Annotated in this window: 58 protein-coding genes and 3 pseudogenes (1 of these 61 cut by a window edge); 32 read left to right on the forward strand and 29 right to left on the reverse strand. The window is 73.5% G+C overall.

What is annotated here, in order from left to right; genetic code table 11:
* Nucleotides 1–195 precede the first annotated feature (195 nt).
* Nucleotides 196–516 (forward strand): nuclear transport factor 2 family protein, encoded by a 321-nt coding sequence (locus tag BU52_RS03800; RefSeq protein ID WP_051857893.1) that lies wholly within the window; start codon nt 196–198, stop codon nt 514–516.
* A 102-nt stretch (nt 517–618) separates the two neighbouring features.
* Here the strand turns inward: BU52_RS03800 and BU52_RS03805 are convergent, their stop codons facing one another.
* A complete protein-coding gene (locus BU52_RS03805; protein ID WP_037928073.1) occupies nt 619–1,503 on the reverse strand; it encodes a LysR family transcriptional regulator in 885 nt (294 codons plus the stop codon).
* 84 nt (nt 1,504–1,587) lie between these two features.
* Between BU52_RS03805 and BU52_RS03810 the strand changes: the two genes are divergently transcribed.
* The 6 genes from BU52_RS03810 to BU52_RS03835 all read left to right on the forward strand — a co-directional run bounded on the left by BU52_RS03810 (nt 1,588) and on the right by BU52_RS03835 (nt 7,915).
* On the forward strand, nt 1,588–2,295 hold the full coding sequence (locus BU52_RS03810) for a succinate dehydrogenase (protein WP_078903106.1): 708 nt from the start codon (nt 1,588–1,590) through the stop codon (nt 2,293–2,295).
* 2 nt (nt 2,296–2,297) lie between these two features.
* Nucleotides 2,298–4,247 carry a fumarate reductase/succinate dehydrogenase flavoprotein subunit gene (locus BU52_RS03815; protein WP_037928078.1) on the forward strand — a complete coding sequence of 650 codons (1,950 nt, stop codon included), beginning with the start codon at nt 2,298–2,300 and terminating at the stop codon, nt 4,245–4,247.
* On the forward strand, nt 4,244–4,993 hold the full coding sequence (locus BU52_RS03820) for a succinate dehydrogenase/fumarate reductase iron-sulfur subunit (RefSeq protein ID WP_037928080.1): 750 nt from the start codon (nt 4,244–4,246) through the stop codon (nt 4,991–4,993). Before BU52_RS03815 ends, BU52_RS03820 begins: the two co-directional genes overlap by 4 nt.
* Nucleotides 4,994–5,269: 276 nt before the next feature.
* The gene (locus tag BU52_RS03825) at nt 5,270–6,073 is read left to right on the forward strand and encodes a GNAT family N-acetyltransferase (RefSeq protein WP_037928083.1); all 804 of its coding nucleotides are present in this window, start codon (nt 5,270–5,272) and stop codon (nt 6,071–6,073) included.
* Nucleotides 6,070–6,861 carry a lysophospholipid acyltransferase family protein gene (locus tag BU52_RS03830; protein ID WP_037928085.1) on the forward strand — a complete coding sequence of 264 codons (792 nt, stop codon included), beginning with the start codon at nt 6,070–6,072 and terminating at the stop codon, nt 6,859–6,861. The genes BU52_RS03825 and BU52_RS03830 overlap by 4 nt, the downstream gene beginning before the upstream one ends.
* A gap of 112 nt (nt 6,862–6,973) precedes the next feature.
* Nucleotides 6,974–7,915, forward strand: coding sequence for a DUF2382 domain-containing protein (locus tag BU52_RS03835; RefSeq protein ID WP_037928089.1), 942 nt, complete (start codon nt 6,974–6,976; stop codon nt 7,913–7,915).
* Nucleotides 7,916–8,028: 113 nt separating this feature from the next.
* Here BU52_RS03835 and BU52_RS03840 read toward each other — a convergent pair whose 3' ends face one another.
* Nucleotides 8,029–8,325: a heavy-metal-associated domain-containing protein gene (locus BU52_RS03840; protein ID WP_037928091.1), complete on the reverse strand. Its 297-nt coding sequence runs from the start codon at nt 8,323–8,325 to the stop codon at nt 8,029–8,031.
* A 330-nt stretch (nt 8,326–8,655) separates the two neighbouring features.
* Here BU52_RS03840 and BU52_RS03845 point away from each other — a divergent pair, with 330 nt between their 5' ends.
* A complete protein-coding gene (locus tag BU52_RS03845; RefSeq protein ID WP_037928094.1) occupies nt 8,656–9,147 on the forward strand; it encodes a phosphatase domain-containing protein in 492 nt (163 codons plus the stop codon).
* Nucleotides 9,148–9,163: 16 nt separating this feature from the next.
* Here BU52_RS03845 and BU52_RS03850 read toward each other — a convergent pair whose 3' ends face one another.
* Nucleotides 9,164–9,379 (reverse strand): dodecin, encoded by a 216-nt coding sequence (locus BU52_RS03850; RefSeq protein ID WP_037928097.1) that lies wholly within the window; start codon nt 9,377–9,379, stop codon nt 9,164–9,166.
* Between the two features lie 229 nt (nt 9,380–9,608).
* Here BU52_RS03850 and BU52_RS03855 point away from each other — a divergent pair, with 229 nt between their 5' ends.
* The gene (locus BU52_RS03855; RefSeq protein ID WP_037928100.1) at nt 9,609–10,862 is read left to right on the forward strand and encodes an extracellular solute-binding protein; all 1,254 of its coding nucleotides are present in this window, start codon (nt 9,609–9,611) and stop codon (nt 10,860–10,862) included.
* 178 nt (nt 10,863–11,040) lie between these two features.
* On the opposite strand, the gene egtD is transcribed toward BU52_RS03855, so the two are convergent.
* From egtD to egtA, 4 genes are read right to left on the reverse strand one after another with little or no spacing between them, the layout of a single operon-like run.
* Nucleotides 11,041–12,003: an L-histidine N(alpha)-methyltransferase gene (gene egtD, locus BU52_RS03860; RefSeq protein WP_037928103.1), complete on the reverse strand. Its 963-nt coding sequence runs from the start codon at nt 12,001–12,003 to the stop codon at nt 11,041–11,043.
* Nucleotides 12,000–12,803 (reverse strand): ergothioneine biosynthesis protein EgtC, encoded by an 804-nt coding sequence (egtC, locus tag BU52_RS03865; RefSeq protein ID WP_037928106.1) that lies wholly within the window; start codon nt 12,801–12,803, stop codon nt 12,000–12,002. Before egtC ends, egtD begins: the two co-directional genes overlap by 4 nt.
* Nucleotides 12,803–14,119 (reverse strand): ergothioneine biosynthesis protein EgtB, encoded by a 1,317-nt coding sequence (gene egtB, locus BU52_RS03870; RefSeq protein ID WP_037928109.1) that lies wholly within the window; start codon nt 14,117–14,119, stop codon nt 12,803–12,805. Before egtB ends, egtC begins: the two co-directional genes overlap by 1 nt.
* Nucleotides 14,116–15,432, reverse strand: a complete 1,317-nt coding sequence (egtA, locus tag BU52_RS03875; RefSeq protein WP_037928827.1) for an ergothioneine biosynthesis glutamate--cysteine ligase EgtA — start codon at nt 15,430–15,432, stop codon at nt 14,116–14,118. Before egtA ends, egtB begins: the two co-directional genes overlap by 4 nt.
* A gap of 300 nt (nt 15,433–15,732) precedes the next feature.
* Between egtA and BU52_RS03880 the strand changes: the two genes are divergently transcribed.
* Nucleotides 15,733–16,608: a TIGR02452 family protein gene (locus BU52_RS03880; RefSeq protein WP_037928830.1), complete on the forward strand. Its 876-nt coding sequence runs from the start codon at nt 15,733–15,735 to the stop codon at nt 16,606–16,608.
* On the opposite strand, the gene BU52_RS03885 is transcribed toward BU52_RS03880, so the two are convergent.
* The 3 genes from BU52_RS03885 to BU52_RS03895 all read right to left on the reverse strand — a co-directional run bounded on the left by BU52_RS03885 (nt 16,562) and on the right by BU52_RS03895 (nt 18,023).
* The gene (locus BU52_RS03885; RefSeq protein WP_037928111.1) at nt 16,562–17,008 is read right to left on the reverse strand and encodes a type II toxin-antitoxin system PemK/MazF family toxin; all 447 of its coding nucleotides are present in this window, start codon (nt 17,006–17,008) and stop codon (nt 16,562–16,564) included. The two genes, BU52_RS03880 and BU52_RS03885, sit on opposite strands and share 47 nt — an antisense overlap.
* A 98-nt stretch (nt 17,009–17,106) precedes the next feature.
* Complete coding sequence (locus BU52_RS03890; protein WP_037928114.1) at nt 17,107–17,523, reverse strand: pyridoxamine 5'-phosphate oxidase family protein; 417 nt, start codon at nt 17,521–17,523, stop codon at nt 17,107–17,109.
* A 32-nt stretch (nt 17,524–17,555) separates the two neighbouring features.
* Nucleotides 17,556–18,023: a discoidin domain-containing protein gene (locus BU52_RS03895; RefSeq protein WP_037928117.1), complete on the reverse strand. Its 468-nt coding sequence runs from the start codon at nt 18,021–18,023 to the stop codon at nt 17,556–17,558.
* A 166-nt stretch (nt 18,024–18,189) separates the two neighbouring features.
* Here BU52_RS03895 and BU52_RS03900 point away from each other — a divergent pair, with 166 nt between their 5' ends.
* The gene (locus BU52_RS03900; RefSeq protein ID WP_037928120.1) at nt 18,190–18,726 is read left to right on the forward strand and encodes a cysteine hydrolase family protein; all 537 of its coding nucleotides are present in this window, start codon (nt 18,190–18,192) and stop codon (nt 18,724–18,726) included.
* Nucleotides 18,727–18,764: 38 nt separating this feature from the next.
* On the forward strand, nt 18,765–19,568 hold the full coding sequence (locus tag BU52_RS03905; RefSeq protein ID WP_037928833.1) for an aminoglycoside adenylyltransferase domain-containing protein: 804 nt from the start codon (nt 18,765–18,767) through the stop codon (nt 19,566–19,568).
* A gap of 195 nt (nt 19,569–19,763) precedes the next feature.
* On the opposite strand, the pseudogene BU52_RS33210 reads toward BU52_RS03905, so the two are convergent.
* Nucleotides 19,764–19,868 (reverse strand): annotated as a pseudogene (locus tag BU52_RS33210) (winged helix-turn-helix transcriptional regulator); the annotation flags it as partial.
* Between the two features lie 171 nt (nt 19,869–20,039).
* Here BU52_RS33210 and BU52_RS03910 point away from each other — a divergent pair.
* Entirely contained in the window at nt 20,040–20,465 is a 426-nt protein-coding gene (locus tag BU52_RS03910; protein WP_037928123.1) for a CBS domain-containing protein, read from the forward strand.
* A gap of 11 nt (nt 20,466–20,476) precedes the next feature.
* Here BU52_RS03910 and BU52_RS03915 read toward each other — a convergent pair whose 3' ends face one another.
* Nucleotides 20,477–20,929, reverse strand: coding sequence for a YbhB/YbcL family Raf kinase inhibitor-like protein (locus tag BU52_RS03915; protein WP_037928836.1), 453 nt, complete (start codon nt 20,927–20,929; stop codon nt 20,477–20,479).
* A 62-nt stretch (nt 20,930–20,991) separates the two neighbouring features.
* Nucleotides 20,992–21,447 carry an archease gene (locus BU52_RS03920; RefSeq protein WP_037928126.1) on the reverse strand — a complete coding sequence of 152 codons (456 nt, stop codon included), beginning with the start codon at nt 21,445–21,447 and terminating at the stop codon, nt 20,992–20,994.
* Nucleotides 21,448–21,574: 127 nt separating this feature from the next.
* On the opposite strand from BU52_RS03920, the gene BU52_RS03925 reads away from it, so the two are divergent.
* Nucleotides 21,575–22,222, forward strand: a complete 648-nt coding sequence (locus BU52_RS03925; RefSeq protein WP_037928128.1) for a phosphoribosyltransferase — start codon at nt 21,575–21,577, stop codon at nt 22,220–22,222.
* A gap of 20 nt (nt 22,223–22,242) precedes the next feature.
* Here BU52_RS03925 and BU52_RS03930 read toward each other — a convergent pair whose 3' ends face one another.
* Complete coding sequence (locus BU52_RS03930; protein WP_037928131.1) at nt 22,243–23,433, reverse strand: CaiB/BaiF CoA transferase family protein; 1,191 nt, start codon at nt 23,431–23,433, stop codon at nt 22,243–22,245.
* Between the two features lie 80 nt (nt 23,434–23,513).
* A complete protein-coding gene (locus tag BU52_RS03935; protein ID WP_037928135.1) occupies nt 23,514–23,729 on the reverse strand; it encodes a hypothetical protein in 216 nt (71 codons plus the stop codon).
* A gap of 147 nt (nt 23,730–23,876) precedes the next feature.
* Between BU52_RS03935 and BU52_RS03940 the strand changes: the two genes are divergently transcribed.
* Nucleotides 23,877–24,782 (forward strand): LysR family transcriptional regulator, encoded by a 906-nt coding sequence (locus BU52_RS03940; protein WP_037928138.1) that lies wholly within the window; start codon nt 23,877–23,879, stop codon nt 24,780–24,782.
* 167 nt (nt 24,783–24,949) lie between these two features.
* On the opposite strand, the gene BU52_RS03945 is transcribed toward BU52_RS03940, so the two are convergent.
* Complete coding sequence (locus BU52_RS03945) at nt 24,950–25,537, reverse strand: TetR/AcrR family transcriptional regulator (RefSeq protein WP_037928141.1); 588 nt, start codon at nt 25,535–25,537, stop codon at nt 24,950–24,952.
* Nucleotides 25,538–25,799: 262 nt separating this feature from the next.
* On the opposite strand from BU52_RS03945, the gene BU52_RS03950 reads away from it, so the two are divergent.
* The 4 genes from BU52_RS03950 to BU52_RS03965 are packed head-to-tail and all read left to right on the forward strand — an operon-like array spanning nt 25,800 to nt 30,637.
* Entirely contained in the window at nt 25,800–26,354 is a 555-nt protein-coding gene (locus BU52_RS03950) for a 2Fe-2S iron-sulfur cluster-binding protein (RefSeq protein WP_037928143.1), read from the forward strand.
* Nucleotides 26,351–27,343, forward strand: a complete 993-nt coding sequence (locus BU52_RS03955) for an FAD binding domain-containing protein (protein ID WP_037928146.1) — start codon at nt 26,351–26,353, stop codon at nt 27,341–27,343. The genes BU52_RS03950 and BU52_RS03955 overlap by 4 nt, the downstream gene beginning before the upstream one ends.
* Nucleotides 27,340–29,472: a xanthine dehydrogenase family protein molybdopterin-binding subunit gene (locus tag BU52_RS03960; protein WP_037928149.1), complete on the forward strand. Its 2,133-nt coding sequence runs from the start codon at nt 27,340–27,342 to the stop codon at nt 29,470–29,472. The genes BU52_RS03955 and BU52_RS03960 overlap by 4 nt, the downstream gene beginning before the upstream one ends.
* Nucleotides 29,465–30,637, forward strand: coding sequence for an XdhC family protein (locus BU52_RS03965; RefSeq protein ID WP_037928152.1), 1,173 nt, complete (start codon nt 29,465–29,467; stop codon nt 30,635–30,637). Before BU52_RS03960 ends, BU52_RS03965 begins: the two co-directional genes overlap by 8 nt.
* A 76-nt stretch (nt 30,638–30,713) precedes the next feature.
* On the opposite strand, the gene BU52_RS03970 is transcribed toward BU52_RS03965, so the two are convergent.
* Entirely contained in the window at nt 30,714–31,277 is a 564-nt protein-coding gene (locus BU52_RS03970; RefSeq protein ID WP_037928156.1) for an NAD(P)H-dependent oxidoreductase, read from the reverse strand.
* Nucleotides 31,278–31,396: 119 nt separating this feature from the next.
* On the opposite strand from BU52_RS03970, the gene BU52_RS03975 reads away from it, so the two are divergent.
* Both BU52_RS03975 and BU52_RS03980 read left to right on the forward strand, forming a co-directional pair.
* Nucleotides 31,397–32,059 carry a TetR/AcrR family transcriptional regulator gene (locus tag BU52_RS03975; RefSeq protein WP_037928159.1) on the forward strand — a complete coding sequence of 221 codons (663 nt, stop codon included), beginning with the start codon at nt 31,397–31,399 and terminating at the stop codon, nt 32,057–32,059.
* Nucleotides 32,060–32,120: 61 nt separating this feature from the next.
* Entirely contained in the window at nt 32,121–33,158 is a 1,038-nt protein-coding gene (locus tag BU52_RS03980) for a LacI family DNA-binding transcriptional regulator (protein ID WP_107061075.1), read from the forward strand.
* A 32-nt stretch (nt 33,159–33,190) separates the two neighbouring features.
* On the opposite strand, the gene trxA is transcribed toward BU52_RS03980, so the two are convergent.
* Nucleotides 33,191–33,586, reverse strand: a complete 396-nt coding sequence (gene trxA / locus BU52_RS03985) for a thioredoxin (protein ID WP_037928165.1) — start codon at nt 33,584–33,586, stop codon at nt 33,191–33,193.
* Between the two features lie 118 nt (nt 33,587–33,704).
* Between trxA and BU52_RS03990 the strand changes: the two genes are divergently transcribed.
* Nucleotides 33,705–35,150 (forward strand): dihydrolipoyl dehydrogenase family protein, encoded by a 1,446-nt coding sequence (locus BU52_RS03990; RefSeq protein ID WP_037928839.1) that lies wholly within the window; start codon nt 33,705–33,707, stop codon nt 35,148–35,150.
* A 67-nt stretch (nt 35,151–35,217) separates the two neighbouring features.
* Here the strand turns inward: BU52_RS03990 and BU52_RS03995 are convergent, their stop codons facing one another.
* Together BU52_RS03995 and BU52_RS04000 are read right to left on the reverse strand one after the other, a co-directional pair.
* Nucleotides 35,218–35,862: a peptide deformylase gene (locus BU52_RS03995; protein WP_037928168.1), complete on the reverse strand. Its 645-nt coding sequence runs from the start codon at nt 35,860–35,862 to the stop codon at nt 35,218–35,220.
* Between the two features lie 94 nt (nt 35,863–35,956).
* Complete coding sequence (locus BU52_RS04000; protein WP_037928170.1) at nt 35,957–36,304, reverse strand: tetratricopeptide repeat protein; 348 nt, start codon at nt 36,302–36,304, stop codon at nt 35,957–35,959.
* 166 nt (nt 36,305–36,470) lie between these two features.
* Between BU52_RS04000 and BU52_RS04005 the strand changes: the two genes are divergently transcribed.
* The 4 genes from BU52_RS04005 (at nt 36,471) to BU52_RS04020 (ending at nt 39,677) form a co-directional block, all read left to right on the forward strand.
* Entirely contained in the window at nt 36,471–37,160 is a 690-nt protein-coding gene (locus BU52_RS04005; RefSeq protein ID WP_037928173.1) for a helix-turn-helix transcriptional regulator, read from the forward strand.
* Nucleotides 37,157–38,131, forward strand: coding sequence for a pyridoxal-phosphate dependent enzyme (locus tag BU52_RS04010; protein WP_037928176.1), 975 nt, complete (start codon nt 37,157–37,159; stop codon nt 38,129–38,131). The genes BU52_RS04005 and BU52_RS04010 overlap by 4 nt, the downstream gene beginning before the upstream one ends.
* Nucleotides 38,132–38,280: 149 nt before the next feature.
* On the forward strand, nt 38,281–38,643 hold the full coding sequence (locus BU52_RS04015; RefSeq protein ID WP_037928179.1) for a cupin domain-containing protein: 363 nt from the start codon (nt 38,281–38,283) through the stop codon (nt 38,641–38,643).
* Nucleotides 38,644–38,837: 194 nt separating this feature from the next.
* Nucleotides 38,838–39,677, forward strand: a complete 840-nt coding sequence (locus BU52_RS04020) for a patatin-like phospholipase family protein (protein WP_037928182.1) — start codon at nt 38,838–38,840, stop codon at nt 39,675–39,677.
* A 151-nt stretch (nt 39,678–39,828) separates the two neighbouring features.
* On the opposite strand, the pseudogene BU52_RS04025 reads toward BU52_RS04020, so the two are convergent.
* A pseudogene (locus BU52_RS04025) lies at nt 39,829–40,059 on the reverse strand (LUD domain-containing protein); the annotation flags it as partial.
* A gap of 44 nt (nt 40,060–40,103) precedes the next feature.
* On the opposite strand from BU52_RS04025, the pseudogene BU52_RS04030 reads away from it, so the two are divergent.
* From BU52_RS04030 to BU52_RS04040, 3 genes and pseudogenes are all read left to right on the forward strand, one after another.
* A pseudogene (locus BU52_RS04030) lies at nt 40,104–40,382 on the forward strand (substrate-binding domain-containing protein); the annotation flags it as partial.
* Nucleotides 40,383–40,484: 102 nt separating this feature from the next.
* Nucleotides 40,485–41,786 carry an alpha/beta fold hydrolase gene (locus tag BU52_RS04035; RefSeq protein WP_037928187.1) on the forward strand — a complete coding sequence of 434 codons (1,302 nt, stop codon included), beginning with the start codon at nt 40,485–40,487 and terminating at the stop codon, nt 41,784–41,786.
* Between the two features lie 44 nt (nt 41,787–41,830).
* A complete protein-coding gene (locus BU52_RS04040; RefSeq protein ID WP_037928191.1) occupies nt 41,831–42,574 on the forward strand; it encodes a PIG-L deacetylase family protein in 744 nt (247 codons plus the stop codon).
* Between the two features lie 80 nt (nt 42,575–42,654).
* Here BU52_RS04040 and BU52_RS04045 read toward each other — a convergent pair whose 3' ends face one another.
* Nucleotides 42,655–44,145: a cytochrome P450 gene (locus BU52_RS04045; RefSeq protein ID WP_037928194.1), complete on the reverse strand. Its 1,491-nt coding sequence runs from the start codon at nt 44,143–44,145 to the stop codon at nt 42,655–42,657.
* Nucleotides 44,146–44,254: 109 nt separating this feature from the next.
* On the opposite strand from BU52_RS04045, the gene BU52_RS04050 reads away from it, so the two are divergent.
* The gene (locus tag BU52_RS04050; protein ID WP_037928197.1) at nt 44,255–44,863 is read left to right on the forward strand and encodes a TetR/AcrR family transcriptional regulator; all 609 of its coding nucleotides are present in this window, start codon (nt 44,255–44,257) and stop codon (nt 44,861–44,863) included.
* A gap of 87 nt (nt 44,864–44,950) precedes the next feature.
* Nucleotides 44,951–45,676, forward strand: a complete 726-nt coding sequence (locus tag BU52_RS04055) for a DUF2470 domain-containing protein (protein ID WP_037928200.1) — start codon at nt 44,951–44,953, stop codon at nt 45,674–45,676.
* Between the two features lie 76 nt (nt 45,677–45,752).
* On the opposite strand, the gene BU52_RS04060 is transcribed toward BU52_RS04055, so the two are convergent.
* Both BU52_RS04060 and BU52_RS04065 read right to left on the reverse strand, forming a co-directional pair.
* Nucleotides 45,753–46,958, reverse strand: coding sequence for an FUSC family protein (locus BU52_RS04060; RefSeq protein WP_037928202.1), 1,206 nt, complete (start codon nt 46,956–46,958; stop codon nt 45,753–45,755).
* A gap of 81 nt (nt 46,959–47,039) precedes the next feature.
* Entirely contained in the window at nt 47,040–47,528 is a 489-nt protein-coding gene (locus BU52_RS04065) for an FBP domain-containing protein (RefSeq protein WP_037928205.1), read from the reverse strand.
* 211 nt (nt 47,529–47,739) lie between these two features.
* Between BU52_RS04065 and BU52_RS04070 the strand changes: the two genes are divergently transcribed.
* Nucleotides 47,740–49,029 (forward strand): ROK family transcriptional regulator, encoded by a 1,290-nt coding sequence (locus BU52_RS04070; RefSeq protein WP_037928209.1) that lies wholly within the window; start codon nt 47,740–47,742, stop codon nt 49,027–49,029.
* A gap of 216 nt (nt 49,030–49,245) precedes the next feature.
* Here the strand turns inward: BU52_RS04070 and BU52_RS04075 are convergent, their stop codons facing one another.
* From BU52_RS04075 to BU52_RS04095, 5 genes are all read right to left on the reverse strand, one after another.
* A complete protein-coding gene (locus BU52_RS04075) occupies nt 49,246–49,527 on the reverse strand; it encodes a hypothetical protein (RefSeq protein ID WP_037928212.1) in 282 nt (93 codons plus the stop codon).
* A gap of 68 nt (nt 49,528–49,595) precedes the next feature.
* The gene (locus tag BU52_RS04080) at nt 49,596–50,627 is read right to left on the reverse strand and encodes an SDR family oxidoreductase (RefSeq protein WP_037928215.1); all 1,032 of its coding nucleotides are present in this window, start codon (nt 50,625–50,627) and stop codon (nt 49,596–49,598) included.
* 284 nt (nt 50,628–50,911) lie between these two features.
* Nucleotides 50,912–52,126, reverse strand: coding sequence for an FUSC family protein (locus tag BU52_RS04085; protein WP_078903108.1), 1,215 nt, complete (start codon nt 52,124–52,126; stop codon nt 50,912–50,914).
* A 30-nt stretch (nt 52,127–52,156) separates the two neighbouring features.
* Nucleotides 52,157–52,813, reverse strand: a complete 657-nt coding sequence (locus tag BU52_RS04090; RefSeq protein ID WP_037928217.1) for an HAD family hydrolase — start codon at nt 52,811–52,813, stop codon at nt 52,157–52,159.
* 42 nt (nt 52,814–52,855) lie between these two features.
* On the reverse strand, nt 52,856–53,893 hold the 3' portion of the coding sequence (locus tag BU52_RS04095; RefSeq protein ID WP_037928220.1) for a PHP domain-containing protein. 3 nt of this gene lie beyond the right edge of the window; only the last 1,038 of its 1,041 coding nucleotides appear in the window; its start codon lies off the right edge, out of view; it ends in the stop codon at nt 52,856–52,858.

A 53,893-nucleotide genomic window follows, 5' to 3' on the forward strand; every position in this document is an offset into this window, starting at 1 on the left:
CCGCCTCATGGGCCCGGCGTGGGGTCGCACGGCGGCTGCGGGCCGGTTGCGGCTGGTCGCGCCCACGCGGCGGAGCCGCACATGTGCCGGCCCGCGCCCCTGGAAGACGCAGTCACGTCGGACGGAGAGAGTCAGGTGGATACGGACCGGGAGCCGGATGCGGTGAGGGCGGCGGTCGAGGGGGAGTTGCGGTTGATGGACCCGGCCGTGCGGTCCTCGCGTGCCGAGGTGGTGCGTCTGCTGGATCCGGAGTTCACCGAGGTGGGCGCCTCGGGCCGACGCCACACGTACGCGGAGATGATCGCCGAGCTGCACGACCACCCGGGCAGCTCGGTGGACGGCCCCGTCTACGAGCCGTCGGACATCACCGGCGTCCTGCTGGCCCCGAACCTGGTGCATCTCACCTACGAGACACTCTTCGACGGGCGCCGAGCCCTCCGTAGTTCCCTGTGGCGCAAGCAGGACGACCACACGGGCTGGCGCATGTACTACCACCAGGGCACACCAACCTCTTGAGGGGCGCGGGGAACTGTGCAGAACGGGGGTATGGGGGCGGAGCCCCCATGGACGGGACGGGAAGGGGCGGCGGGCTGCGGGAACACCCCGCGCACACCCGCGTCAGCGTTCCAGCAGCATCCGCTGCAACTCCCGCGCCGCCCGGGGCGGAGCCACGTCACTGCGGTGGGCCAGGGCGATCGTCCGGTACAGGCCCGGCCGGGCCAGCGGCGCCACCCGCAGCCCGTGCCCCGACCGCGCGGCCACCATCCGCGGTACCACCGCCACCCCCAGCCCCGCCCGCACGAACCCCAGCACCGCGTCCATCTCGCCACCCTCCACCGCGAACTCCGGCTCGAACCCCTCCGCCCGGCACGCGGCCACGGTCAGCTCACGCAGGTCGTAACCGTGCCGGAACATCACCAGCCGCTCCCCCTCCAAGTCGGCGATGCGCACGGCGCGCCGGCCCCGACCCGGCCGGGGGACGTCCGGCGAGGACACCACCACCAGGTCCTCCCGCAGCAGCTCCACCGTGGTCAGCGCGGGCGACGGCGTCGGCAGCGGCAGGACGAGCAGGGCGAGATCCAGGGCACCGCGGGCCAGCTCCCGCACCAGATCGTGCGAGCCGCCCTCCTCGACCAGCAGCCGCACGCCCGGATACCGGTCGTGGAACGCGCGCAGCACGTCCGGCAGCAGACCGGTGCACAGGCTCGGCGTCGCCCCCAGCCGCACCCGCCCGCTGCGCAGCTGCGCCACCTCCTGCACCTCGTGCCGCGCGGTGTCCGCGTCGGCCAGGATGCGCCGAGCCAGGGGCAGCAGTGCCTCGCCCGCGTCGGTCAGCGTGATGTTCCCGCGGGCCCGCCGGAACAGATCCGCCCCCAGCTCCCGTTCCAGCGCCTTGATCTGCTGTGACAGCGACGGCTGTGCGACATGGACCCGTTCCGCGGCCCGGGTGAAGTGCCGGGTCTCGGCGACGGCCACGAAGTACTGGAGCTGCTGGAACTGCATGGTCCCAGCATAGGCTGCCCCTATCGAAACGAGCCGGACCATGTCTTGGACCGATGGGGCCCTTCGGCCCTAGCGTCTGGTGGTATGGCTCTGGCAACGCGGACGGACCGACGGCCGTCCATGGCACGCACCATATGGGACTCGACCGTCGGCAAGAAGACGGTGATGGCGGTCAGCGGCCTCATCATGCTGCTGTACCTGGTCGTCCACATGATCGGGAACCTGAAGATCTTCTTCGGGGCCGGCGAGTTCAACCACTACGCCCACTGGCTGCGCACGGTCGGCGAACCGTTCATGCACGAGGAGTGGACGCTGTGGATCGTCCGCGTCGTCCTCGTCGTCGCCGTGGTCGCCCACGGCGTCTCCGCCTACCAGCTCAGCCGCCGCGACATCAGGGCGCGCCCCAGCAAGTACGTGCACAAGAAGCCGCGCGCCAGTTACGCCACACGGACCATGCGCTGGGGCGGCGTCATCCTCGCCCTGTTCATCGTCTGGCACCTCCTCGACCTGACCACCGGCACCGTGCACTCCGGCGGCTTCGAGACGGGCAAGCCGTACCAGAACGTCGTGGACACCTTCTCCACCTGGTACGGCAACGTCATCTACATCGTCGCGATGCTCGCCGTCGGCCTGCACGTCCGGCACGGCTTCTGGAGCGCCGCCCAGACCCTCGGCGTCGGCAGCCGCGCCCGCGACCGCGCCCTCAAGACCACCGCCAATGCCCTCGCGCTGCTGCTCACGGCCGGCTTCCTCGCCGTCCCCGTGGCCGTCATGACCGGAGTGGTGAGCTGACCATGACTTCCTACACCGCGTACGCGACCGGCGAGCCGGTCGCCGACACCAAGGCCCCCGCGGGCCCGGTCCACGAGCGCTGGGACAAGCGCCGCTTCGAGGCCAAGCTGGTCAACCCCGCCAACCGCCGGGGCAAGACCGTCATCGTCGTCGGCACCGGCCTCGCCGGCGGCTCCGCCGGTGCCACGCTGGCCGAACAGGGCTACCGCGTCGTCCAGTTCTGCTACCAGGACTCCCCGCGCCGCGCCCACTCCATCGCCGCGCAGGGCGGCATCAACGCGGCGAAGAACTACCGCAACGACGGCGACTCCGTCCACCGTCTGTTCTACGACACCGTCAAGGGCGGCGACTTCCGCTCCCGCGAGTCCAACGTCCACCGCCTCGCACAGATCTCCGTCGAGATCATCGACCAGTGCGTGGCCCAGGGCGTGCCCTTCGCCCGCGAGTACGGCGGACTGCTCGACACCCGTTCCTTCGGCGGCGTCCAGGTCTCCCGCACCTTCTACGCGCGCGGCCAGACGGGCCAGCAGCTCCTCCTCGGCGCCTACCAGGCCCTGTCGCGCCAGATCGCCGCCGGCAACGTCGAGATGCACCCGCGCACCGAGATGCTCGACCTCGTCGTCGTCGACGGGCGGGCCCGCGGCATCGTCGCCCGGGACCTGATCACCGGGAAGATCGACACGTACTTCGCGGACGCCGTCGTCCTCGCCACCGGCGGTTACGGCAACGTCTTCTACCTGTCGACGAACGCCATGAACTCCAACGCCACCGCGATCTGGCGGGCGCACCGGCGCGGCGCGTACTTCGCCAACCCCTGCTTCACCCAGATCCACCCGACCTGCGTCCCGCGCACCGGCGACCACCAGTCCAAGCTGACGCTGATGAGCGAGTCGCTGCGCAACGACGGCCGGATCTGGGTACCGAAGGCCAAGGGCGACACCCGACCGCCTCACCGGATCCCCGAGGACGAGCGCGACTACTACCTGGAGCGCGTCTACCCCTCCTTCGGCAACCTCGTCCCGCGCGACATCGCCTCCCGGGCCGCGAAGAACGTCTGCGACGAGGGCAGGGGCGTGGGCCCCGGCGGCCAGGGCGTCTACCTCGACTTCGCCGACGCCATCCGGCGGATGGGCCGGGGGGCCGTCGAGGCCAAGTACGGCAACCTCTTCGACATGTACCAGCGCATCACCGACGAGGATCCGTACCAGGTGCCGATGCGGATCTACCCGGCCGTGCACTACACGATGGGCGGCCTGTGGGTCGACTACGACCTCCAGACCACCGTCCCGGGCCTGTTCGCGATCGGCGAGGCCAACTTCTCCGACCACGGTGCCAACCGGCTCGGTGCCTCCGCGCTCATGCAGGGCCTGGCCGACGGCTACTTCGTGCTCCCGGCCACCATCAACGACTACCTGGCCCGCAACCCGCACCGGGACGAGGTGACCCACGACCATCCGGTGGTGCGGGAGGTGCTGGCCGAGACCCAGGACCGTCTCGGCCGGCTCCTGTCGGTCGACGGCGACCGCACCCCCGACTCCTTCCACCGCGAGGTCGGCGAACTCATGTGGGAGTTCTGCGGCATGGCTCGCACCGACTCGGGACTGCGCAAGGCGCTGGAACGCATCCCGCAGATCCGTGAGGAGTTCTGGCGGCGCATCAAGGTCCCCGGCACCGGTGAGGAGTTCAACCAGTCACTGGAGAAGGCCAACCGCATCGTGGACTACCTGGAACTCGCGGAGCTGATGTGCCTCGACGCACTGCACCGCTCCGAGTCCTGCGGCGGCCACTTCCGTGAGGAGTCCCAGACCCCGGACGGCGAGGCCGCCCGTAAGGACGAGGAGTTCTCCTACGCCGCCGCCTGGCAGTTCACCGGCACCGGCGAGGCTCCCGTCCTGCACAAGGAAGACCTTGTCTTCGAGTACGTCCACCCCACTCAGCGGAGCTACGCATGAAGCTCACCCTGCGCGTCTGGCGGCAGAAGAACGCCGATGCCGACGGCGCCATGTCCACGTACGAGGTGGACGGCATCTCGCCCGACATGTCCTTCCTGGAGATGCTCGACACCCTCAACGAGGAGCTCATCCTCAAGGGCGAGGACCCGGTCGCCTTCGACCACGACTGCCGCGAGGGCATCTGCGGTGCCTGCTCGCTCGTCATCAACGGTGACGCCCACGGGCCCGAGCGCACGACCACCTGCCAGCTGCACATGCGGTCCTTCGAGGACGGCGACACCATCGACGTCGAACCGTGGCGGGCGTCCGCCTTCCCGGTCGTGAAGGATCTGGTGGTCGACCGGTCGGCCTTCGACCGCATCGTCCAGGCCGGCGGCTACATCACGGCGCCGACGGGCTCCGCGCCGGAGGCGCACGCGACGCCGGTGCCGAAGCCGGACGCGGACCTGGCGTTCGAGCACGCCGAGTGCATCGGATGCGGGGCGTGTGTCGCGGCGTGCCCCAACGGGGCGGCGATGCTCTTCACCTCCGCGAAGGTGAATCACCTCAACGTGCTGCCGCAGGGGGCGCCCGAACGCGAGACCCGGGTGCTGGACATGGTGGCGCAGATGGACGAAGAGGGGTTCGGGGGGTGCACCCTGGCCGGAGAGTGCGCCACCGCCTGCCCGAAGGGCATTCCGCTGACCTCCATCACGGGAATGAACAAGGAATGGCTGCGGGCCACTCGCAAGGCGGCGAAGCGGTAGCGCCGTGCGGCGGCGGATCGAGGCTCGGCTGCGGGCGGCATGTGGCTTGCCGCGCAGTTCCCCGCGCCCCTGTGGGGCGCTTCAGTGAACGTCTGCCGGAAGGTGCGGACGGGCGGGGCCGGGAGAGGTGCTCCTTCCGGCCCCGTCTCGCTTCCCGCTCCGGTCATTCAGCATCTCCACACCCCTGCTCCCGGCTCCGGTCACGTGCACGCCAACCCGGGTCGGGAGAACTGGGGTGTCCCCCCTCCCGCTCCGGCGCGTGACCAGGAGAGAGCCATGACCGGCGTGCTGACCGTCGACCACCCTCCGCAGCCCACCGCACCCACCCGCTACACCGTCACCCTGGCCCGCGACGAGGAGGACGTGCGCGCCGCCCAGCGGCTGCGGTACGACGTCTTCGCGGGGGAGATGGGCGCCCTGCTGTCCGGCCCGCAGCCGGGGCTGGACGTCGACCCCTTCGACGCCTACTGCGACCACCTGCTTGTGCGTGAGGAGACGAGCGGGCAGGTCGTCGGAACGTACCGGCTGCTGCCGCCGGAGCGCGCCGGGATCGCCGGACGGCTGTACGCGGAGGGGGAGTTCGACCTGTCGGGGCTCGACGCGATACGGCCGTCGCTCGTCGAGGCCGGCCGCTCCTGCGTGCACCCCGACCACCGTCACGGGGCGGTCATCGGCCTCATCTGGGCCGGAATCGCCCGCTACATGACCGACCACGGACACGCCTGGCTGGCCGGCTGCTGCTCCGTCCCGCTCGCCGACGGGGGCGCGCTCGCCTCCGCCACCTGGGACCGCGTGCGGGCCGGGCACCTCGCGCCCGAGGAGTACCGGGTGCGCCCGCTGCTGCCCTGGCGGCCGTCGGGGGCGGCCACAGCGGCCACAGCGGCCACCGCGGCCTCTGCGGCCGCCGCCGCCGACCTGCCCGCCCTGCTACGCGGCTACCTCCGCCTCGGTGCCTGGGTCTGCGGGGAACCCGCCCACGACGTGGAGTTCGGCGTCGCCGACCTCTACGTGCTGCTGCCGATGAACCGGATCAACCCCCGCTACCTGCGTCACTTCCTCTCCCTCGTCCCGGCCCGGTGAGCGTCTGGCTGCCGGGCGCGCCCTGCACCCCGCGGGGCTGCGTCGACCCCACGGCGACCGCGGCGGCCGTACCGCTGGCCGTGCTGCGGCTGGCCGCGGTCGGGCTCCTGCTGGTCGCCGGGACCGCGCTGCTGCCGCTCGGGCGGTGGATCCCGGCGGGTGCGGTGCGCCGCTGGTGCCGCTGGATCGCGCGGGCCGCCGGGGTCCGGGTCAGGATCACCGGCGCCGCCGCGCCCACCGGCGGACTGCTGCTCGTCGCCAACCACATCTCCTGGCTGGACGTACCGCTGCTCGCCGCGGTTCGTCCGGCTCACATGCTGGCCAAGTCGGAGGTGCGCCGCTGGCCCGTGGCGGGGGCGCTCGCCGCGTGCGGCGGCGTGCTGTTCATCGACCGCGCCCGGCTGCGCGCCCTGCCGGACACGGTCGCCGCTCTCGCCGGGGTCCTGCGCGGCGGTGCGGCGGTCGCGGCGTTCCCGGAGGGCAGCACCTGGTGCGGCCGGGCCCGGGGCACCTTTCGCCGCGCGGTCTTCCAGGCGGCCCTGGACGCCGGGGTCGCGGTGCAGCCGGTCCGCATCCGCTACCGCGATCCGCGGGGCGGGGCGGCCACCGCGGCCGCGTTCGTCGGTGACGACACCCTCATCGCCTCGCTGTGGCGGGTGGCCACGACCCGTGGCGTCACCGCGGAGGTCGAGGTGCGGGCGCCCATCCCGCCGGGGCGCCACGGGGACCGCCGTGCGCTGGCGCGCGCGGCACAGCCGGAGGCCGTGGCGAGGCATGGGAGGCAGTGAACCCTGGTGAGCACTGTGGAAAATTAAGTGCTGTTTGTGGCTTTCATACTGTTTTCGGCGGGTCGAGCAGGAGAACCGGAGGGGAGCGACCCTGAAGGGAGGGTGATGCAAGATGATCACCCGCGAAGAGATCTCGACCCTGCTGGATCACCCCGTGTACGACGGGGACGGCAACAAGATCGGCGACGCGAAGCACGTCTTCCTCGACGACGCGAGCGGACGCCCCGAGTGGGTGACCGTCAAAACGGGCATGTTCGGCTCCAACGAGTCGTTCGTACCGATCCGCGACGCCGCTCTGGTGCAGGACCACCTCGAGGTCCCCTACCGCAAGGACAAGATCAAGAACGCCCCCCACGTCGACATCGACGCGGGCGGCCACCTGTCGGTGGACGAGGAGCAGCGCCTGTACGACTACTACGGCATCAACTGGGACTCCGTCCTCGCCGACCAGGAAGAAGGCGGGCTGACCTCCGGACCGGGTACGGCCGGCGCCGCGGGTGCCGCCGGAACGGCCGGCGCGGCCGGCGCGGCCGGGCGCCGTGACGACACGTTCCGGGAGCCCGGCGCGCCCGGTACGGCTGGTGAGGCCGGTACGGCCGGACACGCGGGCCTTCGTGGTGAAGCCCGCACCGGACCGCGTGACGACGCGATGACCCGCTCCGAGGAGGAGATGCACGTCGGCGTCGAACGGCGCGAGACGGGACGGGCCAGGCTGCGCAAGTACGTGGTCACCGAGGAGGTCCAGCAGACCGTGCCCGTGCGCCACGAGGAAGTGCGCGTGGAGCGTGAGCCGATCACGGACGCCAACCGTGATGAGGCCATGTCGGGCCCGGAGATCTCGGAGGCCGAGCACGAGGTCACCCTGCACGAGGAGCGTCCTGTCGTGACGACCGAGACGGTCCCGGTGGAGCGGGTCAGGATGACCACGGAGGAGACGTCGGAGGAGGAGACGGTCCGCGGTCAGGTCCGCAAGGAGCGCATAGAAGCCGAGACCGAGATGGACGAGGGGACCGGCCGTCACGGCCCTGACGCCCCTGGGGCGGGCCGGAAGTAGACGCCCCCCGCGGCCCCGAAGAGCGACGCGCCGGTGCACGGTCACCGGCGCGTCGCTCTGTCCCGGCCCCGTGACCGGGGCCCTTGACCCGGCCGGCCGGCCGGGCGGGTGTGTCAGGCCCGGCCGACGAGCTCGTAACCGGCCTCGTCGACGGCCGCCCGCACGGCATCCTCGTCGAGCGGGGCGGCGGAGGTGACGGTGACCTCTCCGGTCCCGGCCACGGCCGTGACGGCGGTCACCCCGTCCAGAGCGGATATCTCCTGCGAGACCGCCCCCTCGCAGTGACCGCACGTCATGCCGGACACCTTGAAGACGGTCGTGACGCCGGGGCCGGCGACGTCGGTCGCGGTGCCGGAACCGCAGGAGCCGTCGGAAGAGCAGCAGGATCCGGAGTTCGTCTGGGTGGTCATGGGTGCTCCCTCAGGGTCGGAATACGTCGGTCTGTGTCGGAGCAGCGGAGAGGCGCAGGTCCTCGGACCGCCCTCCGACGATGACCACACTATACCCCTAGGGGGTATGAAGGAGGGAAGTGTGTCCCTTCCCTGGGTGTCGGTACGAGGCGACCGTCATGCGGGCCGTGGGCCCCATGGGTCAGGAACATGCCGACGCCACCATGGAGTACGCCGGGCTGGGGGCCCCTCCTTCGACGGTGCGCGCGACGACGGCCGGCGGCGACAGCGGGGCGGATGTGCTCCGGTGCCGGTGATGTCGCTGACGCCGCGGTGTCTAAGGTGAACGGTGTGACCGACCGCAACGAGCGCCCGCTGGCCGTGTTCGACCTCGACAACACCCTCGCCGACACCGTGCACCGGCAGCGGTTCCTGGAGCGCAGGCCGCGCGACTGGGACGCCTTCTTCGCCGCCGCGCCGCAGGATCCGCCGCTCGCCGAGGGCGTCGCGCTGGTGCGGGAGAGTGCCCGCGAGTGCGAGATCGTCTACCTCACCGGGCGGCCCGAGCGCTGCCGGCGCGACACGCTGGACTGGCTCGCCGCCCAAGGGCTCCCCGAGGGGGACGTGCACATGCGCGGCGACGCCGACCGGCGGCCCGCCCGCCACACCAAGCTGGCCGTCCTGCGCCGCCTCGCCCGCACCCGGGAGGTCCGCGTCCTGGTCGACGACGATGAACTGGTCTGTCAGGACGCCCGGCGAGCCGGTTTCACCGTCGTCCAGGCCCGCTGGACGGCACCGTCAGGGGAGTTGAAGGACGCTCAGGAGCGTGAGGGGCGGACCTGAACCCGACCGGGTTCGCTCACTCCGTCTCCTCCAGGCGGAAGCCGACCTTCAGCCCCACCTGCCAGTGCGCGACCCGGCCGTCCTCGAGCTGGCCGCGCACCTGGGTCACCTCGAACCAGTCCAGATTGCGCAGCGTCTGCGAGGCGCGCTCGATGCCGTTGCGCACGGCCTCGTCGACGCCTGCGGGCGAGGTGCCGACGATCTCCGTGACCCGGTAGATGTGGTCCGACATGCTGCTGCTCCTCTCCCCGGCGGGCCGCCCGGCTGCTCGCGGCACCGCCTGTGTCGCACGTCACTCCACCGTGCCCTACCGCGCGGCGGAGCGCGAGGCGTCGGCACTCTTCGCGCCACGGCCTTGACCTACGCATTGGTCCATACCAAGATGCTGGGCACCCGCCCGAGCTTCCGCTCGCCCCCCACGTCGGGCCCCGCCCTGTCCGTCAGACAGAAACAGGTCCCTCGTGAGACGCCGTCTGCTCGCCCTCGTCTGTGTGTCCGCATCCCTGCTCAGCGGCTGTGGTCTGATGCCCGACAGCGGGACGCAGCGGCGCACGGTCACCGTGTGGCTGATGCAGCACAGCGCCTCCCAGGACTTCCTGGACCGCTTCACCGAGGACTTCGAGCGCGAGCACCCGAGGCTCGACCTCGACATCCGCATCCAGGAGTGGACCGGCATCGGCGAGAAGGTGCAGAAAGCGCTGGAGTCCGGGAAGCCGGACGGACCCGACGTCATCGAGGTCGGCAACACCCAGGTCTCCACCTACGCGGAGGGCGAGGGACTGCTCGACCTCACCCTGGAGTCCCTGCGGGACTGGGGCCGCGACGACTGGCTGCCCGGCCTCGCCGAACCCGGCCAGTGGGGATCGCAGCAGTACGGCATCCCCTGGTACGCGGCCAACCGCGTCGTCATCTACCGCAAGGACCTCTTCCGGCAGGCCGGCATCACCGCCCCGCCCAGCACCCGCGACGAGTGGCTCACCGTCACCGAGAAGCTCGACACCGGTGGCAACCAGGGCATCTACCTCGCCGGACAGGACTGGTACACGCTCGCCGGCTTCATCTGGGAGGAGGGCGGCGAGCTCGCCAAGGAGCGGAACGGCGTGTGGCGCGGCGCGCTCGACAGTCCGGCGGCGCTGCGCGGCATGGACTTCTACCGTCGGCTCCAGGCGCTCGGCGACGGACCGGTCGACTCCGACGAGGAACACCCGCCCCAGGCAGGCGTGTTCGCCGAGGGCCGCGTCGCCCAGATCGTGGCCGTACCGGGGCTGGCCCGGGCCGTCCTCAAGCAGAACCCGGACCTGGAGGACGAGCTGGGCTACTTCCCCGTCCCCGGCAGGACCGCCGGCACGCCCGGTGCCGTCTTCACCGGCGGCTCCGATCTCGTCGTCCCGGCGAACACCGACGCCAAGGACGCCGCCGTCGAGGTCGTCGCCGCGCTCACCGGTGCCCGGTGGAACACCGATCTGGCCCGCACCATGAACTACGTTCCCAACAAGGCCGGGCTCGCCGATTCGGTGGCGGGGGAGGAGGGGGTCGCGGCCATGGCGGCCGGAGCCGCCCAGGGCCGGGCGACCCCCGGCACACCCCAGTGGAGCGCGGTGGAGGCGGACAACCCGATCAAGGAGTACATGACGAAGGTGCTCACCGGAGCCGACCCGGCGACGGAGGCCGGGCGCGCCGCACGCCGCATCACTGAGGCCCTGGCCTTCGACTAGGTGGAGGGCCTGTCCGGCGGATCATGCCGGAGACGTGAGGGCCGGCACGCCCGTCTCCTCCTCCGCCACGCAGCCGGACGCACCAGCCCTCGCTCACCTGGGCTTCAGAGCACCGCCGGCTTGCTCCGACCTGATCCGCCGGACAGGCGCCGGCGCGACGCGCCCGGAGCCGCCCGGCTCAGCGGGCGACGCTGAGCGACAGGGCGAATCTCCCCTCCTCGTCCGTCCACCACCGGGTGAGGTCCAGCCCGGCGGCCGACAGTTCCTCGCGTACCCCCTCCTGCCGGAACTTCGCGGACACCTCGGTGCGCAGCTCCTCGCCCGCCGCGAAGTCCACGGCGAGTTCCAGGGCGGGGATCTTGACCGTCTGGGCGGCACGGGAGCGCAGCCGCATCTCGATCCATTCGCGCCGGGCGTCCCACGCCGCCACGTGGTCGAAGGCGTCCGGATCGAAGTCGGCGCCCAGCTCCCGGTTGATGACGCGCAGCACGTTCTTGTTGAACGCGGCCGTCACCCCGGCCGCGTCGTCGTACGCCCGGACGAGCACCCGCTCGTCCTTCACCAGGTCCGTGCCCAGCAGCAGGGCGTCACCCGGGGCGAGCATGGCGCGGACGGAGGCGAGGAACGCGGCACGCTCGGCGGGCAGCAGATTGCCGATGGTGCCGCCGAGGAACGCCACCAGTCGCGGCCCCGGGGTCGCGGGCAGCGCCAGCCGGGCGGTGAAGTCGGCGATCAGCGCGTGCACCTCCAGCCCCGGCCGCTCGGCGGTCAGCGCCCGTCCGGCCCCCGCCAGGGCACTCTCACTGACGTCGACGGGGACGTAGGTGCGCAGCGTGGTCAGCGCGTCGATCAGATACCGGGTCTTCTCCGAGGACCCGGAACCCAGCTCGACCAGGGTGCGGGCACCGGACGCCGCGGCGATGTCACCGGCGCGGGCGCGCAGGATCTCGCGTTCGGCACGGGTCGGGTAGTACTCGGGCAGCCCGGTGATCTCCTCGAACAGCTCGCTGCCCCGGGCGTCGTAGAACCACTTGGGCGGCAGCGTCCTGGGGCTGGCCGTCAGGCCCTCGCGGACGTCGGTGCGCAGGGCGGCGCCGGTGGTGTCCTCGGGCAGGGTGCGGGTGAGACGGAACGGACTCACGTAAGGGGCTCCCTCGGAAGTGCGGGTGCGCCGGCGGACGTCGGGACGTCGCCGGGCTCCTTGAGCGGGGTCAGCAGGACATCCGTGCGGTTCGCCGCGAGCAGGGTGCGGTCGGGGACCTCGCGCCAGTGCGGATCGTCGTCGTAGGGTTCGGACGCCACGACGGTGCCGCCACCGGCCCGGGTGAGGTACCACAGCGTGTCTCCCCAGGCGGTCGCGGTGACGGTGTCCCCGTCGGTGAGCAGCAGGTTGAGCCGGGCCCCCGGGGCCGCCGCGGCGACCTCCAGGACCGTCTCGGCGAGCGCCTGGCCCTCGTCGTCGCCGGCCCGCAGCCGGGCGAGCACCAGCGCCCACACGAACGCGGAGTCGTTGCGGGCCTCCAGCGACAGCACCTCCCCGGCGGACAGGGACGACACCAGTGGCGCGAGCGAACCCGGCCAGCCCGGCACCGCGCCGTTGTGGCTGAACAGCCAGGTCCCGGCCGCGAACGGGGCCGCGGCGGCCTCCGCGTCGGGACCCGACAGGGTCGCGTCCCGTACGGCCGCGAGGAGCGCCCGGGTCCGCACGACACGGGCGAGATCAGCGAACGACAGGTCCGCCCAGACCGGCCCGGCCCGGCGGTACCGGGCCGGCACCGGATCCCCCGGCGCGTACCAGCCCACCCCGAAGCCGTCCGCGTTGACCGTGCCGTACCGCTGCCGCCGGGGCGCCCAGGACTGGCGGTACAGACCGTGCGGCGGCCGCACGAGCAGCTCGCCCAGTGGCTGCTCGGGGCCCACGTACGCCACATGACGGCACATCAGACGTCCTCCGAGCGTGCCGTGCGGAACCCGGAGAAGATCTGCCGCCGGACCGGGTGGTCCCAGTTGCGGAACGTGCCCCGGCAGGCCACCGGGTCCACGGCGAACGAACCGCCGCGCAGCACCTTGTACTCGGGCCCGAAGAACACCTCCGAGTACTCCTTGTACGGGAAGGCCCTGAACCCCGGGTAGGGCAGGAAGTCGCTCGAGGTCCACTCCCACACGTCACCGATCAACTGCCGTACCCCGAGCGGCGACTCTCCGGCCGGATAGCTCCCGGCCGGCGCCGGGCGCAGATGCCGCTGACCGAGGTTGGCGTGCTCGGGACCGGGGTCGGCGTCGCCCCACGGGTAGCGCATCGAGCGGTCGCGGGCCGGGTCGTACCGGGCCGCCTTCTCCCACTCGGCCTCGGTGGGCAGCCGGCGTCCTGCCCAGCGGGCGTAGGCGTCGGCCTCGTACCAGCACACGTGCAGCACGGGCTCGTCGGGCGGTACGACCTCGGTGACGCCGAACCGGCGCCGCAGCCACTGCCGGCCGTCCCGCCGCCAGAACAGCGGCGCCGTGACGGAGTTGCGGCGGATGTGGGACCAGCCCCCGGCGGTCCACCAGCGGGGCTCGTCGTAGCCGCCGTCCTCGATGAACGCCTGGTAGGCGGCGTTGGTCACCGGGGTGGTGTCGATGTGGAACGGCGCCACCTCGCGCCGGTGCGCGGGTCGTTCGTTGTCGAGCGCCCACGGCTCGTCGGAGGTGCCCATGGTGAACGGGCCGCCCGGTACGAGGACCTCCGACGGGCCCGTGAACAGCGGCACGGGCTCCGGGTCCGGGGCGGTCAGGGCCCGCGGGCCGCGGCGCAGCTGATGGGTGATCAGCATGGTCTCGTCGTGCTGCTGCTCGTGCTGCGCGATCATCCCGAAGGCGAAGCCCGCCTCCGTCAGCCGCGTCCCGTGGAACGCGGCGCCCTCCAGCACGTCCAGCGCCCGGCCGCGCACGTCGGCGGCGTAGCGGCGGGCCTCCTCCGGCGGCAGCAGCGGCAGGTTCGGGCGCTCGGCGCGCGGGTGCTCGAAGGCGTCGTACAGGCCGTCGATCTCGGGCCGTATCGCCTCGTGGCCGGCGACGGCCCGCAGCAGCCACTGCTCCTCCTGGTTGCCGATGTGCGCGAGGTCCCACACCAGCGGCGACATCAGCGGCGAGTGCTGTGCGGTCAGGTCGGGGTCCTCGACGCAGCTGGTGAGCAGCGTCGTGCGGTCCCGTGCGGTGATCAGTGAGGCGACCGCGCGCTCGCGCAGGGCTTCGGCGTCGAGGGCGGGGTCCGTCATGAGGGGGTGTCCTTCCCGTGCGGGTGAGGGGGGCGCGCGCCGCGGGCCGTCGCGCGCAGTTCGTCGAGCAGGTCGTCGGCGGGGCAGCGGCCGCGGGCGACGTAGCGGTCCCGGAAGGCCTCCACCGCGTCGGTGACCTCCGTGGTGGCGCCGAGCCGGGGCAGGGCGCGCAGCGCCGCCGCGAAACAGCCGGCGGCCACGTCGCGCAGCTCCGGGTCGGCCAGCCCGACGCGGGCCGCGTCCCGCCAGAGCGGATTGTGCGGGGCGGGCATGCCGTGGGTCCGCTCGGCCAGCGGCTTCACCGTCCGGTACGCGGTCTCGGCCGCCTCCGGGTCGTCGAACAGCGCCGTCGTGACGGCCAGCGGCACGATCCAGCCGTCGTCCCCGGGCTGCGCGTCGATCATGCGCAGTTCCAGGTGTCCGCGCGGCCGGACCGGCGGGAACAGCGTGGTCGCGTGGTAATCGAGGTCCGCCCGGGTGGGCGGTCTGGGTGCGCCGGACCTGATCCACTCGCGGAAGGTCAGCCCCCGCGGCACCTGCCACGGACCGCCGTCGTCCCGTACGCACATCACGGGCGCGTCCAGCACGTGCCGGGCCCAGGCGGCGCGCGGGACGGCGTCCAGAACGGGGCCGCCCGCCCGGCCGGTGCCGATCTGCGCCCAGCGCAACTGGCGCGTGGACAGCCAGCCGGTCGGCCGGTCACCGGCGAGCGGGGAGTTGGCGAACACGGCGACCAGGACCGCGCCCAGCTGGTGCGCCAGCCACCAGCGCCGCACATGGCCGAGTGGGCCGGGCTCCTCGTACCCGGCGTCCACGCACACCTGCACGGAGGCGGAGGAGCACATCATGGCGCGACCGGCGGGGTTGGCGCGGTCGAGACAGGCCTCCATGGCGTCGTAGCGCGGTTCGCGCAGGAAGCGGCGGGGAGGGTGCCAGGGGTCGTGGCCGAGGCCGACGAGAGCCAGCCCGTCCCGGCGCAGCACCGCGCGGACGGCGGCGAGGTCGGCGGAGACGGTACGGACGCACTCCGTGAGGGAGGTGGCCGGCGGCGAACTCAGCTCGAGCTGTCCACCGGGCTCGACGGTGAGCGCCGATCCCAGGGGCACGGTCCGCAGGGCGGCGTAGGCCGCCCCGAGTCGTTCGGGTGACACCGGGAGCCGCGGGTCCCGCAGCTCGTGGACGAGCCATTCCACCTCGACCCCGAGGCGGCGCGGCGGTCCGGTCTTGAAGCAGATGCCCCGTACCAGGGCGTCGACCTCGGCTTCTGTGACGGCGGTAGGTGGCTCGGTACAGCCACGTGCCGAATCGGACATGTCGGGATCCTCCTGAGATTCCACCATGTCGCCGGCCCGGAGGTCCACACGGCCCCGGCCGACAGCAACCCGTCCACCCAAAACCTTCGCGTTCCCGGGCACAAGAGCGCGTGGCGGGGCGTCCCGGTCCGGTCATCCTTTCGTCCGGCCTGCCACCGGGGTCTTCCCGCCCGCATCCGGACCCTCCGGAGCGGGGGAAACTCCGTTGCACCGCTCCACCAGCATCGCTCAGGATGCCCGTATGAGCACGACGAGCGACATCGCGCGGTGCGCGAACACGGCGGCTACGGGGGTGGCGCCGTGAGCGCGCGCCTGCGTGGTGTCGCCCGGGAGACCGAGCGCATCGTCGCGGACGGTGCGTACCGCGCGCCCGGCGGCCACGAGGTGTCCGTCGCGGCGGCGGTCGAGGCCGCCGCCCGCGGAACGCGGGTGTTCGGGCCCGAACCGGTCCCCGTTCCGGCGTTCCGTCCGGTGGTGACCCGGATCGAGGTGACCGGCGAGAGCAGTCTGGAGGCCGCACGGCGGCTCACGGACCGGGTGGCCGTGCTGAACTTCGCCTCCGCCCGCAATCCCGGCGGTGGCTACCTCAACGGCGCGCAGGCCCAGGAGGAGGCGCTGTGCCGCGCCTCCGCGCTGTACACCTGCCTGCTGCGCGCCGCGGGCTTCTACGAACACCACCGTGCGCACCGGGACCCGTTCTACTCCGACCGGGTGATCCACTCACCGGCGGTACCCGTCTTCCGCGACGACCGCGGCCGCCTCCTTGACGAGCCGTTCGGGGCCGGATTCCTCACCTCGCCCGCGCCCAACGCGGGCGTGATCTCGCGCTCCGTGCCGGAGCGCGCGGCCGAGGTGCCGGGGGCCCTGGTGGCACGGGCCGGGCGGGTGCTGGAGACCGCAGCCGCCCACGGCTACCGGCGGCTGGTGCTGGGCGCCTGGGGCTGCGGTGTGTTCCGCAACGACCCGGCTCACGTGGCGGCGGCCTTCCGGACCCATCTGGAGCCGGGCGGGCGCTTCTCGGGAGCCTTCGAGCACGTGGTCTTCGGCATCCTGGACCGTACCCGCGGCAGCACGGTCCGCGCCGCCTTCGAACGGGGTCTCGCGGACCTGCGGTCGGAGCCGGCCGGTATCAGCTCCAGCCGTAGCGCTCCCGCAGCCGCTGACGCACGAGGTTGAACCGCATCCGGTCCAGGGCGCAGGCCTCCCGGCGCATGCCCTCCTCGTGCAGTCGCAGCACCCGGTCCACGTCCACCCACGAGTCGCGTCCCGACCGGTCCCACGGCCCGCTGCCGATCGGCACCCACTCCTGGTCCCCGTCGCGCCGTCTGCTGGACAACTGCACGGCGAGGAACGTCCCGCCCGCCTCACGGGCGACGACGAGCACCGGACGGTCCTTGCCCCGGCCGTCGTTCTCCTCGTAGGGCACCCACGTCCAGACGATCTCCCCGGGGTCGGGGTCGCCGTCGTGCGCGGGTGAGTACTCGGTACGCACCCGGCCCACCTCGCGGGGCGCGGCCTCGACGGTGGCGGAGAGGCCGTGGCGGCCCGGGGCGTTCTCATGGCTGGAGGCGGTCACAGGCGTACCGTACGGCACACCGGCACAGCGCCGGCCAGGGCCCTTCTCCCGTGACCGTGGGAGCGCCGCCACCGGCCCGGCGCGCGCCGGGCCACGGTTCAGCCGGGTACGCCCGTGAGTTCGCGGCCCGTCACCATCTCGGCCTCGATCCTGATGAACACGCCGTCGTGCATCGGCATCCACGACCGGGGGCCGGTCCGCAGCAGGCGCTCGTGCTCCGCCGGGTCCGTGACGACGGCCGCCCGGCCCGTGACCACGACGCTCCAGCCGGCCCGGCGCTCCGCCTGGAAGTCGTCGGCCTCGAAGGCGACCACCACCCCGTCGATCGCCCGCACCAGGTCGGAGGCGGCGGACGTGCACAGCACCACGGCCGAATCCGTGTCCAGTGAGAAGTTGACGGGCAGGACCGCCGGCAGCGCCTGCCGGGTGTAGACGACGCGGCCGACCGGCATCTTGGCGAGCAGGCGCAGGCACTCCTGCCGGTCGAGCGCGCGGAAGCCATCGCTGTGGATCATTTTCCCATCGTCCGGCACCCCGGACGCCGGGACTAGGGCCGGACGGCCCTGATGACCGCCGGACCCCGCAGCCCGCCCCGGTCGAGGAGGGCGCCGAGGACCGCACCGGCCGGGCGGCTGTCCCCGGCGGCCCCGTACACCTCGAAACCGCTGAGACCGAGAGGGTGGGAACTCGAGCGGCGGAGGGACGTCATCCGCACCCAGCGCCCCTCGACCGGGCGGAGGGGCTGGATGTTCACCACCCCGCCGGTTCCGGCGGCGGTGCGGTAGACGCTCGTCCACGCGCAGTGGTCGGTGCTGGTCTCGACGACGAACTCGAGCGGATGGCTCCACCGGATCCTTTCGGCGGCCGCGCCGCTGTCCGGGGTGTCCCCGGCCGACGGAGCGAACAGCGGCTCGCTCGCGTCGCCCTCGAAGGTGAGCCGGATCCAGCTGATCCGGCGGACGGCGTGCAGGTCGACCGAGACCCACTGCGGACGGCCCGTCCCTTGGTCCCTCATGAGCGTGATGTCCCATCAGAAAGCAGCGCGCGAGCCGTGACCGGCTTCGCCCGCCCGTGGTGCCGAAACAGTATGACAACGTTGCCAAAGGCTGTGACGTGAGATGTCCTCTGTCAAGTACCGGGCCTGCATGTCTGACCGCCCTCGCAGGTGGAACCCGGCCGGCATGGGCAAAACCGCGCTGATCGTCATCGACATGATCAACACCTACGACCATCCGGACGCCGAGCTCCTGCTCCCGTCCGCCGAGTCCGTCGTACCCGTCGTCGCCGGCCTGCTCGAACGGGCACGGCGGCGGGACGTACCGGTGATCTACGTCAACGACAACTTCGGGGAGTGGCGCTCCCACCACGGCGAACTGCTCGACAAGGCGCTGGCGGGACCGCACGCGCACCTGGTGGAACCACTGCGGCCGGACGACTCGTCCCTGTTCGTCGTCAAGGCCCGGCACTCGATCTTCTTCGAGACCCCCCTGGGTTACCTGCTCAGTCAGCAGGGCGTCGACCGGCTCGTGCTCTGCGGCCAGGTGACGGAGCAGTGCGTCCTGTACTCCTCGCTCGACGCCCACATCCGGCACCTCGACGTGACCGTCCCGCGCGACGCCGTCGCCCACATCCACGAGGATCTGGCGGACGCCGCCCTGCGGATGATGGAGCGCAACATGGGAGCGCGGGTGTGCGACAGCGACGAACTGTGGAGCTGAGGCCCGCGGCACACGGCCGAGGCACGGCACCGGCCCTCATGAGCCGTACGCCCGTACCGCCCGTGCTCCGTGCCTACCTGGACGAACTGGTCCACCGCACCCGTGCCGTCTGCGGCCCCCACCTGGTGAGCGTCCTGGCCGTCGGGTCCCTGGCCCTCGGCGACTACCGCCACGGGCGCAGTGACGTCGACGTGACCGTCGTGGTGGACGGCGCGCTCCCGCGGGAGACCCCGCCCCGACTGGCCCGGGCGCTGGCCCACCCCGCCCTCGACTGTCCCGCCGCCGGCCTGGAGCTGGTGGTGTACCCGGCCGGTTTCGCCGCCCGCCCGTCCGGTGCGGCCGGGTACCTCATGGACCTCAACACCGGCCCGCTGCTGCCCGAGCGGGTCAGTCACGACGCCGGGGAGGCGCCCGCGTTCTGGTACGTCCTCGACCGCTCCGTCGCCCACCAGACCGGCCTGTCGCTGTTCGGCAGGCCGGTACGCGACGTGATCGCCGCCCCGCGGCGCGCCGACGTGCTCACCGCGCTCCGCGCCTCCGTACGGGAACACGCCGAGGGCGGGGGGCACACGGCCGACAACCGGGTCCTCAACGGCTGCCGCTCCGTCGTGTACTGCCGGACGGGGCGCTGGTTCGCCAAGCGTGGGGCGGCCGGGTTCGTCGCCGCCTCCGAGGCGGGCTTCCGGCCGCTGCTCACGGAAGCGCTGCGCAGCTTCGAGCGCCCCCGCCAGGACGCGCTCCCGCTGCCCGCCGGGGCGGTGGGGGAGTTCCTGGCCTGGGTCGCCGGCCGCGTGGACGAGGCCGTCGAGGCCGAGGACGGCCCCGGCACCCCGCGCCGGTGATCCGCTCGGCAGCCGTCCGTCCCGCTGTCCAGGCTCTTCCGCGCGGCGTCGCGTGCCGGTCACCGGCTGGGTGAGGCATGGAGTCCCGCGCATGCCCCTGGAGGTACTGACACCTCGGCGGGGAAATGGGCGGACTTCGCCCGGTCACGGGTGAGAACGAGGCCGGGACGCGCGACGCGGCGACGGCTGCTCGTGTCAGCGGATGTCGTGGCCGGGACGGGTCCGGTCGTACGCGTGCCGCGCTTCGGCGATGACGGCACGATGCGCGAGGGACCAGTCGGCGAGTGCCTTGACCAAGTGGCCGGCCGACATCACCAGGACGACGACCGCCCGAACACGGTGAGCCCCCGCCGCCTCAGGCCGTCGGCCCCCGGGCCGTGCCGAACGTGCCGGCGCCCGTTTACGTCCCGCGCGGCGGGCTACGCGGCGCACACCACGGTCCAGGCCGTTTCACTCACCCGGGAGGTGCCCATGACCACGCGGATACGGGACGTGATGTCCGCGGACACCGCGTCCGTCGAGCCCATGACCACGGTGGCACGGGCGGCGCGCATGATGCGTGAGCGGGACATCGGCGACGTCCTGGTCGCGTACGACTGCGACCTGTTCGGTGTGCTCACCGACCGCGACATCGTGCTCAGGGGCGTCGCCGAGGGCCGTGACCCCGAGGTCACCCCGGTCGGCGCGCTCTGCACCCGCCCGCCACTGGTGACCCTCGACCCCGAGGACACCACCGACCACGCCGTCGAGCTGATGCGGCGGTACGCCGTCCGCCGGCTCCCGGTGGTCGAGCGCGGCGGCTGTCCCGTGGGCGTGGTCAGCCTCGGCGACCTCGCCGCCACGGAGGACCCCCACTCCGCGCTGGCGGACATCAGTACGGCGGCCCCCACGCACTGAGCGCGAGCCGGTCAGCGCCGGTAGAGCCCCACCAGCGTGCCGCTCGCGAGCTGCTTCTCTTCGACGGCCTCGTGCACCTGCTCCGCGCGGGGCGCGTCGGGGAGCACGCACGGCTCGGCGAGGGCGTAGAGCCGGAAGAGGTAGTGGTGTGCGTCGTCGCCCGGGGGCGGGTGCGGGCCGCCCCAGCCGCGGTCGCCGTAGCCGTTGACGAGTTCGGTGCCCCGGGGCGGGCTCTGGCCCGCGCCGACCCCGCCGCTGTGGGGGTCGATGCCGACCACGATCCAGTGCACGAAGACGCCCGAGGGGGCGTCGGGGTCCTCGCAGAGCAGGACGAGTTCCGTCGCGTCGTCCGGTACGCCGCTCCAGGTGAGCGGAGGGGACACGTTGGGACCCTCGTAGGCGTGCCGCCGAGCGATGAACGTCTGGTCGTCGAAAGCGTCACTGCCGATGTCGATGCCGGTCATGAGGGCGGGGTACCCGCGACGCATTTCGGACATGCGGCTCTCTTCGTGCGAGGTGACGGAGGTCAGCCGTCCACCGTGACCGCGCACGACCAGCCGCACGGGCCGGGGCCGATGCGCAGGTCCTCCCAGGTCACGGACACCGGTGCCGCTCCGGTGAGGCGTACGTCCGACAGGCCGGCGACCGCCAGGCGCACATCCAGACCACCCTCGGCCTCGTCCGCCTCCACGTCGACCGGTACCTGCCCGTACTCCTCCAGCCGGTACAGGACCTCGTCCAGCAGTGCCGCCAGCAGGTCGTCGTCGCTGGCCTCGTCGAGGCGGATGCGGCCCACACCGGTCGGCCGCACCCCGGAGACGTCGGCGAAGCACTCCACCATCGCCGCCACGGCCTCCGCGAGACAGTGCTCCCGGCTCGCGGCCCACGCCTCGATGCGGACCTCGTCCTCCTGGGCCACCGCCCGGTGCCCGCTCTCGTCCGGCCGCCGTGCCTGCCCGTAGTCGCCCGTGTCACCGACCATGACCCTCGACTGCCCGACACTCGCCCACCCATGCCCCGCGCCGGTGCTTCGGGCGCCGCAGGGCGGGTACGCGGGTGCGGACCAGGTGCTTCAGGTGCCGTCTCCATGCGGGAGGGAGGCATCGGTCATGCGCTTCCGTGATCGCCGGGAGGCCGGGCGCGCGCTGGCCGCGCGACTGCGGCAGAGGCAGGACGAGGGGGCTCTGTCCGACCCGGTCGTGCTGGCACTGCCCCGCGGCGGGGTCGCCGTGGCCGCCGAGGTGGCGCACACACTTCACGCGCCGCTCGACGTCCTCGTCGTACGGAAGGTCGGCGCGCCCTTCCACGAGGAGTTCGGCGTCGGTGCGATGGCCGGCGACGGGGTTCCGGTGTTCGACGAGGACTCCCTGCGGCGGCTGGGCCTCACCGAGTCGGACCTCGCGCCCGTCGTCGAGCGCGAACGCACCGAACTGCGCCGCCGCGAACAGCTCTACCGGCGGGGCCGTCCCGCTCCCGAGGTGCGCGGACGCACCGTGATCGTCGTCGACGACGGACTGGCGACCGGCTCCACCGCCCGCGCCGCGCTGCGGGCCCTGCGTTCGCGGGGCCCCGGCCGTCTGGTGCTCGCCGTACCGGTCGGCGCGCCCCAGGCCGTGGCGCTGATGGGCGCGGAGGCCGACGAGGTGATGTGTCTGCACGAGCCGGCGGCGTTCATGGCCGTCGGCCAGTGGTACGAGGAGTTCGACCAGCTGACGGACGAGGACGTCCTGGACGCACTGCACCAGCGGCAGGCGTAGACGGCGGTGGCGGCCGCCGTTCAGACGACGGAGTCCGCGCGGAGGGCCTCGATCTCCTCCGGGCCGTGGCCCAGTTCCGTCAGGATCGCCTCGGTGTGCTCGCCCACGGCCGGTACCGGATCCATGCGCGCGGACAGGCCCGCGAGGTCGGCGGGCGGGAGCAGCGCCGACACCGTCGCGCCCGGCACCGCCACCTCGCGCCACCGGTCGCGCGCGGCGAGCACCGGGTGGTCGAGGAAGCCGGCCACGTCGTTGACGCCGGCGCAGGCGATGCCCATCGCCTCCAGGTCCTTCAGCAGCTCTTCGGAGCCGTCGCGGGCGAAACGTTCCGCGATGATCGCGTTCAGCTCCTCCCGGTGCGTCACGCGGTCGGAGCCGGTCGCGAACCGTGGATCGTCGGTCAGGTCCGGCCGGCCGAGGAACTCCGCGCACAGAACCGCCCACTCGCGCTCGTTCTGGATCGAGAACAGCACCTCGCGGCCGTCGGCCGCCCGGTAGGTCCCGTACGGCGCGATGGTGGCGTGCTGGGTACCCAGGCGAGGTGGCTGGCTGCCGCCGTAGCGGGTGTAGTAGGCGGGCTGGCCCATCCACTCGGCCAGCGCCTCGAACAGGGAGACCTCCACCGGGTGGGCCGTGCCGGTGGTCGCCCGGGTGTACAGGGCGGTGAGCACACCGCTGTACGCGTACATCCCGGCGGCGATGTCGGCGACGGAGATCCCGGTGCGGGCGCTCTCGTCGGCCGTCCCGGTCAGTGACACCAGTCCCGTCTGGCACTGCATCAGCAGGTCGTACGCCTTACGGTCCGCCCAGGGGCCGCTGGTGCCGTAGCCGGAGATCGTGCAGGGGATCAGCCGCGGGTAGCGGTGGGTGAGGGTATCGGTTCCGAGGCCGAGACGGTCGGCGGCGCCCGGGGCGAGGTTCTGGACGAACACGTCCGCGTCGTCGAGGAGCCGGTGGAGGATGTCCCTCCCGCGCGGGTCCTTCAGGTCCAGGGTCAGGGACTCCTTGGACCGGTTGATCCACACGAAGTAGCTGGAGTGGCCGTGCACCGTCGTGTCGTAGCGCCGGGCGAAGTCACCCTCGCCCGGCCGTTCGACCTTGATCACGCGTGCGCCGAGATCGGCCAGCTGCCGGGTGGCGTAGGGGGCGGCCACCGCCTGCTCCACGCTGACCACCGTCACCCCGGACAAGGGGAGTTTCCGCACGTCCACGCCTCCTGCCTGCTCCCGGAGCACCGGTCTCGATCAGTACAGCCGGGCCGGAGGGTCTGTCAACGGCCGCCCCGCGCACTTCACCGCCCGGCGCGGCTCCACGGCGCGTCGGCGGGGCGGCTGCGGGACACGATGCGGACGCCGCGCTCGTCGACGGCCCGGACCTGCAGCGAGCCGCAGCCGCAGCGGGTCCACACGGTGCTGCCGGTCGCGGTGGCGTGCCGGGAGACCACCCGGAACGGCTCGGCGTCGTCCGGCCAGCCGCAGTACGGGCAGCGCGTGCCGGTCGTGGACATGGTGAACCTCGATTCTCAATGGCCCCGGTGCGCGTCGATCGTCCTGACACAGCACGCGGTCGATCGTCCTGACACAGCAAGGGTGCGCCGTCACGTCCTTACACGTCCAGGTTGACTTTGTGGACTCCATCGTTAAGCGTTGACTTCATGATTGATCTGCGCAGGCTGCACGTCCTCAGGGCGGTCGCCCACTACGGCACGGTCACCGCGGCCGCCCGCGCCCTGCACTTCACCCCGTCCGCCGCCTCGCAGCAGATCCGTCAGCTCGCCCGCGACCTGGACGTCGTCCTGCTGGAGCCGCAGGGGCGCGGGGTACGGCTCACCCCGGCCGCCGAGAGCCTGCTGACGCACGCCGACGCCATCGAGGCGCGATGGGACCAGGCGGAACGGGATCTGCGGGCCGACCACGACGCCCCGGCCGGGCTGCTGCGCGTGACCGGGTTCCCTGTGGCGATCTCGGTGCTGCTGGCTCCGATGGCCGCGCGGCTGGGCGAGCGTCACCCCCGGCTGTCGGTGCGGATCGCGGAGGCGGGGGTGCCGCAGAGCTTCGACCTGCTCTTCGAAGGGGCCGCCGATCTGGCCGTGGTGGAGTCCACCCCGCACAACCCGCCGCTGAGCGACACGCGGTTCGACCAGCGTCCGTTGCTGGACGACCCGTTCGACCTGGTGGTCCCGGACGGGCACCCGCTGGCCGGGGCCGAGCGGGTCGGCCTCGCCGAGGCGGCGCGCGAGCAGTGGATCGCGCCGGTGCCGGAAAGCCCTTGCCGGCCGCACGTGATGGCCGCGTGCGGCGCGGCCGGTTTCTCGCCGGACGTCGTCCACCACGCCCTCGACTGGAACGTCACCGCCCATCTCGTCGCCCACGGTCTCGGCGTCGCCCTGATCCCGCGCCTGGCCCGTCTGGCGGCGGATCTGCCGATCACCCGCGTGCGCTGCGCGGGCGACCTGCACCGCAAGCTGCTGACCTGCACCCGCGGCGGCGGCCACGCCCGCCCCGCGGTGGAGGCGGCACTGCGCGAACTAAGGGAACTGGCACCGACGGCGGTCGCCTGACCGCCCGCGGGCCCTCCGGGCCGCCGACACGGTGCCCCGCGGCCGGCGTCCGCGCGCGGGCAGCCCGGGGGCGCGGGCCCGCCCGGCGCGCGCCGGGCGGGCCGTCGTCCGGGTGTCCGGGCGGGGCACCGGCGTGGGGGCGGTCACCGGGTCGGGGCCGGGCCGGGTCACGTGGCTCCACCGGAGGGTGCTCCTCTGCGCAGGCCGTCCATGATGAGGTCCAGGAGCCGGGCCGCGCGCGGCTGCCACGCGCCGGCCGGGTCGAGCTGCCAGAGGCCGCCCATGGCGAGCATGAGGTCGTCCGCGGTCACTCCTGGGCGGATGACACCGGCCTCCTCGCAGCGGCGCAGCAGGAGGTCGGCCGCCTCGGTGACCGGGCTGTGGGCGGGCTTCTCCGGGCTTCCCGGCCCGCTGGTCGCCTGCCGGATGGCGTCGGCCAGTCCGGCCTTGGCCATGGCGAACCGGGCCAGCCGGTCCATCCACTCGCGCAGCGCGCGGTCCGGCTCCCGGTATCGCAGCAACTGCGCCGCGCTGTCGGCGACCTGCTGCATCTCGTACCGGTAGATCTCCAGGACGAGTGCCTCACGGCTGGGGAAGTTCCGGTAGAAGGTGCCCTGACCGACGCACGCCTTCTTGGCGATCACGCTCAGCGGGGTGTCCGCCGAGCGCGTGAGCTCGGCCAGGGCCACCTGCAATATCCGCTCGCGATTGCGCTGGGCGTCCGCGCGCAGAGGTGCGTCCTTCTCGTGCCCCATCCGTCCTCCTCACGGGTCGTGGCCGAAACCCGTCCTTGCTGACCGGACAGCTGTCCACTACGTTTTCCGGGGTAACGGACAGCTGTCCGCTTCGGTCCATCGTATCGGCGGACACGGACGGCCCCGGCATGCCGCGAGCGAACGGCGTTCCCGGCCCTTCAGCTCTCCGGCATGGTCCCGGACCCCGCTCCTTCCGTACAGCACGCGCACCCCCCGTGTCATCGACTCGTCCGCCTTCCAGATCCCTGAAAGAAGGCTGCTCATGGCCCCCTCGACGTCCAGCACCGTCACCCTGAACATCAACGGCGAGAAGCACACGCTGTCCGTCGACCACCGCACCACCCTGCTCGACGCGCTGCGTGAACGGCTCGACCTGACCGGCACCAAGAAGGGTTGCGACCAGGGACAGTGCGGCGCCTGCACCGTCCTGGTCGACGGCCGCCGCACCGTGTCCTGTCTGCAACTGGCCGTCGCCTCCCAGGAACGCGAGATCACCACCGTGGAGGGCCTCGCCGAGGGGGAGAGGCTGCACCCGGTGCAGCGGGCCTTCCTCGACCTCGACGGCTTCCAGTGCGGCTACTGCACCCCCGGCCAGATCTGTTCCGCCGTCGCCGTCATCGAGGAGCACGCCGCGGGCTGGCCCAGTGCCGTCACCGAGGACGTGCGGCCCGAAGCCGGACCGCCACCCCTGACCCCCGAGGAGATCAGGGAACGCATGAGCGGCAACCTGTGCCGCTGCGGTGCCTACGGGCAGATCGTCCAGGCGGTCGCCCGCGCCGCCGCCGCCGGGACCCCGACCGAGGGGGCCGCCGCGTGAGGGAGTTCGACTACCGGCGCGCCGACGACGTCTCCGGCGCGGTGGCGCTGCTGGGCGCCGACCCCGACGCCCGCTACCTCGGCGGTGGCACCAACCTCGTCGACCTGATGAAGACCGGCGTGGAGCGTCCTGCCCGGATCGTCGACGTCCGCGCCCTCCCGCTGGACCGGATCGAGCCGGCCGGCGACGGCGGGCTGCGCATCGGCGCCACCGTCACCAACAGCGACCTCGCCGCACACCCCGGGGTACGGGACCGCTACCCGGCCCTCACCCAGGCCGTGCTCGCCGGCGCCTCCGGGCAGCTGCGCAACATGGCCACCGTCGGCGGCAACCTGCTCCAGCGCACCCGCTGCGGCTACTTCACCGACGTGACCAAGCCCTGCAACAAGCGTGCACCGGGCAGTGGTTGTCCCGCCGTCGAGGGCGAGCACCGCAACCACGCGGTCCTCGGCGCCTCCGAGCACTGCGTCGCCGTCCACCCCTCCGACATGGGCGTGGCGCTCACCGCCTTCGACGCGGTCGTCTCCTACGAAACCGCTGACGGGCCGGGGGAGTTGCCGCTGGCCGACTTCTACCTGCCCGTCGGGGACACTCCGCACCGGGAGACCGCCCTGCCGCCCGGCGCGCTCATCACCGGTGTCACCCTGCCGCCCGCGCCGGTCGCCGCCCGCTCGCGCTACCGCAAGGTTCGCGAACGGGCCTCGTACGCCTTCGCGATCGGCTCGGTCGCCGGCGCCCTCGACGTCTCGGGCGGGGTCGTGCGCGACGTCCGCCTCGCCCTCGGCGCGGTCGCCTCCCGCCCCTGGCGGGCCCGTGCCGCCGAACGCGTCCTGACCGGAGCCCCGGCCACCGCGGAGTACTTCGCCGCGGCGGCCGACGCCGAACTCGCGGCCGCCAGGCCGCTGCCCGACAACGGACACAAGGTGACACTCATGCGCAACCTCGTCGTGTCCGTGCTGTCCGAACTCGCCGAGGAGGCCGCCCGATGACCACCGCCACGACCGGCGCCGCGACGCCGACGGGCGTCGTCGGCACCGCGCACACCCGCGTCGAGGGCCGCGACAAGGTCACCGGCGCCGCCCGCTACGCCGGCGAGATCCCCTTCGCCGGCCTCGCCCACGGCTGGCTCGTCCTGTCCACGGTCGCCCGCGGCCGCATCCTCTCCGTCGGGACCGGACCCGTCCTCTCCATGCCGGGCGTGCTGGCCGTCCTGCACCACGGGAACGCCCCGCGGCTCACCACCGACTACGTCGGCATGCTGGGCGTACCGCCGGACCCGACGGCCGCGGTCTTCCAGGACGACCGTGTCCCGCACGCCGGATGGCCCGTCGCGCTCGTCGTCGCCGAGACGCCCGAGCAGGCCCGGGAGGCCGCCGAGGCGCTGGTCGTCACCTACGAGCGGGAGCCGCACGACATCGTCTTCTCCGACGCCCGCCCGGACACCTATCCGGCGGACGGACACCTGCCGGCCCTGACGGAGAAGGGCGATATGGAGGCCGAACTCGCCGCCTCCGCCCACGTGGTGGACGAGGAGTACACCACGCCCGAGGAGCACCACGCCATGATGGAGCCGCACGCGGCGACCGCCCGGTGGGACGGCGGCCGGCTGGACGTCGTCGACTCCAACCAGGGCACCACCTGGGTCGCCGACGAGCTGGTGCGGATGTTCTCGCTGGACGCGTCCGCCGTACGGGTGCGCTCCGAGCACGTGGGCGGCGGCTTCGGCAGCAAGCGGCTGCGCGCCCACCAGGTGTCCGCGGTGATGGCCGCCACCCTTCTGCGGCGTCCGGTGCGCGTCGTGCTGACCCGCCGTCAGATGTTCTCGCTCAGCGGCTACCGCAGCCCCACCACCCAGCGGATCAGGCTCGGCGCCGACCCCGACGGCCGGCTGCGCGCCCTGGAGCACCGCTCGCTCAACCAGACGTCGACGGTCTGGGAGTTCGTCGAGCCGAGCACCGGTGTGGCGCGGGTCCTGTACGACGCCGACGCCCACCGCACGGAGAACCGGGTCGTCCGGCTCGACGTCCCGTCGCCGACCTGGATGCGCGCGCCGGGCGAGGCGCCGGGGTCGTTCGCGATGGAGGCCGCGCTCGACGAACTGGCCGAGAAGTGCGGCCTCGACCCGATCGAGCTGCGGCTGCGCAACGAGCCGGAGCGGGGCCCGGTCTCCGGGCTGGAGTTCGCCGGCCGCAACCTCGCCGCCTGCTTCCGCGAGGGCGCCCGCCGCTTCGGCTGGGCGGATCGCGACCCGCGCCCGGGTGTGCGCCGCGAGGGGCGGTGGCTGCTCGGCACAGGCACGGCGGCGGCCTCCTTCCCCGTGGGCGCCCTGCCGTCCACCGCGGCGGTGACGGCGGAGCCGGACGGCACCTTCACCGTGCGGATCGCAGCGGCCGACATCGGCACCGGGGCCCGCACCGCGCTCACCCTGGTCGCCGCCGACGCGCTGCGGGTGCCGATCGTGCGGGTGCGCGTACGCATAGGTGACAGCGACTTCGGCCCCGCCGGCATCGCGGGCGGCTCCATGGGCACCCGCTCGTGGGCCTGGGCGGTCACGGCCGCGGCCGGGGAACTGCGGGAGCGGCTCGCCGCGGGCGGCACCGTGCCGCCGGAGGGCATCACGGTGCGCTCCGACACCACCGCCGCCCTCGGAGCCCTCGCCCGGAAGGAACGGCACTCCTACGGGGCGCAGTTCGCCGAGGCCGCCGTGGACGTCACCACCGGCGAGGTGCGGGTGCGCCGCATGCTCGGCGTCTTCGCCGCGGGCCGGATCGTCAACCCGCTCACCGCGCGCAATCAGCTCGTCGGCGGCATGACCTGGGGCATCTCCATGGCCCTGCACGAGGAGGCGGTGCGTGACGGTGCCTCGGGCGGCCTGTACGGCGGCGACCTGGCCGGCTACCACGTGGCGAGCCACGCCGACGTGCCGGCGATCGAGGCGGACTGGGTGGACGACCAGGACCCCGACGACCCGGTCGGGATCAAGGGCATCGGCGAGGTGGGCATCGTCGGCGCGGCGGCTGCCGTCGCCAACGCGGTCTGGCACGCGACGGGCGTACGCCACCGGTGCCTGCCCATCCGTCCGGACCGGGTGCTGCGGGCGGGAGGACCGCGTGTTTGACATCGCCGGCGAGTTGCACCGCTGGCTGGACGAGGGCCGGGAGTTCGCCGTGGCGACGGTGGTGTCCGTGAACGGCAGCGCACCGCGCGGGCCCGGCGCCGCCCTCGCCGTCGACAGCGGGGGCACGGCGATCGGCTCGGTCTCCGGCGGCTGCGTGGAGGGCGCGGTCTACGACCTGTGCGCCCGGGCGGTCGAGGACGGCCAGGCCCGTGTCGAACGGTTCGGATACAGCGACGAGGACGCCTTCGCGGTGGGTCTGACCTGCGGCGGGGTCATCGACGTCCTGGTCGCCCCGGTCCTTGTGAGGACCCCCGCCCGGCGGGTGCTGCGGGCCGCGCTGTCGGCCGTGGTCCGGGGTGAGCCGGGCGCCCTGGTCCGCGTCGTCGAGGGCCCGGCGGAACTGCTCGGCGGAGCTCTCCTCGTCCGCCCGGACGGTTCGTACGAGGGCGGCCTCGGCGGGCCCGCGGAGCTGGACCGGACGGCGGCCGGCGAGGCCGGGGCCCTGCTGGAGGCGGGCCGCACCGGCACGGTCGGGGTCGCGGTGAGCGGAGCGGTACGGGGGTCCCCGGGGCCGGGGTCCGGGGGAGGGGCGCACTGCCCCGGCGGCCCGACCCTGTTCGTGGAGTCCTCGGTGCCGCCGCCCCGCATGATCGTCTTCGGTGCGATCGACTTCGCGGCGGCGCTGGTGCGGGCGGGCAAGTTCCTCGGGTACCACGTCACGGTCTGCGACGCCCGGCCGGTCTTCGCCACCCGGGCCCGGTTCCCGGACGCCGACGAGGTCGTCGTCGACTGGCCGCACCGCTATCTGCGCGGCACCGGGACCGACGCACGCACGGTGCTGTGCGTCCTCACGCACGACGCGAAGTTCGACATCCCGCTGCTCGAGGCCGCCCTCGCCCTGCCGGTGGCGTACGTCGGCGCGATGGGTTCCCGCCGCACCCACGGCGTGCGCGAGCGCCGGCTGCGCGAGGCGGGGGTGGGGGAGCGGGAGCTGTCCCGCCTCCGCTCGCCGATCGGCCTCGACCTCGGCGCCCGCACCCCCGAGGAGACGGCCCTGTCCATCGCGGCGGAGATCGTCGCCGCCCGCCGCGGCGGCACGGGCGTTCCGCTGACGGGATCGGCGACGCCGATCCACCACGACGGCCACTCCGCGGCTGCCGCCTGAGTGCCGCGCACGGGGCCGGGCCCGCCCCGTGCGCGGCAAGGGGCCGGAGCACCCGCTCCGGCCCCTTCACGGTGGATCAGGCGGCCGCCGGCTCCCCCGCGACGCCGTGCAGGCGGGCGATGACCTCGGTCAGCTGCTCGACGACCTCGCTGTCGTCGGCCGGGTGGGTCTCGGCGAAGCGGACCACGGAGCCGGGGATGGACAGCTTGACGTCCTCCAGCACCTTGCCGCCGGCGATGCCCACGGCCTTGCGCGCCTCGTCCTGCGCCCAGACCCCGCCGTACTGGCCGAAGGCGGTGCCGACGACGACGACCGGCTTGCCGTTGAGCGCGCCGGCGCCGTACGGGCGCGACAGCCAGTCGATGGCGTTCTTCAGGACGGCCGGGATCGTGCCGTTGTACTCGGGGGTGAAGAGCAGCAGCGCGTCGGCGCCGGCGGCGGCCTCGCGCAGCTTGGCGGCGGCGGCCGGGACATCACCCTCGACGTCGATGTCCTCGTTGTAGAACGGGATCTCCGCGAGCCCTTCGAAGAGCGCGACCTCGGAGCCCGCGGGGGCGAGCTTGACCGCGGCCTCCGCGAGCTGACGGTTGTGCGAACCGGCGCGGAGGCTGCCGACGAGGGCGATGATGCGAACAGACATGAGGAAACTCCTGGGGGCTGAGAAAGCGCGTCAAGGATCCGGACCGGGGTCCGCTTCCTAGGTGTAGCAGTCTAACCGGACCACGGTCCATTTTCTTCCTCATGCTTTACGCTGGCTTCATGTCCGCCGCGCCGCCGTCCGCCCCGACGCCACAGGAGCCCGTCGAGCCGCTGGAACTGCTCCAGCTCGGCACCGACGCCGACGAGCCCTGCCTGCGCGCCGACGCCGCCCGCAATCGCGCCAGGCTGCTGGAGGCAGCCGCACGGCTGGTCGCCGAGCGCGGGGCCGACGGCATCACCATGGAGGAGGTGGCGGCGGCGGCCCGGGTGGGCAAGGGGACGGTCTTCCGCCGCTTCGGCGACCGCACGGGCCTGCTCACGGCGCTCCTGGACCACTCCGAGAAGAAGTTCCAGGCGGCGTTCCTCTCCGGACCCCCACCGCTCGGACCCGGCGCGCCCCCCGTCGAGCGGCTGCAGGCCTTCGGCCTGGCGGCGCTCCGCAGGACCGCCGACGAACTGGAGCTGCAACTGGCCGCCGAGCCGGGCGCGGGGCGCCGCTTCACCAACGCGCCCCGACGCGTGCGGCGTCACCACGTCGGCCTGCTGCTGCGCGAGGCGGTCCCCGACGCGGACTGCGACCTCCTCGCCCACACGCTGATGGGCCAGCTGGACCCGGCTCTGATCCACCATCTGATCAGGCAGTGCGGCATGCCTCCGCAGCGGCTGGAGGCCGCGTGGGTGGACCTCGTCGACCGGGTGACGGGCTCCGCGAACTCTTGCTGACGGCCACTCAACTCCCCCGGGCGAAAGCCCGGTTACGGCTTCTGCAAGGATGCGGTACGTCATGGTGCAGATACCGAACCCGCCCGCGCCCGCGTCCCCCGCACCGACGCGCTCCGTGCCCACGAGCGCCGATGTGGCCCGCCTGGCCGGCGTCTCGCGCGCGACCGTCTCCTACGTCCTGAACAACGCCGGCGCCGTCCGGATCAGCGAGCCCACCCGGCGCCGGGTCCGGGAGGCCGCGCGGGAACTCGGGTACGTGCCGCACGCAGCCGCCCGCAGCCTGCGCGCCGGGCACAGCCGCATGGTCCTGATGCCCGCGCCCGCCTTCCCCGTCGGCCCCCTCTACAGCCAGTTCATCAGCGACCTGCAGAGCGCCCTCGGCCGGCTCGACTACACGGTCGTGCAGTACGGCACCGTCGGCCTGCACGACGACGAGGCCGCCCGCGCCTGGGCGGAACTGCGCCCCGTGGCGGTCCTGGTCCCCGGCTCCGGACTCGGCCCGCGCGGTGTCGAGGTGCTCAAGAGATCCGGGGCGCGGGCCGTCGTCACCCTCGGCCCCGAGTCCGTCGAGGGCGCGCACGCCCTGCTGCTGGACCACGACGTCGTCGGCCACAGCGCCGGCGCCCACCTCTTCGACCGCGGCCGCCGCAGGATCGGCGTGGTCGTCCCGCGGGAGCCCGGCCTGGAGGCGTTCTCCGCGCCCCGCCTGGCCGGCGTCCGCGCCGCCCTGCGAGGCACCGGCGCCACGGTCACCGAGCTGCCGCTCGCCCACGACGAGGGCGCCGCCGCCCGGCTCGCCGCCCGCTGGCGCGATCTGGGCCTCGACGCCGTCTTCACCTACAACGACGAGTACGCGATGCTGCTGATGCGGGCACTGGAGGACGAGGGTGTCCGTATCCCCGAGGAGGTCGCCGTCGTCGGCGCGGACAACCTGATGCTGGGCCGGCTGCTGCGGCCCCGGCTGAGCACCGTCCATCTCGAACTGCCCTCCGGCCGCGAACTGGCCGGACTGGTGGACCGGGCGGTCCGCGACCCGGCCGCCGCGCCGGAGGCTCGCAAGGTGCTGGGGGCGACGGTGGTGCGACGCGAGTCCAGCTGACACCCGCGGTAGGCGTCGGACGGGTACGGGTGTCACTCGCCGGCGGACGGCGCCCCGCCCTGTTGCGCCTGCTGCTCGGCGATCTGCTTGCGGACGTCGTCCATGTCCAGCTTGCGGGCCTGACCGATGACGTCCGTCAGCGCGGCCTCGGGCAGCGCACCCGGCTGGGCGAACACGGCCACCTGGTCGCGCACGATCATCAGCGTGGGGATCGACTGGATACCGAAGGCCGCGGCCAGCTCCGGCTGTGCCTCCGTGTCCACCTTGCCGAACACCAGGTCCGGGTTCTCCTCCGCCGCCTTCTCGTACACCGGTGCGAACTGACGGCAGGGACCGCACCAGGCCGCCCAGAAGTCGATCAGCACGAACCCGTTGTCCGTGACCGTCTGGTCGAAGTTCTCCTTGGTGAGCTCCACGGTGCTGCTCATGGCGTGTTCCCTCTTCCTGGTGTCGGGCCGAGCCCTCGGCACAACACGGCCGACCGGTCACATATTCCGCGCCCCTACCCATGTGGCCACCCGGCACACCACCCACCAGACTGACGTCATGACGGAAACGCGATCGACGCAACCGGAATCAACCGCCTACGACGTCGTGGTGCTGGGAGCCGGGCCCGTGGGCGAGAACGTCGCCGACCGCACCCGCGCCGCCGGGCTCGCCACCGCGGTGGTGGAGAGCGAGCTGGTCGGCGGCGAGTGCTCGTACTGGGCGTGCATGCCCAGCAAGGCCCTGCTGCGTCCGGTCATCGCCCGGGCCGACGCCCGCCGCCTGCCCGGACTGAGCGGGGCGGTCCAGGGGCCCCTGGACGCGGACGCCGTGCTCGCCCGCCGGAACCGGTTCACCTCCGACTGGAAGGACGGCGGCCAGGTGCAGTGGCTGGAGGGCACCGGAGCCGACCTGTACCGCGGACACGGACGGATCACCGGCCCGCGCACCGTCGCCGTCACCGGAGCCGACGGCGGCCGGCGCGTCCTCACCGCCCGGCACGCCGTCGCCGTCTGCACCGGCAGCCGCGCCCGACTCCCCGACCTGCCGGGACTCGCCGAGGTCAAGCCCTGGACCAGCAGGGAGGCCACCGCCGCGCAGTCCGTGCCCGGCCGGCTGGTCGTGGTCGGCGGCGGCGTCGTCGCCGCCGAGATGGCCAGCGCCTGGCAGGCGCTCGGCGCGCGGGTCACCGTCCTGGTACGCGGCGGGAGCCTGCTGAACCGCATGGAGCCGTTCGCCGGTGAGATGGTCGCCGAGGCCCTCACCGAGGCCGGCGCGGACCTCCGCACCGGCACCTCGGCGAAGTCGGTGAGCAGGGAGAACGGCGTCGTGCGGGTCGTCACCGACCACGGTGACCGGATCGAGGCCGACGAGATCCTCTTCGCCACCGGCCGCGCCCCGCGCACCGACGACATCGGCCTGGAGACGATCGGCCTGGAGCCCGGCTCGTGGCTCTCCGTCGACGACACCCTCCGCGTCACGGACCACGACTGGCTGTACGGAGTCGGTGACGTCAACCACCGGGCGCTCCTCACCCACCAGGGCAAGTACCAGGCCAGGGTCGCGGGTGCCGCGATCGTCGCCCGTGCCGCGGGCACGTCCGTGCGGGCGGAGGAGTGGGGCGCGCACGCCGCCACCGCAGATCACGCCGCCGTCCCCCAGGTCGTCTTCACCGACCCCGAGGCGGCCGCCGTCGGCCTCTCGCTGGCCGAGGCGGAACAGGCGGGGTACCGCGTCCGCGCCGTCGACGTCGACCTGTCCTCGGTCTCCGGAGCCGGCCTGTACGGCGACGGCTACAAGGGCCGCGCCCGCATGGTCGTCGACCTCGAGGACGAGATTCTGCGCGGCCTCACCCTCGTCGGACCCGGCGTCGGCGAACTCATCCACTCGGCGACCATCGCGGTGACCGCCCAGGTACCCATCGGGCGGCTGTGGCACGCGGTCCCGTCGTACCCGACGATCAGCGAGGTGTGGCTGCGCCTGCTGGAGGCGTACCGGGACGTGTGAAGTGCCCGGTCCCGCGCCCGGCCGCGCCGGGCCTCACACCCACGGCACCCCGGCGCGGTGACCGCACCTAGGGCAGGCCGAAACCCAGTGCCCGTGCCGCCCGCTCCGGGGTCGGCTGCGACCAGTGCTCCAGCGCGGCCCGGTGGGAGGAGAGCGAGCGAGGTTCGGCGCGGTCGAGGTACAGCGTGCCGTCGAGGTGGTCCGTCTCGTGCTGCACGATCCGGGCCGGCCAGCCGGTGAACACCTCGTCCAGCGCCCGCCCGTGCTCGTCCTGCCCGGTCAGCCGCACCTCGGCGGCCCGCGCCACCACCGCCTGGTATCCCGGCACGCTCAGACACCCCTCGAAGAACGCGGCCCGCACGGTGCCGGCCGGCTCGTACACCGGGTTGACCAGCACCCGGAAGGGCTGTGGCACCCGTCCGCGCGCGAGCCGCACCTCCTCCGGTACGGGCGCCGGGTCCTCGATCACCGCGATCCGCAGCCCCACCCCCACCTGCGGCGCGGCCAGCCCGACACCCGGCGCCGCGTGCATGGTGACCCTCATGGCCTCGACGAACCGGGCCAGCAGGGCCGGCCCCAGCTGACCGTCGTACGGTTCGGCATCCGCCCGCAGCACCGGGTCACCGGCCGTGACGACGGCCAACGGCCCTCCGTCGGTGAGCAGTTGCTCGACCCGCTCGGCCAAGGGCACACGGGCCTCCGGAGTTTCCATCCCGTCAGGATCGCACGCCCCGCGAACATGCGGCACGGATCACGCACCGGCGGGGACGGCGGACGTACGGCGTCGGCTCGACGGCGCGGACGGCCTATGCGTCGTCGAATTCGCCGCCCAGCGCGGCGGCGATGCGCAGATGCGGCTGGGCCTCGTCGTCGCGCCCCTGCCGCTGGAGGGTGCGCCCGAGCATCAGCCGGGCGTAGTGCTCCACCGGGTCGCGTTCCACGATGACCCTCAACTCCGCCTCCGCCCTGCGCAGTTGGGCCGAGTGGTAGTAGGCGCGCGCCAGCAGCAGCCGCGGTCCGGTCTGCTCCGGGACCTCCTCGACCAGCGCGCCCAGGACACGCGCGGCGGCGGTGTAGTCCTTGGCGTCGAAGAACATCCCGGCGCGCTCCCAGCGCTCGGCCGGCGTTCCGTGGTCGTAGTACGTGATGTCCACCGGGGGCCTCCTTCGAGGCCGTCAACCGCACCGGGTGACGTGGTATTCCGTCGCCTCGCCGGGGTCGCGGCGGCCGGGGACGGAAGCGACCGGATCTGGACTGATAATCCAGATGCTGGACGTGTAGTCTGGAGGTGAATGGGCGGAGAGGGCGGGAGGGGCACTCATGGCAGCCGCACGGGCGCGGGACGCCGAACGGGACGCGATCCTCGCCGCGCTGGCGCCTGTCGCCGACGGGATCGCGGCGACGTTCGGGCCGGTCTGCGAGGTGGTGCTGCACGACTACCGGCGTCCGGAGGGATCGGTGGTCGCCGTGGCCGGGTCCCTCACCGGGCGGGCGGTGGGCGGGGCGATGAGCGAGATAGGCATGCGGGTGCTGGCCCGCGGCGACGAGGCGGCCGACGAGCTCAACTACCTCACCCGGACCGACCGGGGCACCCTCGTGAAGTCCTCCACCATGGTGCTCCGGGACTCCACGGGGGCGGTGTTCGGCGCGCTGTGCGTCAACGTCGACGTCACCGCAGTCGGCCAGGTGCACACCCTTCTCGGCGCGCTCGCCGGACTCGGCGCAGGCCCGCCCGAACCGCCGACGACCACCTTCGGCAACGACATCGACTCGGTGGTCGAGGCGATCGTCGACGCCCACCAGGTGCGGCAGCACCGTGGCTGGGCGCAACTCGACCGCGAGGAGCGCCTGCGGCTCTTCCGTGACCTCGACGCCCGCGGTGTCTTCGCCGTGCGGCGCGCGGTCGAGCAGGTCGCCGGCCGGCTCGGCATCTCCCGCGCCACCGCCTACAGCTACCTCTCCCGGTCCCGGACGGCGACCGGCCCGGCCCCCGACGGAGGCACCGCGTGACGACCACCCCGCCGATCACCCTCGACGACGTCCGCTCCGCGGCCGAGCGCCTCGAAGGCGTCGCGCACCGCACGCCCGTCCTGCGGTCGCGCACGCTGGACGCGCTCGCCGGCGCGGAGGTCCACCTCAAGTGCGAGAACTTCCAGCGCGTCGGCGCCTTCAAGTTCCGCGGCGCCTACAACGCGGCCTCCCGGCTCGGCCCCGGACAACTGTCGCGGGGTATCGCCGCCTACTCCTCCGGCAACCACGCCCAGGCCGTCGCCCTGGCCGCCCGGGAGCTCGGCACCACCGCCGTCGTCGTCATGCCCGAGGACGCCCCGCCGTCGAAGCGGGCGGCCACCGAGGGGTACGGCGCCGAGATCGTCACCTACGACCGGTACACAGGCGACCGGGTCGCCGTCGCCGAGGCCCTCGCCGCCGAGCGCGGGCTGACCGTCGTCCCGCCCTACGAGCATCCGCACGTCATCGCCGGGCAGGGCACGGCGGCCCTGGAACTCGTGGAGGAGGTGGGGGAGCTGGGCGTGCTGCTCGCACCGGTCGGCGGCGGAGGGCTGATCGCCGGGAGCGCCACCGCCGTCAAGGCCCTGCACCCGGCCACCCGGGTGATCGGCGTGGAGCCGGAGGCCGGGGACGACACCAAGCGGTCGCTGGAGGCGGGCCGGCGCGTCAGCATCCCTGTGCCGCGCACCATCGCCGACGGCCAGGCCCTGCACACCCCGGGCGAACTGACCTTCTCCGTCAACCGGCGGCTCCTCGACGGGATCGTGCTGGTCGGCGACGACGAGATCAGGGAGGCCATGCGGTTCGCGCTCGAACGGCTGAAGATCGTACTCGAGCCGAGCGGGGCCACCCCGCTCGCCGCGTTGCTCACGGGCCGGGTGGGCCCGCTGCCGGGCCGGGTCGGCCTGATCCTGTCCGGCGGCAACGTCGACGCGGCACGGTTCGCCCGGCTCTGCGGTCCCGGCGACTGAGGCACCGCGTGCGACCGTCACCCGAATGGCGGCCACGGGGTGACGGGCGGACGATGAAGTGGTGGGGCCCGGCCCCCGCCGGTGCCGTTCGGGACAGACGGAGACCGGACCCGGTCGTACAGGGCGACGACCGGAAGGGATGAAGGGTCATGTTCGAGATCAAGACGCTGGACAAGCCCGACGAGCGGCGCGATTTCCCGCGGGGGCACCTCGAAGCCGTCCACTTGACGGGCCTGGACTTCGCGGTGGCCACCTTCGAGCCGGGGTGGCGCTGGTCGGAGTCCGTCGGTCCCCTCGCGGGTACCGAGAGCTGCCAGGTTCACCACCACGGCTACATGGTCCAGGGCCGCATGCGCATCCGCATGGACGACGGCGCCGAGAGCGAGGCCGGACCCGGCGACGTCTTCGTCTGCCCGCCGGGGCACGACGCGTGGGTCGTCGGCGACGACCAGGTCGTCCTGTACGACTTCGCGGGCGGAATGGCCCAGGAGTACGCCAAGGCGGACCAGTAGATCTCAAGGCCGTCCGGCGGATTCCCCCGGTCACCGCAGCCCGGACGCCGGGCACGAGGCCAAAACGGAGGACCGGCCGCGCGGTAGTGGGCCGGGAGACGCCGGGGTCAGCGGGGAGTGGTCCCCGTTTGTATGTTAGTGTCGTCGCCGGCAAACGGGGACAGGTCCCCGCTTGAGGCGAGGGGGGGGGCGGCATGCCGGAGACGGCACTGGTGCTGGGCGGGGGCGGCCTGACGGCTTACGCCTGGGAAACCGGCGTACTGGCGGGGCTGGCGGAGGCCGGGGTGGATCTCGCCGGGGCCGACGTGCTGGCCGGCACGTCGGCGGGTTCGCTCCTCGCGCTGGATCTGGCGGCGGGGGCCGCGCCGGCCGACCTGCACCGGGAGCAGGCCGACGGGAGGCGGGTCCCGCTGGACGTGGACTTCACCCTCGGCATGACGGTGAAGTACCTGTGGGCCGCGCTCGGTTCGCGCGACCCGGCGACGGTGGTCGAACGGCTGGGCGGACTGGCGCTGGCGGTCCGCGGTGTGCGGGAGGCCGACGTGTTCGACGCGATCCGGCCCCACCTGCCCGTCCGGGAGTGGCCGGAGCGGACGCTGCGGTTCTTCGCCACCGACGCGCGCACCGGGCGGACCGAGGGCTTCGGCGCCGGCAGCGGGGTCGACCTGCTGCGGGCCATGGCCGCCACCTGCGCCCTGCCGCCCCTGTTCCCGCCGATCACGATCGGGGAGGGTCGCTGGATGGACGGAGGCGTGCGTTCCACGACCAACGCGGACCTCGTGGACGACTGCCGGCGGGTCGTCGTCCTCGCGCCGGTCCCCAAGGGCCCCGGCGCGAGCCCTCGCGTCACCGGCCAGGTGGCCGCGCTGCGGGCGGGCGGTGCCCGTGCCACCGTACTGGTACCCGACCGGGAGGCGCGCCGGGCCTTCGGCCGCAACGCCCTGGACGCCTCCCGCGTGCCGGGCGCGGCCCGAGCGGGACTGCGGCAGGCGGCCGACCTCGCCGACCGGGTCCGGTCCGTCTGGTACGGCTGACCGGCGGGCCGGCTGCTGCGGTCACACCGGCAGCAGCCCCAGCGGCGCGTTCCACTGCCGTACCGTCCGGCACCGGTGCGCGTCCGTCGGCTCCCCGTGCCCGGGTGCTGCGGAGTCGCCCGGCCGCCGGCCCCTGCCGTCCCGAGGGGGCTCACCGGACCAGCACGACCTCCGGAGTGCGCGGCCCGTGGACGCCCTCCGCGCGGTCCAGCTCGATGTCGCTGGTCGCGGAGGGGCCGGAGATCCAGGTGAGCGGACGGGCCGGGTCGAGACGTGCCAGGGCCCGAGGGGCGGACGCCACCACCTGGTCCGGGACGCGGCCCACGCAGTTGTGGTGGTCGGGGATCAGGGTGATGCGACGCCGGCCCTGGCCGGGAGAGCCACCCGCGTCACCCGGCCGCCTGCACGACCCGTTCCCGCAGATGCGACCTGCTCACCCCCGGCGTGCTGCAGGCCATGTACGCGGCCGGGGTCGGCGTCCCCGACGACCTGGCGATCGTCGGCTACGACGACATCGAGTTCGCCGCGGCGGCGGCCGTCCCGCTCACCTCCGTGCGCCGGCCCGCCGTCACCCTGGGCGCCCCGGCCGCCGGGCTGCTGCTGGAGGAGACCGAGAGCGACGGCGCCGGGAAGCCCCATGAGCACCGCCGGGTCGTCCTCCGCCCGGAACTGGTGGTGCGGCGCTCCAGCCTCCCGGCCCGCTGACCGGGCGTTCAGGGAAGATTTCATGATCCCGGGCTCGTTGGCCGCAGGATCATGTGCTGAACTGGGTCACGCTCCGACAATCCGTCCGTTCCGGGAGTCCCGTTGACCGTCAGCTACCGCCAGCCCGGCGTCGTCCTCACCGACCGCCGTTTCACCGTGCCCCTCGACCACGACGACCCCTCCGGGGAGACGGTCGAGCTGTACGCGCGCGAGGTCGTGGCCCGTGACAAGGCGGACCAGGACCTGCCGTGGCTGCTGTACCTCCAGGGCGGCCCCGGCTTCGGGGCGAACCGTTTCATCGGGAAGCAGGCGTGGCTCGGCCGCGCCCTCGAGGAGTACCGCGTCCTGCTCCTCGACCAGCGCGGCACCGGCCACTCGACGCCCGCCAACCGGCAGACGCTCCCGCTGCGCGGCGGCCCCGCCGCACAGGCCGACTACCTCACGCACTTCCGTGCCGACTCCATCGTGCGGGACTGCGAGGTCGTCCGCCCCCGGGTGACCGGCGGGGCGCCCTGGACCGTGCTCGGCCAGAGCTTCGGCGGCTTCTGCACCGTCGCCTACCTGTCCATGGCCCCCGAAGGGCTGGACACCGCGCTCGTCACCGGCGGCCTGCCCTCCCTCGACGCGCACGCCGACGACGTCTACCGGGCCGCCTACCCGCGCGTCGCACGCAAGGTGGCCGCCCACTACGCCCGCTACCCGCAGGACGTCGAGCGCGCCCGCCACATCGCCGACCACCTCCTGACCCACGAGGTGGTCCTCCCGAACGGCTACCGGTTCACCGTCGAGGCGTTCCAGTCCCTCGGCATGATGCTCGGCAGCGGCGAGGGCAGCCACCGGCTGCACCACCTCCTGGAGGACGCCTTCGTGCCCACCCCGGGCGGCCCCGCGCTCTCCGACGCCTTCCAGGAGCAGGCGCAGGGACTGCTGTCGTTCGCCGGCCACCCGCTGTACGCGCTCGTCCACGAGGCGATCTACGGCCAGGACGCCCGGCCCACCGCCTGGTCCGCCGAACGCGTGCGGGCCGAGTTCCCCCGGTTCGACGCGGCCAAGGCGCTCGCCGGCGACGAGCCGCTGCTGTTCACCGGCGAAACCGTCCACCCCTGGATGTTCGACTGCGACCCCGCGCTGCGCCCGCTGCGCGAGACCGCCGAACTGCTCGCCGCGCGCACCGACTGGACACCGCTGTACGATCCGGCGCGGCTCGCCGTCAACGAGGTCCCGGTCGCGGCCGCCGTCTACCACGACGACATGTACGTCCACACTCCTCACTCCCTCGAGACCGCCCGGGCGATCCGCGGACTGCGCACCTGGGTCACCGACGAGTTCGAGCACGACGGAGTGCGGGCCGGCGGCCCGCGCGTCCTGGACCGGCTGCTCGCCCTGGTGCGCGACGAGGCCTGACGCGCGCCGGGTGCGCTGCCGCTGCCGCGGGTTAGTCTGCGGGCATGACCGAGCCGACGATCAGTCAACTCCCGCCCATGCCCGACGACTGGCAGCGCGCACTGGCCGTGGTCGCGCACCCGGACGACCTCGAGTACGGCTGCGCGGCGGCGATCGCGTCCTGGACCGACGCCGGCCGCGAGGTCTCCTACGTCCTGGCGACCCGCGGCGAGGCGGGGATCGACACCCTGGAGCCGGCGAAGTGCGGCCCGCTCAGGGAGCGGGAGCAGCGGGCGAGCGCGGCGGTGGTCGGGGTCTCGGACGTCGGCTTCCTCGACCACGCGGACGGCGTCATCGAGTACGGTCCCGCACTGCGCCGGGACATCGCCGCGGCCATCCGCCGGCACCGGCCCGAACTGGTGATCACCCTGAACCACCGGGACACCTGGGGCGGCACCTTCTGGAACACACCGGACCACGTCGCCGTCGGGCGCGCGACGCTGGACGCCGCGGGCGACGCCGGCAACCGCTGGATCTTCCCCGAGCTGACCGAGCAGGGCCTCGAACCCTGGAACGGCGTCCGCTGGGTGGCGGTCGCCGGCTCCGGCAACCCCACGCACGCGGTGGACGCCACCGACGGACTGGAGCGGGCGGTGCGCTCCCTGCTGGAGCACCGCACGTACATCGAGGCCCTGACCGACGAGGATCCTCAGACGTACGCCCGCGAACTGCTGACGGGGTTCGCCGAGGAGACGGGGAAGCGGTTCGGGAACCGTCCCGCGGTCGCCTTCGAGCTGTTTCCCCGGTGACCCCGGTGACCCCGGTGACCCCGGTGACCCCGGTGATCCCGGTGATCCCGGTGGACGACGGCGGCCCGCACCGACGCGCCTCAGGCGGATTCGGACCCCGTCTGAACAGGTGACCGCGACGCACGGCCCGCACTCCGCCGCTCCGGCCGCAGCCGCAACCCCTCCGGCATCAGCGTCAGCCGCTCGGTCACGCGCAACCGGTACCCCGGATCGGCCCGCAGCTCGTACCGCCGCAGCAGCAACCCCAGCACCAGCGTCGCCTCGTGCAGCGCGAACTGCCGCCCGATGCACGCCCGGGCCCCCGTCCCGAAGGGCTTGAAGGTGTGCGGCGGCCGGGACCGCACCGCCCCCGCGTCGAAGCGGTCCGGGTCGAACCGCTCGGCATCCGGGCCCCACGTCTCGGGGTCCCGGTGCAGCATCGGGGTCAGCACCAGCGTCCACGCGCCGCGCAGCATCGGATGCTCCCCGGCCAGCACCGTGTCCTCCCGGGCCTCCCGGGCGAAGGCCGGCGCCGTCGGCCACAGCCGCAGTGATTCGTCCAGCACCCGGCGCACGTAACGCAGCTTGGCGACCTGTTCGTAACCGGGCGCCGCCGTGTCCCCCCAGACACGGTCCACCTCCGCGCGGGCCCGGGCCGCGACCTCGGGCTCACGGGACAGGTAGTGCAGGGCGAACGACAGCGCGCCCGAGGTGGTCTCGTGACCGGCGACCAGGAAGGTGATGACCTGCCGGCGGACGTTCTCCGCCGACAGGCGCTCCCCGGTCCCGGGATGCGCCGTCTCCAGCATCCGGTCCAGCAGGTCCCCCTCCCCTCCGCCGTCCGCGCGCCGGATACGTACCACCTCGTCGACGATGTGGTTGAGCCGGTCGATGTCGGCCGCGTTGCGCCGGCCCGCGCGGCGCAGCAGCAGCGGGGTCAGCGGCGCGGGGACGCTGTTGAGCCGCTGGGCGTAGGTGAGGGTGCCGACCATCGATGTGACGAACGGGTGCGGCCGGGCCCGCTCGAAGGACTCGAAGTCGTGCCCGAACCCGGTCCGCGCGATCGTCTCCAGCGTCAGCCTGGTCATGTCCCCGGGCACGTCCACTGCCCGGCCCGCGGCCGCCGCGCGGTCCCAGTGCTCCGTCAGCCGCTCCGCCACGGCCAGCATCATCGGGTGGTAACCGGCCATGGCCTCACGGCTGAACCCGGGTGCCAGCACGTCGTGCGCCAACTGCCAGTTGGGCTCGTGGTTGTACGCGGTGAACAGCCCGTCGCCGGCGACCGGCCGCAGATTGGCGACGCCCAGCCCCACGTGCTTGGCGAACCGCGACTCGTCGGCCAGGTCGGCCACCAGGTCCGCGCCCCACGTGAACACGAACTCCTTGCCGAAGGCGTTCCGCCGGAAGATCGGCCCCAGCCGGCGGGCGTACCTCAGCGAGTCCTGCAGCGGCGTGCTCCTGTTCGCCCCGACCACGTCGCCGACCAGCGGCAGGCGGTACGGCGGGTGCGGTATGCGGTGCAGCGCGGGCCAGCCCTGCTCCGCGCTGCGGAAACCTCTCGGCAGTCCGGTCCGTGTCGTCGTCTCCGCCATGACGCGATCTCCTTCGACCCGGCGCGCGAGTGCGACGTGTTGTACGCGGGTTCAATAACGTGCCTCAGTCTGGTCCGGTTGTCGAAAGGGCGTCAAGTACAGTGCGGGAATGGCCGTGAACCAGGGCGGGCGCGCACACCGTCGGCTCAGCACCGAGGAGCGCAGGGAGCAGCTCCTTGCCGTCGGGGCGCGGCTGTTCTCCGAGAGTCCCTACGACGACGTGTGGATCGAGCAGGTCGCCGAGATCGCCGGGGTTTCGCGGGGACTGCTCTACCACTACTTCCCGGCCAAGAGGGACTTCTTCGCGGCGGTGGTGGAGCGTGAGAGCGAGCGGATGCTCCGGATGACGGCGGCGGTTCCCGGTGTCCCGGTGCGCGAACAGCTCACCGCGGGCCTCGACGCGTACCTGGAGTACGTCGAGGCCCACGCGCACGGCTACCGCGCCTTCCACCGCGCCGACGCGGCGGGGGACCAGGCGGTGCGCCGCGTCTACCAGCGGGCGCTGGCCGCGCAGGAGCGGCAGATCCTGGCCGCGCTCGCGGTGGATCCCGAGTTCGGCCCGGCCCTGGAGGCGCGGCCGGACACCCGGCTCGCGGTGCGCGGCTGGCTGGCGTTCACCACCGCGGTCTGTCTGGAGTGGCTGCGCGGTTCCGAGCTGGGCCGCGACCAGGTGCGCGACCTGTGCGCACGCGCCCTGCTCGGCGTGCTCGCGCGCTGAGGGGCTCCCTGGAGAACACGTGACCTGGTTGGCGCGCACCCCGATCTCCGGTAAGTTAGGCAAGGCTTACCTAAGGAAAGGTTCGGGATGGGTGTCGAATCGTACGGATGGACGGCCGCGCCCGGTGCGGCGGAGCGGGCCCGCTCGGTGCTCGCCGGGGCCTGGTCCTGCGCGGTGACCGCGGAGGGCGTCCGGGAGGAGTTCGTGGGCGCGCACTCCGTGACCGGCGACGGACGGGTCCTGCTGGACGTGCCCGAGGACAGCGCCCTGCTCGCCGCCGCGGTCTGCGCGCCCCGCGGGGAGCCGTCCGCCGTGCTGGAGTTCGCCGACGTCGCGCCCGTCCCCGTGCGTGACCGGATCCGGGCCCGGCTGTGGCTGGCCGGCTGGTTCTCCGCCCGGGACGGCCGGCTCGCCCTCCGGCCCACCCGGGTGGTGCTCCGGCAGCGGTCCGGCGCGGCGCTCGTCGACCTCGACGACTTCGCCGGCGCGGCACCCGACCCGCTGGCCACCGCCGAAGCCCGGCTGCTGACCCACCTGGCCGACTGCCACGCCGACGCCGTCGAACGGCTGACCCGCCTGGTCGGCCACGCCGGCCTGCACGGCGCGGTCCGCGTCCAGCCGCTCGCCGTCGACCGGCACGGGCTGACCCTGCGCATCGAACGCGTCCGTGGTTGCGGTGACGTACGGCTGCCGTTCCACGCGCCCGCCGACGACGTCGCCGAACTCACCGAACGCGTGCACGCGCTGCTTTCCCGGGCCGGCGCCGCCTCCTGCCCCCGCGCGTTGCGGCGGCGGACGGACGGCGGCAGGTGAGGCGGACCCGGGCGTCCGCCACCCGCCTTCACGTGGAGCGGCGGGAGTCACCACCGCGGTTCCGGCCGACCCGTTCCTACCGGGCCAGCCGCTCCCGCATCCGGGTGAGCCGGGGCAGCCGCTCGCGCTGCTCCTGGGAGTGACGGTCCAGTTCCTCGAACAGCCGGCGCGTGCGGTGCTCGGTGTCCATCTCGTCGAGCATGCGGTTGACCTCCGTCAGCACGGCCCCCAGCAACTGCCACTGGCTCGCGTCACGCCGGGCCTCCTCGAAGAGCAGCCGGGCCAGCTTGTCGCGGGTGGCCGACGCCTGCCGCAGCTCGGAGGCGAGCCGTTCCTCCGCCGATTCCGCGTCCGCGCTCACGCTCGTGGTCACCAGGACCGCGAAACTGACCACGGCGTCCGCGACCTCGGACAGCAACTGCTCGAAGACGGCTCCCGTCTCAGGTTCGAACAGCCGCTCGGGCTCGCGTTGCTTGGTCAGGTCGGTCAGGGTGCGGGCCAGCACCCGCAGGACCACGGTGCAGATCTCCAGCGTGTCCAGGCCCGTGCGCAGGACGATCCGGTGCAGCAGGCCCTCACGCACCCGCGGATTGAGCCGCAGGCTGTCCTCCGCCTGCCTGAGGTCGGCGTCCACCTCGGAGATGTCGTGGTCCAGACGACGGGCCTCGTGCAGCCGGGCGGCCGCGCGCGCCGCGGGAGGCCGCCCCGCGGCCTCCTCGCCGATCCGCAGCATGAGCTGCCGTACCCGCCGGGCCAGCTCCTCGATCGACTCGCCGGCCTCCTCCACCCATACGGGCGGGGCCAGCAGGAGGTTGAAGCCCATCCCGACGACCGCTCCGATCAGCGTCTCCACGATCCGGGCCCAGGCGGTGTCCCCGTGGGTGGTCACCCCCAGCACCAGCATCGCGCTGATCGCCACCTCGGGGACGAACTCGTCCACCCGTACCAGATGGCCGGTGATCAGCGACGCCAGGAGGAGCAAACCCAGGCTCCACCAGGTCAGACCCACCAGCAGACTGAAGAGGATCGCCACCACGACCCCGGACACCACGGCGTTCACCCGGCGCATCCCCGTGGTCAGCGTCGAGTACAGGGTGACCTGGACGACGAGGAGCGCGGTCAGCGGCGCGGTGAGCGGGGCGGCCTCCGGGCTCAGCCGCAGCGCGATGACGTAGGCCACCGTCGCGGCGGCCGCCGAACGCACCGTCTGCACGGTCACCGGGTCCCGGCGCCGCTTGACGAAGCGAACGGCCGGCGCGGTCATCTCACGTACCCCTTGCATCCTCGGACGGTTCCCCCTTCCCGGACGCATCGAACGTGCTCAGGAGTGACGGCAGACACCCGGGCGAACGAGCGGGCCGGCCTACAGCTTGTCGAGGAAGGCGAACAGATTGCCCCGCGTGCGGTCGATCTGTTGCTCCAGGGTGAGGCTCTCCTCGAAGCGGGCCCCCGTCTCCGGGAGCCTGATGCCGCGCAGATAGAGCGAACAGGCGAGGTCGGTGCACATGTAGGCGCCGACCGAGTTGCCCTCACGGCCGGCCGTACCCGCCTTGCGCGCGGTCATCAGCGAGACCCCGCCGCGCGGATGGGTCGTCAGGCACAGGGAGCACATGCTGCGGTGCAGGAACCCGCGCCGAGCGGGCTGGAACCGCATGGCCACCCCGACGAGACGGTCCTGGCGCTCGGTGACGAGATAGCTGCGATCGGGTGCGCCCGGATCCCGCCAGCCCAGGAAGTCGAGGTCCTCCCACGGGCGTTCGTCCAGGTCCCGGGGCACGGCCAGTCGCTTGGCCTCACCCTTGGAGCAGTTGATGAACGACGTGCGGATGTCCTGCTCGGTGAGCGCTCTCATGGGATCGTCTCCTGCGTGTTCTGCGCGAGTTCCGTGCATGCGGTACCAAAACCTAGGGGGTCTAGGTTTCTGCGTCAGGGTAAGGACCGGGCGATCCGGGGGCCAGTGAATTTCCCCGGCGCACCGCCCGGCCGGGTCCCGCGGGAAAGCCGCCCCGAGCCGCTTCCCGGCGGTATGTTGCAGGTCGGGCAGGGGTCTCGGAAGGAGCCACATGGCGGGGCGGAACGGGCGCACGGTACGCGATCTGAGGCGGGCCAACCGCTCGGCGGTGCTGCAACGGCTGTACTTCGACGGCCCGCTGAGCCGCTTCGAGCTCGGCCCCGCGACCGGCCTCAGCTCCGGATCCGTGAGCAACGTCGTCGCCGACCTGGTCGCCGAGGGTCTCGTGGAGGAGGCCGGCAGCGTCGACTCCGACGGTGGCCGTCCGCGCACCCTGCTGCGGGTCGCCCCGGCCAGCGGCCACATGATCGGCGTCGACGTGGGGGAGACCCGCGTCCGCGTCGAACTGTTCGACCTGACCCTCACCGAGCTCGCCCGCGCGGAGCGCCCGCTGGAGCAGCAGCGCTACGACGTCGAGGTCATCGTCGACCACATCCGCTCGGGCGTCGTCGAGGTGCTCGCCGCGACGGGTCTCGCCCCCGAACGGCTCCTCGGCGTCGGCATCGGCGTCCCCGGCATCGTCGAGCACACCCCCGACCGCGGCGCCGTCGTGCACGGGCAGACCATCGGCTGGGACGCGGTACCGCTGGAGTCCCTGCTCCGCACCGGCTCGCCGCTGCCCGGCACCGTGCCGTACGTCATCGACAACGGAGCCAAGACCCTCGGCCAGGCCGAGATGTGGTTCGGCGCCGGACGCGGCGCCCGCAACGCCCTGGTGGTCCTCTTCGGCTCCGGTGTCGGCGCCTGCCTGGTCACCCCCGAGGCGGAACACGGCCGGGCGGTGGAATGGGGTCACCTGACCGTACGGGTCCGGGGGCGCCGCTGCCGCTGCGGTGCGCTCGGCTGCCTGGAGGCGTACGCGGGCGCGGAGTCGCTGCTGGCCCGGTGGCACGAGGAGGGCGGCCGGGTGCCGGAGGGCACGGACGAGGAGACGGCGCTGACGGCGATGCTCGCCGCCGCCCACCCGGCCGACGGCTCCGCGCCCGATCCCGTCGCGCTCGCCGTGCTGGAGGAGACCGCCGAGTATCTGGGCGCGGGCCTGTCCGACCTGATCAACCTCTTCCAGCCGGAGCGCATCCTGATGGGCGGCTGGGCAGGCCTCCAGCTCGGCTCCCGCTTCCTCCCCGCCGTACGCCGGCACGCCCTGTCGTACGCGCTGCGCCACCCGGCCGGGAAGGTGACGATCGAACTGGGCCGTCTCGGCCCCGACGCGGTCACGGTCGGCGCCGCGATCCTGCCGCTCGCCGACTTCTTCGCCCGCGGCGGCCGCCGCCCCGACCCGGCCCCCGAAACCCCGCCGCCCGCCTGGCGCACCGCGCTCCGCGACCGCACCCCGCGCTGATTCCGGCCGGCCCGGGGCGTCCGGCACACACTGCCCCGGAGAAGGTGCCCCCGGCTGCGTGATCGCACGCACCAGGCACCGCCCTTCTCCCGCGCTCATGTGCCGGACGCCACCCCGGGGTCTGTCCGGCGGATCGAGTCGGAGGAAACCGGCGGTGCTCCGAGGCCCAGGCGTGCCGGCGCTCGCGTCTCCGGCATGATCCGCCGGACAGGCCCGCTAGGCGGAGGGCTCGTCCGGGACGGGTTGTTCCGGATTCCCGGACGCCGAGTGCGGGGCGCCCTGCCGGCCCGTGCCGGCCTCGTCCGTGTCCGGGACGTCGGACCCGGACCCGCCGGACTCCGGCCGCTCCGGTTCGTCGGCCTTCTTCTCGCTCTCCCGTTCCGCTGCGGCGGGCGCCACCTCCCAGGGGTCCTCACCGGGGCCGGCCTGCTGGTCGGGCAGGTCTCGGGGGACACCGGCGCCGTTCTCACCGGGGCCTTCGAGACGGTGGTCGGTCACAAGCCCTCTCCTTTCATCCGTGCGCGGGCCCTCGCGGGTACCTCCGCGCGGGCCCGCGAAACGCGGCATCACCCCACCTTGCGGCCCCGCATCGGCTCGGTTTCCTCTCCGGCGCCCTGCTGCATCCCCAGCAGGAACTCCTCCAGCACCTGCGTCGCGGTACGCACCGGCCGCCAGCCGAGCTCCACCCGCGCACGCGTGCAGTCCATCAGCGGCAGCCGCAGCACGGCGTCGAACAGATGCGGTGAGGCCGGCAGCAGCCGCAGTCCCCAGGCGGCGGCGACCGCCGAGCGGGCCGCGGTGCGCGGCAGCCGTATCCGGCGGGTCCCCAGCATCTCCCCGAGCAGGTCCGCGTCGACCGGCGGCTCGGCGGCGAGGTTGAAGGCGCCCCGCGCCTCGGCGGAGAGCACGGCCAGCCGGTAGGCGTGGGCCGCGTCGTCGGTGTGCAGGGCCTGCACCCGCAGTCCCGGGATGTCGGGGAGGAAGGGCAGCAGCTCGGGCCGCGCCAGCGGTCCCGGCAGGAAGCGCCCGCCGAAGATGCGGCGCTGCTCGCTCGCCGACTCCCGCTTCAAGAGGAACGCGGGCCGCATCCGCACCACCCGGGTCTCCGGGTGATCCCGCTCGAACGTGTCCAGGGCCCGCTCCAGGTAGGCCTTCTCCCGGCAGTACGCGGCGTCCGGCCAGCCGTGCGTCGGCCACGACTCGTCCACCGCGCGGTCCTTCGGTCCCGGCGAGTACGCCCCGACCGACGAGGCGTGCACCAGCGCCGGCACCCCCGCCTCGGCCGCCGCGTCGAACACCCGCATGCTGCCGAGCACGTTCGTGCGCCACGTGGTCGCCGGATCGTGCGTGGGCTGGAACGCCCAGGCCAGATGGACCACCGCGTCGGCGCCGGCGAACTCCTCGGCGAGATCGAACCGGTCCGAGGCCACGTCCACCGCGGCCCACTGGGTCTTCGGCGGCGACCACTCGGGGACCCGCCGGGCCAGGCCCCGTACGGACCCGACCTCCGGCTCCTTCGAGAGGACCCGCACCAGGCTGGTCCCCACGTTGCCGGTGGCGCCCGTGACGACGACCCTCATGCCCGTTGCACTGCTCACCTTCGGCTCCTCTCGGCCCGTACGCTCCGCGGAGCGGCCGAGTACCCCTCAGGGGAAGGGAAAGCCCCGACCGCGACGGGGGAATCACGGTCGGGGCGGACCGGGGGCGGGCGCGGACGGCGGTCGCCTCTCGGCGAAAGGCTCCACAGGGCTTCAGCCGGACGATCGTCCCTGTGGGCGAATGGTGAGGCCCGGGGACACTGTCCCGTCCGCAGCCGCGATCGGTTCAACGGGCAACGACCTCCGGGTGTTCCGCGTCCGGCCGCCCACGGCGGTGAGGTGCGTCACCGGGCCGGCTTCCCCCCGTCGAGATCGGCCCAGAGATTCTCCGCCTGAAGGAGCAGCGCACCGAGGACGGCCGTCCGGGCCGGTCCCTGACCCGCCTCCTCCCGCAGTCCTTCCTGCAGCCTCTCGTGCAGCTCCCGCATCGCCGACTCCGTCCGCTCGTCCAGCAGGGGGTCCGCCTGCGCGCCGCCGTGCACCAGCCGGTCGGCCTCGGCCCTGCAGCTGTCACCGATCAGCTCCAGCAACCGCGCGTAACGGCGCAGCACCGCGGCGTCCGGCGCGGCGGGCGTCCGCTCCTCGTCCGCGGCCACCGCCAGCGTGCGGGTCAGCGCCGTGACGTGGCCGGTGACGCGGCCGAACCGCTCGTCCTCCTCCTCGGGCGGCAGGGCCTTGGCCGGCACCCGGTGCAGGGCGCGCAGGGGCCCCGAGGTCAGCCGCAGGCTCTCCCTGCTCCAGCCGCGCGCCGAGCGCAGCGCCTCCAGACGGTCCTGGAGCCGCGCGGAGGCCCCGACCCAGCCGACGGCCGTCTTCCCGTCCCACTCTCCGTCGTACAGGTCCCGGGCCACGATGTGCAGCACGTCACCCGTCTCCCGGGCGAGGGCGGCCAGGTTCTCCCGTACGTCCCGCAGATGGATCGGGGGCAGGACCAGCGCGTTGACGGCGACGCCGATGACCGCGCCGAGCGCGGCCTGTCCCAGCCGGTGCCCGACGGCGGTCGCGCTCACCGTCCCCGTGGCGATGGTGAACACCGCCGTGGTGGCGGCGTAGACGCCCTGGTCGCCGAAGCGCGGCCAGTTCGACAGCAGCATCAGCACCGGCAGGGACAGGGCGAGGGCACCCGTGGTGTCGTCGGTGACCGCCTGCGCCCCCGACGCCACCAGGGCGCCCACGCAGATCGCGGCGAACTGCCGTGTCCCCTGGACCAGCGAGCTGTACACGGTGGCCTGCACCAGGACCAGTGCCACCCACGGCGCCATGAGGGCCATGGGGTCGCCGAGCCAGACCTGTGCCAGCAGCCACGCCAGAACGGCCGCCGCGGCGGCCTTCAACGACTGGACGAACAGATCCCGCTCCCGGCCGGGCCCCCGCCACGCGGCCAGCGCCGCCCGCCCCACGGACCGCGCGTCCCACCGTACGGCGTTGCGTACCCGCGCCACCGGTGCCGTCGGCCCGGTGGCGTCACCCTGCCCTGTCTCTTCCCGCACGTCTGCCATGCCCCGCGGGTTTCCCGCGGGGCCGGGGCCTCATGCCAGGGGACTCTCCGGCAGGGACGCCAGGAGGTCCGCCGGGTCGGCGAAGACCGCTTCCGCGCCCGCCTCCACCAGGTCGGTGCGAGGGATGCCTCCGCACAGCACACCCACGCAACGCACACCGGCGCGGCTGCCCGCCCGCATGTCCCACACCGTGTCACCGACGAAGACGGCCCGCTCGGCCGGCACCCCGGCAAGCTCGAGGGCGTGCTCGACGGGCTCGGCCGAGGGCTTGCCCTCCTCCACGTCGTCGGCGCTCGCCGTGGCGGTGATCGCCTCGTCGGCGTCGATCGCCCGGAGCAGCGCGCTCAGTTCGGCACCGCCCGCCGAGGTCGCCAGCACCACCGTCCAGCCGTCCCGGTGCAGCCGCTTCAGCAGCCGGCCGGCGTCCGGCAGCGCCGGCAGCCGGTCGAAGTACTGCCCGTACAGCGCCTTGTGCGCGGCACTCAGCTCCTCGTCGCGGCCGGTGTCCCGGTCCTCGCCCAGCAGATGCGCGACCAGGCCGGAGGAGGGCAGGCCCACCGCCCGGTGGACGGCGTGCATCGGCACCCGGTGACCCGCCTGCCGGAAGGCCTCCCACCAGGCCGTCACGTGCAGATGGTTGGTGTCGACCAGAGTGCCGTCGACGTCGAACACGGCCGCCCGTTCCATGTGCGGTCCCTTCCTTCCTCGCTGACCGGCACGAGTACCACCTCAGCCGCCCGTCACTCCGGAGGGCACCTTCCGCTCCCGCGACCACGCCAGCAGCTCGTCCAGGGACCAGGTGGTGACCACCCGCTCGTGCGGCACCCCGCACTCCTCCGCCCGTGCGCACCCGAGGATCTGCCAGTCCAGCTGGCCCGGCGCGTGCGCGTCGGTGTCGATCGAGAAGAGGACGCCGGCCTCCACCGCCCGCCGCAGCAGCCGGCGCGGCGGGTCGAGCCGCTCGGGCCTGCTGTTGATCTCCAGGGCGGTGCCGGTCTCCGCGCATGCCGCGAACACCTCGTCGGCGTCGAACTGCGACTCCGGCCGGCCGCGTCCGGTCAGCAGCCGCCCGGTGCAGTGCCCGAGGACGTCGGAGTGCGGGTCGCGCACCGCGGCCACCATGCGCCGGGTCATCGACCGGGCGTCCATGCGCAGCTTGGAGTGCACGGACACCACCACGACGTCCAGCCGCTCCAGGAGCTCCGGCTCCTGGTCGAGCGAGCCGTCCTCGAGGATGTCGCACTCGATGCCGGTCAGCAGCCGGAACGGCGCCCAGCTGTCGTTGAGCTCCGCGATCACATCCAGTTGCTCGCGCAGCCGGTCCGCCGACAGCCCGCGCGCCACGGTCAGCCGCGGCGAGTGGTCCGTGAGGGCGGCCCATGCGTGCCCGAGAGCCGCGGCGGTGCGGCCCATCTCCTCGATCGGACTGCCGCCGTCCGACCAGTCGGAGTGCAGATGGCAGTCCCCACGCAGCAGCGCTCGCATCTCCCGCCCCTCCCGGTCGGCGGGTTCCCCGGCGGCCTCGTCCTCCAGCTTCCGCAGATAGCCGGGGACGTCCCCGGCCAGCGCCTCCCGCGCCACCTGCGCGGTCTTCGGCCCGACCCCCCTGAGGCCCTCGAGCGTTCCCGCCGCCGCCCGCTCGCGCACCTCGTCCGCGCCGAGCTCCGACAGCGTCCGCGCCGCGGTGCGGAAGGCACGGACGCGGTACGTCGGTGCCAGGGACCGCTCCAGCAGAAAGGCGATCCTGTCCAACGCCTCGACGGGGTC

Origin of the sequence: Streptomyces toyocaensis, from assembly GCF_000725125.1 — a bacterium.
Classification (GTDB): Bacteria; Actinomycetota; Actinomycetes; order Streptomycetales; family Streptomycetaceae; genus Streptomyces; species Streptomyces toyocaensis.

Bases quoted from the DNA above. Each gene is read 5' to 3' on its own strand.
- BU52_RS03800 (WP_051857893.1), top strand. From the start codon at position 196: ATGGACCCGGCCGTGCGGTCCTCGCGTGCCGAGGTGGTGCGTCTGCTG.
- BU52_RS03805 (WP_037928073.1), bottom strand. From the start codon at position 1,503: ATGCAGTTCCAGCAGCTCCAGTACTTCGTGGCCGTCGCCGAGACCCGG.
- BU52_RS03810 (WP_078903106.1), top strand. From the start codon at position 1,588: ATGGCTCTGGCAACGCGGACGGACCGACGGCCGTCCATGGCACGCACC.
- BU52_RS03815 (WP_037928078.1), top strand. From the start codon at position 2,298: ATGACTTCCTACACCGCGTACGCGACCGGCGAGCCGGTCGCCGACACC.
- BU52_RS03820 (WP_037928080.1), top strand. From the start codon at position 4,244: ATGAAGCTCACCCTGCGCGTCTGGCGGCAGAAGAACGCCGATGCCGAC.
- BU52_RS03825 (WP_037928083.1), top strand. From the start codon at position 5,270: ATGACCGGCGTGCTGACCGTCGACCACCCTCCGCAGCCCACCGCACCC.
- BU52_RS03835 (WP_037928089.1), top strand. From the start codon at position 6,974: ATGATCACCCGCGAAGAGATCTCGACCCTGCTGGATCACCCCGTGTAC.
- BU52_RS03840 (WP_037928091.1), bottom strand. From the start codon at position 8,325: ATGACCACCCAGACGAACTCCGGATCCTGCTGCTCTTCCGACGGCTCC.
- BU52_RS03850 (WP_037928097.1), bottom strand. From the start codon at position 9,379: ATGTCGGACCACATCTACCGGGTCACGGAGATCGTCGGCACCTCGCCC.
- egtC (WP_037928106.1), bottom strand. From the start codon at position 12,803: ATGTGCCGTCATGTGGCGTACGTGGGCCCCGAGCAGCCACTGGGCGAG.
- egtB (WP_037928109.1), bottom strand. From the start codon at position 14,119: ATGACGGACCCCGCCCTCGACGCCGAAGCCCTGCGCGAGCGCGCGGTC.
- egtA (WP_037928827.1), bottom strand. From the start codon at position 15,432: ATGTCCGATTCGGCACGTGGCTGTACCGAGCCACCTACCGCCGTCACA.
- BU52_RS03890 (WP_037928114.1), bottom strand. From the start codon at position 17,523: ATGATCCACAGCGATGGCTTCCGCGCGCTCGACCGGCAGGAGTGCCTG.
- BU52_RS03895 (WP_037928117.1), bottom strand. From the start codon at position 18,023: ATGAGGGACCAAGGGACGGGCCGTCCGCAGTGGGTCTCGGTCGACCTG.
- BU52_RS03900 (WP_037928120.1), top strand. From the start codon at position 18,190: ATGGGCAAAACCGCGCTGATCGTCATCGACATGATCAACACCTACGAC.
- BU52_RS03905 (WP_037928833.1), top strand. From the start codon at position 18,765: ATGAGCCGTACGCCCGTACCGCCCGTGCTCCGTGCCTACCTGGACGAA.
- BU52_RS03910 (WP_037928123.1), top strand. From the start codon at position 20,040: ATGACCACGCGGATACGGGACGTGATGTCCGCGGACACCGCGTCCGTC.
- BU52_RS03915 (WP_037928836.1), bottom strand. From the start codon at position 20,929: ATGACCGGCATCGACATCGGCAGTGACGCTTTCGACGACCAGACGTTC.
- BU52_RS03920 (WP_037928126.1), bottom strand. From the start codon at position 21,447: ATGGTCGGTGACACGGGCGACTACGGGCAGGCACGGCGGCCGGACGAG.
- BU52_RS03925 (WP_037928128.1), top strand. From the start codon at position 21,575: ATGCGCTTCCGTGATCGCCGGGAGGCCGGGCGCGCGCTGGCCGCGCGA.
- BU52_RS03935 (WP_037928135.1), bottom strand. From the start codon at position 23,729: ATGTCCACGACCGGCACGCGCTGCCCGTACTGCGGCTGGCCGGACGAC.
- BU52_RS03940 (WP_037928138.1), top strand. From the start codon at position 23,877: ATGATTGATCTGCGCAGGCTGCACGTCCTCAGGGCGGTCGCCCACTAC.
- BU52_RS03945 (WP_037928141.1), bottom strand. From the start codon at position 25,537: ATGGGGCACGAGAAGGACGCACCTCTGCGCGCGGACGCCCAGCGCAAT.
- BU52_RS03950 (WP_037928143.1), top strand. From the start codon at position 25,800: ATGGCCCCCTCGACGTCCAGCACCGTCACCCTGAACATCAACGGCGAG.
- BU52_RS03960 (WP_037928149.1), top strand. From the start codon at position 27,340: ATGACCACCGCCACGACCGGCGCCGCGACGCCGACGGGCGTCGTCGGC.
- BU52_RS03970 (WP_037928156.1), bottom strand. From the start codon at position 31,277: ATGTCTGTTCGCATCATCGCCCTCGTCGGCAGCCTCCGCGCCGGTTCG.
- BU52_RS03975 (WP_037928159.1), top strand. From the start codon at position 31,397: ATGTCCGCCGCGCCGCCGTCCGCCCCGACGCCACAGGAGCCCGTCGAG.
- BU52_RS03980 (WP_107061075.1), top strand. From the start codon at position 32,121: ATGGTGCAGATACCGAACCCGCCCGCGCCCGCGTCCCCCGCACCGACG.
- trxA (WP_037928165.1), bottom strand. From the start codon at position 33,586: ATGAGCAGCACCGTGGAGCTCACCAAGGAGAACTTCGACCAGACGGTC.
- BU52_RS03990 (WP_037928839.1), top strand. From the start codon at position 33,705: ATGACGGAAACGCGATCGACGCAACCGGAATCAACCGCCTACGACGTC.
- BU52_RS03995 (WP_037928168.1), bottom strand. From the start codon at position 35,862: ATGGAAACTCCGGAGGCCCGTGTGCCCTTGGCCGAGCGGGTCGAGCAA.
- BU52_RS04005 (WP_037928173.1), top strand. From the start codon at position 36,471: ATGGCAGCCGCACGGGCGCGGGACGCCGAACGGGACGCGATCCTCGCC.
- BU52_RS04015 (WP_037928179.1), top strand. From the start codon at position 38,281: ATGTTCGAGATCAAGACGCTGGACAAGCCCGACGAGCGGCGCGATTTC.
- BU52_RS04020 (WP_037928182.1), top strand. From the start codon at position 38,838: ATGCCGGAGACGGCACTGGTGCTGGGCGGGGGCGGCCTGACGGCTTAC.
- BU52_RS04040 (WP_037928191.1), top strand. From the start codon at position 41,831: ATGACCGAGCCGACGATCAGTCAACTCCCGCCCATGCCCGACGACTGG.
- BU52_RS04045 (WP_037928194.1), bottom strand. From the start codon at position 44,145: ATGGCGGAGACGACGACACGGACCGGACTGCCGAGAGGTTTCCGCAGC.
- BU52_RS04050 (WP_037928197.1), top strand. From the start codon at position 44,255: ATGGCCGTGAACCAGGGCGGGCGCGCACACCGTCGGCTCAGCACCGAG.
- BU52_RS04055 (WP_037928200.1), top strand. From the start codon at position 44,951: ATGGGTGTCGAATCGTACGGATGGACGGCCGCGCCCGGTGCGGCGGAG.
- BU52_RS04060 (WP_037928202.1), bottom strand. From the start codon at position 46,958: ATGCAAGGGGTACGTGAGATGACCGCGCCGGCCGTTCGCTTCGTCAAG.
- BU52_RS04065 (WP_037928205.1), bottom strand. From the start codon at position 47,528: ATGAGAGCGCTCACCGAGCAGGACATCCGCACGTCGTTCATCAACTGC.
- BU52_RS04070 (WP_037928209.1), top strand. From the start codon at position 47,740: ATGGCGGGGCGGAACGGGCGCACGGTACGCGATCTGAGGCGGGCCAAC.
- BU52_RS04085 (WP_078903108.1), bottom strand. From the start codon at position 52,126: ATGGCAGACGTGCGGGAAGAGACAGGGCAGGGTGACGCCACCGGGCCG.
- BU52_RS04090 (WP_037928217.1), bottom strand. From the start codon at position 52,813: ATGGAACGGGCGGCCGTGTTCGACGTCGACGGCACTCTGGTCGACACC.